Consider the following 57,671-nt stretch of genomic DNA (forward strand, 5'->3'; position numbering starts at 1 on the left):
TGATTTAGAATGAATTAAATTTTAAAATATTTTTTTCAAGCTGATTAAAATAAGCATTCGCTTCAACCCTCAATGATAGTATTCAAAACCTACTTTATTTTCAATTTTGTAACTTACACAATATGAGCAATATTCCGAATTAGAATATTCTCTCACTGAATGTTTAACTTAAAATACTTTTACTATGAAAATAGGACTTTTTGGATTTGGTAAAGCAGGAAAGGCAGTGGCCTCTGTAATACTTCAGAATAAGGATCATACCTTGCAGTGGATTTACAGAAAAACTAATAGACTGACAGCAAGGGATGCCGCAGATTTTTTAGGCATAGAAAGTGATGATCCCGGTCATTTTTATTCAGAGAAAAAGATATCTGTGGGGGAATTGCTGAAAGAGCATCCGGTAGATGCTATCATTGACTTCTCTTCTAAAGACGGTATTTATATGTATGGAGAATCTGCTGCTGAACATGAAGTAAAAATCATTTCTGCCATTTCCCATTATACAGATAAAGAAGTTGGATTCCTTCATAAGCTGGCAAAAAATGCGACGGTTTTCTGGTCTCCCAATATTACCCTGGGAATTAATTATTTACTGTATGCTGCGCGGTTTTTAAAAAAGATTGCCCCTTCAGTAGATATAGAAATTGTTGAGGAACATTTTAAAGACAAAGAAGGAATTTCAGGAACGGCTATTCGTATCGCCGACGCATTGGATGTGCAGGATGAGAATATCAATACCATCAGAGCAGGAGGAATTGTAGGAAAACATGAAGTTATTTTTGGATTTCCTTTTCAGACGGTAAGGCTTATCCACGAATCTATCTCCAGGGATGCCTTTGGCAACGGAGCTTTGTTTGCTGCCGAACATCTTATCCATAAAAAACCGGGCTTCTATAAATTTGAGGATTTGTTGCATCCTTATTTCAAAGTATAGAAGCCCGGCTTATGAAAATTTAATTTATTATTTATTCATAGACATCAGGAACTCTTCATTATTCAGGGTTCCTTTGATGTTTTTATCTACAAATTCCATCGCTTCCACCGGATTCATTTCAGAAAGGTATTTTCTTAAAATCCACATTCTTTGCGAAGTAACTTCATCAAGAAGAAGATCATCTCTACGTGTACTTGACGACACAAGGTCAATAGCAGGATAAATTCTTCTGTTAGCGATTTTTCTATCCAGCTGAAGTTCCATGTTCCCTGTACCTTTGAATTCTTCAAAGATTACTTCGTCCATTTTAGAACCTGTATCAATCAATGCAGTTGCAATAATCGTCAATGAACCTCCTCCTTCAATTTTTCTGGCAGCTCCAAAGAATCTTTTGGGTTTATGAAGAGCATTGGCATCAACCCCACCGGAAAGTACTTTACCGGATGCAGGAGTAACGGTGTTATAAGCTCTTGCCAATCTTGTAATAGAATCAAGCAAGATCACAACATCATGTCCGCATTCCACCATTCTCTGAGCTTTCGCAAGAACAAGGTTTGCTACTTTCACGTGTTTTTCAGCGGCTTCGTCAAATGTAGAGGCAATTACTTCTGCATTTACACTTCTTTCCATATCGGTAACCTCTTCAGGACGTTCGTCGATCAGAAGGACCATCATATAAACTTCAGGGTGATTGGCAGCAATAGAATTGGCAATATCTTTCAGCAACATGGTCTTACCCGTTTTAGGCTGGGCAACAATCATCGCTCTTTGTCCTTTTCCGATAGGAGCAAATAAATCTACGATTCTGGTAGAAACAGTAGATCCGCTTCCTGCAAGATTGAATTTTTCTTCCGGGAAAAGAGGAGTCAGATATTCAAAAGCAACACGGTCTTTGATGAAGGCCAGATCACGTCCGTTAACCTCAGTAGGTCTTAGTAATGAAAAATACTTTTCGCCTTCTTTTGGTAACCTTACAATTCCTTTAACGGTATCGCCGGTTTTTAAACCAAAATTTCTGATTTGCGCGGTAGATACATACACATCATCAGGAGAAGAAATATAACTGAAGTCTGATGAACGTAAGAATCCATAGTTATCAGGTAAGATTTCCAGCACTCCTTCAATGCTCACAAGCCCATCAAAATTGAATTCTTTCTTATGGTCCTGTGCTTCCTCTGCCTTCTCAGAATGTCTGTTCTGGTTCTGGTTTTGGTGCTGATGTTGTTGGTTTTGATTTTTATTTTGGTTTCCGCCGTTCTGCGGATGATTGTGTCCTTTCTGAGGTCTGTTGTTAGCCTGTTGCTGAGGGTGATTAGGCTTTTCTTCTATCGGAGAAGATTCCTGGGACTCTGTGTTTTTAGGAGTTTCCGGTTTTTCCTGAGCTACCTCAGTATTGCCTGTGTTGGTGGAAACCCGTTTTCTTTTTTTCTTAGCTGCTGCTGAAGGAGTAGAAGTTTCTTCGGTGGCTAGGGCTGTTTCTGCTTTAGGCTCTTCGGTTTTTACTTCTTCGGAATCCGGTATTTTTTCTTCTACTTTTTCCTCTACTTTTGGTTCTACCGGGGCTTTTGCTGTTGTCTTAGGTTTGGCTGCAGTCTTTTTAGGAGCAGCAGCTTTTCTTGCCGGGGCTTTAGCAGGTTTTTCTGCGGCAGCCTCTTCAGTATTTATACTGGTAGTTTCTGTGGCATTGAAATAATCTTTTGAGACTTTGGGGTTGGAAGCCTGAAAGTCAAGAATAGCAAAGATCTTGTCATTTTCATTGCTGTTTCTTGCAACTTTAACGCCCAAATCTTTTAAGATTTTAGTCAGTTCCGTTACGGATTTTGACCTTAACGTTTCTATGTTAAACATACTTAATGTAAAAATGTAATTAATTGTGAGTAAGAAAAGTAAGTCCGGTGACTTTTGTTTTCAAGTACATTGTATAATGCAAATCTACACTTATTTTTGAATTGTGCAAAATTTATGTTATTTTTGCCAAGAATTTAATATTCAATGCTACAAAGAATACAAACTATTTGGACATTACTGGCGCTATTAGCTGCTGTTTTTCTTTTCATTACAGGACAGGATGTCGCTGTATTTGGTACTATTCCGGTACTTAATATCGGTTGTATTATATTGGTTTTAACCGGGGCATTAAGTATTTTTAGTTTTAAAAACAGAAAAAGACAAATTCTGCTGAATACCATCAGCATTATTATAAACGCTTTGTTGATTGGTGTATTGGCGTACTGGTTACTAAACTTATCCGGAGGAATTCAATTTCCTGAGAAGGGTATTGAGCCGATTTTCCCATTGATCGCGGTAATCTGTTTGTTTATTGCAAACGTATTTATCCGCAGAGATGAGAGGCTCGTAAAATCTGTAGACAGACTTCGATAGCCTTACAACGATTTTTTGAGTGAGAACAGTTCCTTTTCAGGAGCTGTTTTTTATTTTGTGTACTTCCTTTTCTTCGGGCCAATCAATTAAATTACGTACCTTCCTGCAACGTTTCGGTCTTAACTACGACAGATCTTATAATCTTTAATTGAAAGCCAATGAAAAAACTAAGTTATCTTATAGTATCCCTGTTCTCCATCTGTACTTTTGCACAGGAAATCTCAAAAGAAAGAGTAAAGACTATTCTTTCAACATTAGCATCAGATGAAATGAAAGGCAGAGAGATCGGGACACCGGAAAATGAGAATGCCGCCCAATATATAGCCACTCTTTTCAAGGAAAACAATCTCGATTACTGCACTGGAAATTCTTATCTGATCCCTTTTGAATACAAAGGAAAAAAGGCCTATAACGTATGTGGTGTTAAAAAGGGAAAAAATGATAAATACCTTGGATTCTCCGGACATTTTGACCATATCGGAACCAGCAATAAAACGGGAGACAATATCTACAACGGTGCAGATGATGACGCCAGCGGAATTACCACTCTGGTAGGTATTGCAGATTATTTTAAAAATAAAAAACCGGATTTTTCTATGGTTTTTATGGCTTTTAATGGCGAGGAAAAAGGAATGCTGGGTTCTACAGCTATCTCACAGGATAAAAACCTTGACAAAATCTATCAGAATATGACCGCTCTTTTCAATTTTGAAATGGTTGCCACAGAATCTCAATGGGGGAAAAATGCACTGTATATGACAGGCGACAGCTTTTCGGATTTGGATGAATTATTTAACAAAAGTGCCGCAAACGGATTAAAAATAAACGCAGACCCTTATGCAAGAGAGCAATTATTTTATCGTTCAGACAACGTAAGTTTTGTAAAGAAGAAAATCATTGCTCATTCATTTTCAACAGTAGATATGAGTAAGGCGACGCATTATCATCATGAAAATGATGACATCAACATCGTTGACTTTGATAATATGACGCAAATCATCAACAATTTCGGGAAAACACTGGAAAAATTAAATCCTCATAATTTCAGTCCGAAATATAATGACCAGGTAAATTTTAATTGATTTCATTGCCATAAAAACCGTCCGCAAGGCGGTTTGTTTTTTTCATCAATATCTGTGCGATACGGTATCTTATTCTATAATGATAAAAAAACATTGGCAGATTATATTTAGTTGTAACAAAAACAAATCCTTTAAAACATATTAATTAAAGTAAAATAGGATTAAGAACGTCTTATCTTGTAATTTTACGTAATTTTGCTATCCAATTTTTTCATTGAATGAACGAATATAAAAAAATCCTGAAATTCGCGAGACCGCATCAAAAATACATCTACGGAAGTTTATTTTTCAATATCCTGTACTCCGTATTTCAGATTGCTTCCTTAGGTACTATTTTACCGGTACTGGGAATGCTTTTTGGCACCATTAAACCGGAAAAATATGAGACCGCACCCGTTTATTCCGGTGAGTTTCTTGATTTTTTCACCTATGTAAAAGACTATTCCAACTACTATATCCAGAACCTTGTAGGTGAATATGGTGCCCTGAAAGTCCTTGCATGGCTGTGTATCATCACTGCGTTCATGTTTTTACTGAGAAATATGTTCAGATATTTTGGTGCTTTCCTGTTGATCAACTACCGTGTTGGTGTTACAAAAGATCTTCGTGGCGCGATGTACAGAAAGATACTTTCTTTACCGGTTTCATTTTTCACAGAAAGCAGAAAGGGAGATCTGATGTCCCGTATGTCTAATGATGTTGGAGAAGTTGAAGGAAATATTCTGGGAAGTTTAGTTGAACTTATCAATGCACCCTTTATGCTGATCAGTACTTTGGTAAGTTTATTCTTTTTAAGTGCGGAAATGACCCTTTTCTCTCTATTGGTTTTACCCGTTATGGGAACCATGATCGCTTTGGTAGGAAAAAGTCTTAAGAAAGATTCTCACGAAGCACAAAATGAAATGGGAACGATCTTCTCTATTGTAGATGAGACTTTAAAATCTTCAAAAGTTATTAAAATCTTTAATGCGGAGAAGATCATGGATAATCGTTTTATGAGATCCATGAACAAGTGGATCTCGAGCTCCATCAGTTTAGGAAGGAAGAAAGAATTGGCTTCTCCTATGAGCGAATTCCTAGGTTCTATTACGTTCTTAATCATTGCCTGGTACGGAGGAAAACAGATTATTGTTGAACAAAGTATTTCTCCTGCAGATTTCCTTGTTTTCCTTGGATTGTTCTTCCAGATCCTGCCTCCTGCAAAAAGTTTATCCACTTCCATTTCCAACGTACAGAAAGGGGAAGCTTCTCTGAAAAGAGTATTGGAAATCCTGGATGCTGATGTAAAAATCGAAGAAGTTGCAGAACCGGTTTCTATTTCTACCTTACAAAATAATATTGAATTTAAAAATATTGGATTCTACTATGATAAATCCAATCTTATCCTTAAAAATTTCAACCTGACGATTCCGAAAGGAAGAACTGTAGCATTAGTCGGGCAAAGCGGAAGTGGAAAAACGACCATAGCTAACCTTTTAGCCAGATTTTATGATGTTTCAGAAGGAGAAATTCTTATCGACGGCACAGATATCAAACATTTGAAATTACAGGAATACCGTCAGCTTTTAGGAATGGTAACCCAGGAGTCCGTATTATTCAATGATTCGGTATACAATAATATTTTGATGGGTAAACCTGACGCTACGAGAGAAGAAGTAATTGCAGCAGCCAGAATAGCCAATGCAGACGATTTCATCACCAATCTTTCGGAAGGATATGATACCAATATCGGGGATGACGGAAACAAGCTGTCGGGAGGACAGAAACAAAGAGTTTCTATCGCAAGAGCTGTCCTAAAGAACCCTCCAATCATGATTCTTGATGAAGCAACATCAGCCCTTGATACCGAATCCGAAAGATTTGTACAGGATGCTTTAGAAAAAATGATGGAAAACAGAACCTCTCTGGTGATTGCCCACCGACTTTCGACCATCCAGAAAGCAGACTGGATTGTGGTAATGGAAAAAGGAGACATTGTAGAACAAGGTACCCACCACGATCTTATCGCTAAAAAAGGAATGTATAATAAGCTTGTCGAACTTCAGAATTTCGACTAATGTATTTCAAGAATTTCAAAATATGAACCCTATACAAGAGTATTTCTACAGAATCGAAGAGCCTGAAAGAAGTGCTCTTCTTTTTTTAAGGGAAAAGATACTGGCTTCTGATACAGAAAACATTACGGAAACCTTCAGCTTTGGTCTTCCCTTTATCAAATACAAAAAGAAAATGCTCTGTTATTTTTATTACAGCAAAAAATACCGGAAGCATTACATCAGTTTTTACCACGGTGATAAACTGGACTATCCTGAATTGACCCAGGACGGCAGAAAGAAGTTTAAAATCCTTTTAATTGACGCCGAGCAAGATTTGCCACTGGAGCTGATATTAAGGCTTCTGAATGAAATAAAACCATATATAAAAGCTTAAGATCAAATAATAGGTTCAGATACTCTCTCCTCACAGGTGACGATCTGTGGATTTACAATAAAAAAGATCGTCCTTTTGAGAACGATCTTTTTTATGATTGATGATAAATCTTAGTGTTTCAGTTTGGCGATCACATCCAGACCCCCTTTTGTGATATCTCCGATCTGACACACAATTTCAGTATCCAGAGGAAGGAATACATCCATTCTTGATCCGAACTTGATGAAACCGAATTCATGTCCGGCTTTTGCCTGATCTCCTTCGTTACAGTAAAAAACAATTCTCCTGGCAACATATCCCGCAATCTGTCTGAAGACCACTTTATGGTTCGTCTGCGTTTCTACTGCTACCGTCGTTCTTTCATTTTCTGTAGAAGACTTTTCGTGCCATGCTACGAGATATTTCCCCGGATGATATTTTTTGTAGATCACTTTTCCGGTCACCGGATATCTACAAATGTGTACATTCAGTGGAGACATGAAAATAGAAACCTGAATGGCCTTTCCCTGAAGGAATTCATTCTCTTCTACTTCCTTGATCATTACAACTTTTCCGTCGACCGGTGCGATTATATTTTCTTTGTGATCGAGAATAGTACGATCCGGAACTCTGAAAAACCAGAATACAAGACAGTAAATAACCAACAAAGGCATGATGATCACCAGTGACCATATTTTAAGGAAGTAAATCGCCAGCGCTCCCACTAACAAAAAAAGGATCGTCGCTACGGTGATTGTTCCTTTTGATTCTCTATGCAATTTCATGAGACTATATAAATTTTTCTAAAATAAAGTACAAATATACGACAGGAACACAGATTATGAAACTATCCAGCCTATCTAATACACCACCATGCCCCGGAATGATGTTTCCACTGTCTTTTACGCCGAAATTTCTTTTCAGCTGACTCTCCACCAGATCTCCCAGTGGGGCAAAGGCAGCAACAAGAAATCCAACAACCATCCAGTTTCCTCTCAGTTCCGGCTGATAATGCTCGATAAAGTAAGATAAAACCAGTGTCAGCACTACTCCACCTGCATATCCTTCCCATGTCTTTTTAGGGGAAATTTTAGGGGCCATTTTATGTTTTCCAAAGAATTTCCCTACCAGATAAGCAAAGGTATCGCTACTCCATATTAAAATAAACAGGAAAAGAACTTCCAGAGAGAAGTTATCGTTATAGCTGGAGAACTTTGGTAATCCTAATGCAAAACTGAACGGGAGCGCTACGTAAATGACTGTAAAAATAAGTTTACCACTGTCAAAGTATAATTCGTTGGGAAATTTAAATAAAGTAACCACAGCGATCCCTATCAATGCAAGAGCAAGGATTTCACTCAGTCTGAAATCAAAAAAGAAATCGTGGTGGAAATATCTTTTGGAAAAAATATAAAATATAAAAATGACCAACGGAAAAACGACCCATTTCTCATATCCTTTCCCGAATTTCATGATTTTGATACATTCCCAGGTTCCTACAACCAGCAAAAGGCTCATTAATCCATGATATAGGTACTGCTGTTGAATAAGGCCGGGAACGATACTGTTGATGAGCTGTGCTCCCAACGGAGTGGTACAAAGAATGATAACGGCTACATACACCAGGCCTGAAATGGTTCTTTGAATAAGGTTTTTGTCCAAAATTTACAATTTAGAAGTGGCTGCTTAATCTTCAAGCAGTAATAAAAACAATTTGGTATTGGAATTCGAAGAACTATCCATTTTTGACTGGCTTCCGCTGATGGAAGTAAGATTCTTGATATTTCCGTTCCTTTTTATTTTCCCCATGGCATCATTCAGGTTGTTTACAATCTGTGAAACATTGGCAATAATGATAATTCTATCCGGCAGCCTTGAAGAATGATAATGGAGAATATTATTATGAGAAAGCATAATTCTTCCGTCATAAGCGATCAGGTATTCACAGGTAATGAATGCTGCATCATTAGACGGTTGCAATTCTGACGTATAGGGAGACTTCACAACATTCAAAAAGTTCTGAAGTTCTTTGTCCCAACAGAAAAGGTTTCTTATACCTTCTATTTTAATAATTTGATTTAAAGTTTGTAGAGCCTCCGCTTCATCTGCACAATAATTAAAAAATCCTCCCGAATGCGTAAATAATTGCGCAAACTTATAGTCGAGATCCGCATTTTTGAGCGAATCCCCAAGCTTCTCCAGACTCTGTTTTTCCTCTTCCTCAGGCTGGTTGGTAAGTTTGCTTACAATCCTCTTGAATAAATTCAACTTAATCTATTTTTAGTCAACTTTATACAAAAATAGAAAATTAATTACAATAGATTCCAAAAATGTCTCTTTAAATATGAAAAAACCTGACAATTTTACAGTTGTCAGGTTTTATTTATCCTATTTAAGAGGTTTTTTAAAGTTGCGTAGGGCTTTCAGGCGCCTGTATTTCGCTTTCCTCTTCTTTTTCTTTAATCTGAGGAGTTTCCAACATTTCCTGTTGTTCTTTTTCAGGAATGGTATTGGTAACCGGTTTCTCTGTCAATTCAGGATCCCATGCTCTCTTTCCGAAAATTTCTTCTAAGTCTTCACGGAAGATCACCTCTTTTTCTAAAAGCTTATTGGCCAATGCATCAAGCTTATCTTTATTTTCTGCAAGAATTCTTACAGCTCTTTCATATTGATTTTCGATGATGGCTTTAATCTCAGCATCAATTTTTGTGGCTGTTTCTTCAGAATAAGGTTTTCCAAAAGAATATTCAGACTGACCTGAGCTGTCGTAGTAAGAAATATTACCGATATTCGGGCTTAATCCGTAGATCGTCACCATGGCCTGAGCTCTCTTCGTTACTGTTTCCAAGTCAGAAAGTGCTCCTGTTGAAATATTGTTGAAAATCACCTGCTCTGCTGCTCTCCCTCCCAGTGTTGCGCACATTTCATCCAACATCTGCTCAGTCGTCGTAAGCTGTCTTTCTTCCGGAAGATACCATGCCGCCCCTAATGAACGTCCTCTTGGAACGATCGTCACTTTTAGAAGTGGTGAAGCATGTTCTACCAACCATGAAATTGTTGCATGACCCGCTTCGTGGTAAGCCACTCTTCTTTTTTCAGAAGGTTTGATTGCTTTATTTTTCTTTTCAAGACCACCGATGATTCTGTCTACGGCATCAAGGAAATCCTGTTTTGTTACTGAAGTATGGTTATTTCTTGCCGCAATAAGAGCTGCTTCGTTACATACGTTCGCAATATCGGCCCCACTGAATCCAGGTGTCTGCTTTGCAAGGAATTCCCTGTCTACATTATCATCCAGCTTGATTTTCTTTAAATGAACGTCAAAGATCTGTCTTCTTTCATGTAATTCCGGAAGGTCCACATAGATAGAACGGTCAAAACGTCCTGCTCTCATTAAAGCTTTATCAAGGATATCTGCTCTGTTGGTCGCTGCCATTACGATCACATTCGTATCTGTTCCGAAACCATCCATTTCAGTAAGAAGCTGGTTCAGGGTGTTTTCTCTTTCGTCGTTTCCGCCGGAGAAGTTGTTTTTTCCTCTTGCACGTCCGATGGCATCAATCTCGTCAATGAAGATAATTGCAGGAGATTTTGCTTTTGCCTGGGCAAAAAGATCTCTTACTCTTGAAGCTCCTACTCCCACAAACATTTCTACAAAATCAGAACCTGAAAGTGAGAAAAACGGAACTTTAGCTTCACCGGCAACAGCTTTTGCCAATAAGGTCTTACCGGTTCCCGGAGGCCCCACCAAAAGGACTCCCTTAGGAATTTTACCTCCCAATTTGGTATATTTTTCAGAATTTTTCAAGAAATCAACAACTTCCTGTACTTCTTCTTTAGCACCTTCCAGTCCTGCAACATCTTTAAATGTTACCTGAATCCTTTCTTTTTCGTCAAAAAGCTTGGCTTTCGATTTTCCGATAGAGAAGATTTGTCCGCCAGGACCTCCGCCACCTCCCATCTTTCTGAAAAGAAGGAAGTAGAATAATCCTAAAATAGCAATCCAGATCAATGCAGAAACCAGGATATCCATGAAAGGATTTTTACCTGCTCCGTAATCTTTTGTTGTGGTAATCGCCGGATTGGTTGCTTTAATTTGTTCAAATTTTTGAAGGAAAAGCTGAAGGTCTCCATATTTTACAGAAAAATCTGCTTTTGGAGCCATTTCGAATGCAGAAAGAGGGTTGTTTTGGTTGGCATTTTTATTTACCATTGCCGTCTTTGCTGCTTTTGTAAGGAAAACGTCAGCTTTCTCTGTGTCTTTGTATATAATTATATTCTGGACTTTCCCCGCCTGCATTTCTCTAAAGAAACCATCTTCATCAATAGATTTTGCACTATCACCTCCTAAAAAATTGGAGCCAAAAAATAGCAAAAGAGCTATGATTGCAATAGGAAAGAACCAGTTGAATCCTTTATTATTCATTTATACTTTTTAAAATTTATATTAATTTTCAATTTTGGTAATGACTGCGTCACCCCAAAGCTCTTCTATATCATAGTACTCACGTACGTCTTTCTGGAATATATGAACCACTACTGAAACGTAATCTACCAGGACCCACATCGCGTTTTCGGTACCTTCTACGTGCCATGGTCTGTCTTTAAGATCGTTTCTTACTTTTTTCTCTACACTTCCAGCTAATGCGGCCACCTGTGTATTTGAGTTTCCGCTACATATTACGAACGTCTCTGCTACAGAGTTTTCAATGTTTGAAAGATCGAAGATCATAATATCTTCTCCTTTTACATCTTGAAGAGCTTCAACGATTTTATCTATTAGTGCTTGTTTTTCTGCTGTTTTATTCATTAAAAAAATACTATAATCTGCAAATTTATTGTTTTTTCTTTACTTTAACCTTACTTTTACCCCCTTAATGTCTTAAAGTTTTCTTAAATGAGTCAACTATTCTACCTGAAAGAATGCTCTTCTACTAATGACGAAATATCAAAGTTTTTACTTTATGAAAATTCGAATTTTATAGGACTTCATACTTTTAGCCAAACAAAAGGCCGGGGTCAGTATGGAAATGTATGGATTCCGACTGCCGGAAAAAACCTGGCATATACGCTGGCAGTGAATACTCACAACATTCTGTGCTCCGACTTTATATTCAATTATTATACCGCAAATATGATCAGGGATTTCCTTGCCAATTTGGCTGATTCTGACGTAAAAATTAAGTGGCCGAATGATATTATCCTTAAAGGTAAAAAAATCGTTGGAATTCTGATTGAAAAGAAAAGAATTAATCAAAATAATTATTTCATTATCGGGGCAGGAATCAATATTCTTCAGGAAAAATTTGATGAAATAACGAATGCAGGATCACTGCTGACCCAAACGGGTAAAGAATTTAACCTGGAAGACTTTAGTTTACATCTTCATGAATTTTTGTGTGAAAAACTTAGAAATATACCTTCTGAAAAGGAAATTCTTGATAACTTCAACAAAAATTTGTTCCGTAGGGACGAAATATCGGTCTTTGAAATTGAAAAAGAGCGACAAAATGGCATCATCCGTTATGCCGATGAAAAGGGTGAACTCTGGATCGAACTGGAAAATGACGGATTACGCTCTTTTTATCACAAGGAAGTAAAGCTACTTTACTGATTAGCTCTTTTAAGGTAAAGATACAGGGTAAGCGGCAGGAATACCAGATTCGGAAGCCACATGGCTAAAGCAGGCGGCAAACTCTTATTTTCTGACACGACTTTTAAGGCCTCAAAGGAGAAAACAAAAAGAAACGCCAGTGAAATTCCTATTGCAAGGTTAATCCCCAGTCCTCCTCTCTTCTTTTGAGATGAAAGCGAAAGGGCAAGGAACGTTAAAATAATGATGGAAACAGGCATTGAAGTTCTTTGATGAAGCTCGTTCAGATAAGAATTGAGGTTACTGTTTCCTCTCGCCTTCTCTCTTTCAATAAACTTCAGAAGTTCAGGTGTGGTTTTATTCTGCCCGAGAAGTTCGTTAGGAAATAGTTCTTCCGGAGAATGGCTATAATTTTTCCTCAGCTCTACACCATTGCTTAATTTTTCAGAATTATCTTTATTGATCGTCTTTTCATAGTAATTATTTAAGACGAACTGTTTTTTTGTATTGTCCCAATATACTTCACTTGCTTTAAGCTCGTATACCATTTTTCTGTCTTTATCAAACTTCTGATACACGAAGCTGGAGCCTCTTCTTTCTCTTTTGTTCCATGAATCGACAAATATGTATTCTGTCTTACTGAGCTGTGAAGAAGCGGGTGCGGTTCCGAGAATTCTCTCTTTATTAGCGGCATTATAGGTATAGGCTTCTAATTCATTTTTTTTAATATTCGCCCAGGGAAGAATCATGTGATATACCAAAAGTGACATCACCGCAATTAAAATCGAAGTATACAGATAAGGTTTTGAGAACCTGTGGAAACTTGCCCCACTACTGATAATCGCCACGATTTCGGTATTATTGGCCATCCTGGAGGTAAAGTAAATTACAGTGATAAATACCAGAATAGAGAGAAAAGTGACTACAAGATTAATAATCCAGTAAGGATAAAAATGAATCAGGAAGTACGTAAGGTCAAGCTTGGGATCGATTGCTTTTGCATTTTCTATTCTAGGAATTTTCTGCTGAACATCGATAACCAGTACTACAATAGACAAGAGCACCAGCATGAAACTGAAAGTTCCAAGGTATTTTTTGATGATATATTTGTCTACAATTTTGATCATAATTTTCTTATAGTCTTTGTCTCAGAACAGGAACCACGGAGTTTTTCCACTCGTAGAAATCTCCTGCAATAATGTGTTCTCTTGCTACTTTCACCAAATCCAGATAAAATGCAAGGTTATGGATAGAAGCAATCTGTTTTGCCAGATATTCTTTGGATACAAACAGGTGACGAAGATACGCTTTTGAATATTCACGATCTACAAAGCTGGTTCCAAATTCATCTAAAGGCGAAAAGTCCTGCTTCCACTTTTCATTTTTGAGGTTCATTACGCCTTGCCATGTGAAAAGCATTGCATTTCTCGCATTTCTTGTAGGCATCACACAATCCATCATATCAATTCCCAACCCTATAGATTCCAGAATATTCCATGGTGTTCCCACGCCCATCAGGTATCTTGGTTTTTCTTTAGGAAGAATATCTGTCACTTCATCGGTGATTCTGTACATTTCTTCTTCAGGCTCACCAACAGATAAGCCTCCGATAGCATTACCTTCAGCACCTGCCTCGGAAATCACTTCTGCGGAAATTTTTCTTAAATCTGAGTAGGTTGACCCCTGAACAATCGGGAAAAGTCTTTGCTTATGGCCATACAGTTCAGGATTGTCATTCGTCCATTCAATACATCTCTTCAACCAACGGTGTGTCAGCTCCATAGATGATTTTGCCTGGTTATATTCACAAGGATACGGTGTACATTCGTCAAAAGCCATGAAGATATCTGCTCCGATCTGTCTTTGGATCTCCATTGATCTTTCCGGAGAAAACATATGATAGCTTCCGTCAATATGGGATTTGAATCTCGCTCCTTCTTCTGTCATTTTTCTGTTGCTCGCTAGCGAGAACACCTGAAAGCCTCCTGAATCGGTAAGAATGGGAAGATCCCAATTCATGAATTTATGTAATCCACCTGCTGCCTGCATGGTTTCCATACCGGGACGAAGGTAAAGGTGGTAGGTGTTACCCAGGATAATCTGGGCTTTTATGTCTTCTTTTAATTCTCTCTGATGAACTGTTTTCACGCTTGCTACAGTTCCCACAGGCATAAAAATAGGAGTCTGAATTTTCCCGTGATCTGTGGTGATTTCCCCTGCTCTAGCTTTTCCTTCAGAGGTTTTTTCTATATTAAAAAATTTCATTTGTACTACTTTTTCTTTGCTGCTTCCAGTGATTATCTTTTGCTCCGGGAAAACCCGTTTCCCAATTTACCTCACTAAAGGCGTCATATTTCCGTTTTGCTTCAATTTGTCCTTTATATATTTATCTGCTTTCGGATCTTTTTTCATCAGGATCTCCTGGGCATCATTGGTGATGCCTTCCATTTTTTCTTTAATGATATAATATTTAAAGCTTTGAACAAAATCATCCGGTTTTATATGGTGAGTGTTCAGAACAAATCTTGTTCCTGCTTCCATATTCCTGTCCTGATACATAAAAGTAGCCTGCTCATTGAGCATAAGATCTGCAATCACTTCAGCCATCACTTTTTCATCGATAAGGTTTTTAGGCTTATCGATAAAATCATTGCATGAAAACAGGCCCAGCAAAACAAAAACAAGAATCAGCTTTCTCATCAGTTTATCTCATTATTTTTAAAGGTCTTAGAACTTTACATCTATTTCTCTTGCTTAGAAGAACAAATTATGCTCCATTTTATAACCTGTTGATGATGGACTTCCACTTTAAGTTTAAGACACCAAAAACAGCTTCATGGATAATTCCTCCATTCATCTTACTTTCTCCCAGAATTCTGTTGGTAAATATAATAGGAACCTCTACAATTCTGAAACTTTTTTTATACGCTCTGAATTTCATTTCTATCTGAAATCCATATCCTTTTAATTTCACATTATCCAAGCCAATTTCTTCAAGGACTTTTCTTGAGAAGCACACGAAACCGGCTGTGGTATCATGAATCGGAAGCCCCAGAACAAATCTCACATATTTTGATGCAAAATAAGAAAGTAAAACCCTCCCCATCGGCCAGTTGACCACATTCACTCCCTTTGAGTAGCGGGATCCGATAGCCATATCTGCGTTCAGGCAGGCTTCGAAAAGCTTGGGCAGGTCATTGGGGTTATGTGAAAAATCTGCATCCATTTCGAAAATATAATCATATTTATTCTCGATGGCCCATTTAAAGCCATGGATGTACGCTTTTCCCAAACCATCTTTTACATGTCTTATCGACAAGTGCAAATAGTGCGGATACCTTTTCTGTAATTCCTTTACGATCTCTGCAGTTCCATCCGGAGAAGAGTCATCCACTACCAAGATATGAAAGTCATCTTCCAATGCAAAAACCGCGGAAATAATATTTTCAATATTTTCCTTTTCGTTATAGGTTGGGATAATGACGAGTTTTTTCATTTCAGTTTGCAAAGATAGTTTATTTAACCTTTTTATTTTATACAAAATAATCTATAATTTTGCAAAAATATTTTCGAAAGATAATGCCATTGAAACAGAGACTTTTATTCAACAGTTTCTGGGGTAGGCAAAATCCGGAGAATAATATATTTTGCCATCCAATCATTGATTAAGCATAATAAAACCTATGCCATATCCATGTTATAAAGCGTAAGACCAAAAACATTAAAAAATTAAATTTTGCTGTCGTCACAAAACTTTGTTAATCATGTAAGAATACCTGAAAATAATGATTGGGTAATTTTTATACTCGTAGGGTGTATATTTTTGTATGTTTTTATGATGAACATTATAGAAAGAGATGCCACCCTTAAAGATTTCCTGCTTCAAAAATATTTTGATGCGAGCAACAACCTGCCGAGCTGGATCATCACTTCATGTGTGACGACCCTGACTTTATCGGTTTTAATTTCCCAATATATTCCTATAGTTCCGAAATATATTGCAGATCTTCAGCTTTTCGGGTACCAGTTAAATAAATTTGGGTATACTTTATTGGCCGTACTGTTTTTTTATCTTATAAAATCGACATTAGGGTTTTTATTTTATCAAAGTATAGGAGATGGAAAAAAATGGACAATATTTTATTTCACCTCCACAAAATTTTACTTTATTCTGTCATTTTTGTTAATAATTCTGTGTGTAACCCACTATTACTTCCCCATAGACAGAAATAAAATGTTTTTGTATTACATCTTCTTCTTTTCTTTTGTATTCGTTTTCAAGGTCTTTTTCTATTTATTTCACAAGAACAAGATTCTTCCGGAGAAATGGTATTATAAATTTTTGTATATTTGCACCCTCCAAATCGCACCATTATTACTGCTTTGGAAGTTGTTATTTTTTTAATAAAAGTCAATGATGAGAATAAAGTCCATATTGGTTTCTCAACCAGCGCCTAGTGAGTCTTCTCCATATTTGGATATAGCGAAGAAGGAAAAAATAAAGATTGATTTCCGTCCATTTATCCACGTTGAAGGAGTTGACAACAAAGAACTTAGAACACAAAAAATTGATTTAACGCAATATACCGGTATAATTTTTACCAGTAAAAATGCGATTGACCATTACTTCAGACTTGCAGAAGAACTGCGTTTTGCAGTGCCGGATACGATGAGATACATCTGCCAGTCGGAAGCAATTGCCAACTATCTTCAAAAGCATATTGTGTACAGAAAAAGAAAGATCAGCTTCGGCGAGAAAAATTTCTCTGATCTGCTTCCTTTGTTCAAAAAATTCCCAACTGAGAAGTATCTGTTGCCATCTTCAGATGTTTTAAGTCCGGATATTGTAAAAACCCTGGATTCTGCTAACGTGGAGTGGACAAGAGCCATCATGTACCGAACGGTATGTAGTGACCTTACAGATATCAACATTAAAGATTATGACATGTTGATCTTCTTCAGCCCACAAGGAATCAAGTCTTTGCAGCAGAATTTCCCAGATTTCAAGCAGGATGAAACAAAAATAGGGGTTTTTGGAAACACCACTTTAGCAGCAGCAGAAGAAGCTGGACTAAAGGTAGATTTAATGGCTCCTACGAAGGAAACTCCTTCTATGACCATGGCTCTGGAAAAATATATTAAAGCTCTTCATAAATAGTTTTAATACAAGAATAAACATCACCATCTTTTCATACAGGAAAGATGGTTTTTTTATTAAAAAAAAGACACACTCATTGGTTATACATTGAAAAACAAAATATTACAACAATATTTTTTTCACTTAATGGGGATTTTTATATATTTGTTGAAAACCTACCCTATGAAAAAATTATTATTTTGTTTATTTTTATTCACAATTGTATTTGTAAATGCGCAAAATGACAATTGTACAGAAGCAACCTCCTTAAGTGTTGGAACAGATTTCGCATCAGGAGCAATCACAGCAGACAATACCGGAGCAACCACTGACGGCTCTCTCCCTTCATGCAATTCCTATGCTATTGAAAATGTTTGGTTTACAGTAACGGTACCACAAAGTGGAAATCTGAAGATAGAAACTCAGCAAGCTCCAGGTTCTGATTTTGACGACACTGTGTTGAGCGTTTATAGTGGTACCTGTGGATCTTTAACAGAAATCGATTGTAATGATGATAATAGCCAGGATGCCTTCTCGTCTATTTTACTGACCGGACAAACTCCGGGAACAACCTTATACGTCAGCGTCTGGAAATATAGCTCTGATATAAGTAGTGGAGAATTTCAAATTTCAGCCTATGACCCAATTTTACCAGTCAATGATGATTGCTCGGAGGCAATCCCTATCAATGTTGGTACTGATTTCGCATCGGGAGCAATTACAAAAGGCAATACAAACGCAACTACTGACGGCTCTCTCCCTTCATGCAATTCCTATGCTATTGAAAATGTTTGGTTTACACTAACGGTACCACAAAGTGGAAATCTGAAGATAGAAACTCAACAAGCTCCAGGTTCTGATTTTGACGACACTGTGTTGAGCGTTTATAGTGGTGCCTGTGGATCTTTAACAGAAATCGATTGTAATGATGACAATATCCAGGATGCCTTCTCATCTATTTTACTGACCGGGCAAACTCCGGGAACAACCTTATACGTCAGCGTCTGGAAATATAACTCTGATATAAGTAGTGGAGAATTTCAAATTTCAGCCTATGATGACACTCCGCTATCCATTCATGAAGTAGCCGACAACAAAAAGGAAATTACCGCATCTCCGAACCCTTTTACTGATCAGCTTACCATCTCTGACATATCCGGTGTACAATCAATTTCGATTATAGATACTTCAGGAAAATTGATCAAAACAATTGAAAAGCCGACCTCTTCAATAGAGCTGAAAGATTTAAAAGAAGGGTTATATTTCATTACTTTAAAAATGAAATATGGTAGTATCAAAACAATAAAAACCATAAAAAAATAAGCTTATTCTCCAATATTAGTGAAAAGGCTATCAAAAATTTGATAGCCTTTCTTATATTTGAACAAGAATTAACATTGAAATAAAACCTCCGTATTTACTAAAGGTAGAATACAAAGACGGAACAAATTAAAATATTCGGATGAAAGCTCCACAGGCAAAAAAAATAGAGAAAATATTAGAAATACACGGCGACAGAAGGACAGATAACTACTTCTGGCTCAACGAAAGGGAAAATCCCGATGTCATCAAATATCTTGAGGAAGAAAATGCGTATGAAGAATTCATCATGAAGGATACTGAAGAGCTTCAGGAAGAGCTTTTCGAAGAAATGAAAGCCCGCTACAAAAAAGATGATGAATCGCTACCCTATTTCTTTAACGGATACTGGTATATTGTACGCTATGAAGAAGGTAAAGAATATCCTATATTCTGCAGAAAACAAGGCAGCCTCGACAATGAAGAAGAAATCGTTCTGAATGTCAATATCTTAGCAGAAGGGGAAAGTTTCTTTGAAGTAGGAAGTGTAGCAGTAAGCCCTGATAACGAAATGGCTTCTTTTTCTGCCGATAACGTAGGAAGAAGAATTTATACATTAAACTTCAAAAATTTAAAGACCGGAGAGATTCTTCCGGACATCATTCCCAACACTACAGGAAAGGCAGTTTGGGCCAATGACAATAAGCATGTCTTTTACATCAGAAAAGATAAAAGCCTCCGTGCATTTCAGGTTTACAGACATGAGCTGGGAACGGATTCTTCGGAAGACGTCCTTATTTTTCATGAGAAGGATGAAACTTTTGATGTCAACGTTTTTAAAACAAAATCATTACAATATATCTTTATTGCAAGCTCCAGTACAATTTCTGATGAGCATCGTTTTATTCCTTCTGACAATGTTTTTGCAGACTGGACCATAATTCAGCCAAGAATAGATGATCTTGAATATTCTGTAGAACATTATGAAGATGAGTTCTATATCATCACCAATGCTGACGATGCCATCAACTTTAAGATTGTAAAAACGAAGATCGACAACTGTGGTATGGAAAACTGGGTAGATGTGATCCCTCACCGTGTTGAAGTCTTGCTGGAAGGTTTTGAAATTTTTAAAGATTATCTGGTACTGGAAGAAAGAGAAAGAGGTCTTTTACAGATCAAAATTATAGATGAGAAAACACAGGAATCTCATTATCTGCCTTTCTCAGATCCAACCTACACAACGTATATCGGTATTAATCTTGAATTTGACACAGAAGTTTTACGCTACGGATATACTTCATTAACTCAACCAAGCTCTACTTACGAGTATAATATGAAGGATAAAACCACGAAACTTCTGAAACAACAGGAAGTGCTGGGGGGAAAATTTTTTCCTGAAAATTATATTTCCGAAAGGATATGGGCAGATTCCAGGGATGGAAAAACAAAAATTCCCGTTTCACTTGTGTATCACAAAGACACAAAAAAATCAGCAGACACTCCTCTTCTTCTGTACGGATATGGAAGCTACGGACACACTGTAGACGCAAGTTTTTCCAACGTAAGATTGTCTATTCTGGACAGAGGATTTATGTATGCAATTGCTCACATCCGGGGAGGAGAATACCTGGGGAGAGAATGGTATGAGGACGGAAAAATGCTGTTTAAGAAAAATACGTTCTTCGATTTTATTGATGCCGGGAAATATCTGATTAAAGAAAATTATACTTCTTCCAGACATATGTATGCGATGGGTGGCAGTGCAGGAGGTCTTTTGGTTGGCGCTGTAGTCAACTATGAACCACAATTATTCAACGGAATTGTTGCGCAGGTACCTTTTGTAGATGTTGTTACCACGATGCTGGATGACACTATTCCTTTGACAACGGGAGAATATGATGAATGGGGAAATCCAAATGATGAGGAATATTATCGTTATATGAAAGACTATTCTCCATATGATAATGTAGAGGCAAAAGATTATCCTCACATGCTGATCACTACAGGATTCCATGATTCGCAGGTACAATACTGGGAACCTGCAAAATGGACTGCCAAGCTAAGGGAAGTAAAGACCGATCAGAATATTCTGGTCTTTAAAACAGACATGAGTTCCGGGCACGGAGGGGCAAGCGGAAGATTTGAATCTCTGAAGGAAGATGCGCTGGAATATGCATTTTTGCTGAAGATAAATGGTAACGGATAAGAGATAAGAGATGATCAACGAAGCAGAATACTGGAAAAAAATAGAACAATTCTTTGAAGATAATTTTCAAACTGAGAAGAATCCTCCTATTGAAACGCTGCTGTTTCTGATAGGACTTCAGGAACTAGGAAGCGGACAACAAAAATATACCAAAGAGGATAAGGTCAACCTGATTCATATAGCGGTATGCAGATTGCTGGAGCCGTTTGGATATTATAAATTCACTCATTATGAAGATGGGTGGCCACAGTTTGACAAACTGGAAGACCTTCCTGAATTAAGGCCCAATGAGCAAAGTTTGCTGATGAAAAAGGCTATTATTCAGTATTTCCAGGAGGAAGAATTACTATAAAAATAAAAGCTTGGAAAATATCCAAGCTTTTTTATGTGGTAAAGAGTTTATGATTCTTTATTTCAGAATCTCCTCAAGTTGGTTCAGTCCCATAGTAAAGCCTTCCTGAAAGCCCATATCAAACATTTTTTTCATGACTTCCTGAGACTGGTAGTGGATATTTATGGTAACCTTTGTGCCTTCTTCAACACCAGTAAAACCTATCAGCCACTTTGATGATGGAAAATCTTCATTGACATTCCCGTCTTCATCGCAGAATGCACTCATCCAGTCAAAGCTTCTGTGTTCTATAATCTCGCCATATTTTGATTGTGAATAGGATTTTTCACCATTGGGGCCTACCATGGCATATAACCAAATTCCATCTTTTTCAAAATTCTGCCTTATCGTCTCACATCTCCAGGGTTGAGGACCCCACCACTGATCCAATAATTGAGATTGGGTAAAATAGTTCCATACTTTTGAAACATCAGCGTTATAAATTTTCATTACATAAGCACTATTTGCCTCAAAATCTTTGTTGAAAGTGATATTAGATTCCATAAGTAATTATTTTTAATAAAGGTAATGCTTTATTTACTGACGGCACTTTTCATAGGACAAGTAAACGAAATGATCATCACTTATTTTGCCGGTATATTCACTTCTTTTCAAGCCATTTCATCCAATCATTGGCAACCACAGTCCAGTTATCCACCTCATGATCCGCAACGCCGTTTTTCACCGGAAAAAAATTATGATCACAATCAAAATAAGATGTAAAGGAGTAGTTTGCTTTATGATTCTGAATAGCCAGCACCTGAAGATAATCGTTAAAAATACCATTTTGATCTTTTGTGCCATAGGTAACCAAAACCGGAATTTTAATTTTTAATAATGTAGGGGTAAAATTTTGAGAAAGCGTGTAATGATAAAAACTGGTATTTTCTTTATCCGTCTCTTTTTTATCTTTATTTGCTACAATTTTTTTCCAAAAATCAAGACTTTCACCGGTCCAGTTCTCTTTTTCTTCAGCACTCTGACGATTTTCGTTAATAATACTCATCATCCTTCCCAAAGGATTTCCCCCGGAATAAATAAGATGTGTAATTTTATTGTTGTGTGAGGCCATTTCCAATGCAACATAAGAACCTTCAGAATGTCCCGCTGCTACTACTTCTTTCGGATCTGCCCAGGTTTGTTTTAACAATTTTTTTAACAGGGCGTTGTTTCGTTGGTAATAGTATTCCAGGTTATTATTTGAAATATATTCTGCAGGAGGAAGGCCTTCTTTCGGATAGCTTAGATCTTCCTGTAGGTTTTTCAGATTTTCTTTAATAGGAATTCCCGGCTTGCTGACAACGACCAAATGATATTTTTTGACAATAATATCCAGGTCAAAAGGAAGAAACGTAGGAAATGTTCCTTTTTTTGTGACATATTCTAAAGGTCTGGCAAGGCTTCCCTGACAGAAAAAGAATACAGGTTTTTTTACATTTTCTTCTCCTTTCACAGAGCATACAATATAATTGACAATTGTATTTTTATAGATGTCTTTATACTCCTTTATTTCTGTATTCTGGGTCCAGGCAATGGTATAGATTACAAGGGCCAATAGAGAAAACCTAAATTTCATTCTTACTTATTTACTTCAAAATTACCTAAAAAAGTAGCCGTTATATCTAAATAATTATTTTCAAAGGTAGAGCCGTCGTGAATACAATTGTCCGTAGGTGCAATATAATACTCAAAAGGCCTTTGTCTGATTTTAAGCACAGGATAATCCGGGAAGTATTTAAAAAAACAATCCGAAATATTTTCAACATTTAAAGTATTACTATCCATCACCTGACTTAGCATCTCTTTAATCTGAAGCAATGTCAGATTAATTACAAACAAATACCGGTCCTCGTTTCCTATATTGATACACATTCTGTTTCGTGAGGCATGGGCAGATTCAATATTGAAAACCGTACTGTGATCAATGTGAAGCCCTATGTACTCAAAATCATCCATATTAAGGTTAATACTGGTAACATAACGCCCGCTGGGTATCACTGAAAGCCTGTGAAATTCCAGCGTATCGGTATTGGGGCAAAGATCTTCTACAAAAGAATTCAGTTTCTCATTAAACAACTCAAGGATCTCAGAGTTTTCTTTCAGTCTCTCAAAAACGACTTCTCTTTCGTGTAAAGAATGGATGTCAAAATTTTTAATAAGATCTGTCAGATTTTCAGGCAATTTACCAATCGATAAATAATCTGAATGGTGATACTGATCAGAAATAATAAGGTCCTTTTCATGCTCATCCAGTTTTCTCCAGTCGGATTTAGGTATAAAGGCATTATCTCTGAAAGGAAAATCCAATTCGGCAAATTCCATTGCTGAGTGGTGTACTGAACCTCCGTTGATTTCAATGCTTTCTATATCTATATTGGGTAATACATTAATTCCTTTAAGCAGTTTCATAAAACAAATCTTTTTTGATGTATGTTATTAAGTCAGTAAGAACCTCACAATATATTGAAGGATTATTGAAGTCATTACTGTTTTTATTATATCGGTGAACCAAAAATCCTCCGCCACAAACTTCTTTTATCTCACATTTCTGACAATCATGGGGCAAATCGGTCGTGTGAGCAAAGTAATATTTTTTGAAAAGCTCAATATGATGCAATTCGTCGATATCATGACCAGCTACATTGATGTTTCCTCTTGTTGCCCCGCTGAATGAAGTCCTTAAAGCATCTATAACTTCAATATCGCCATTGGTCTCAATAACAGCAACTCCATTTTCACAGTTTCCGATCAGATGATTCCCAAAATTTTCATATCCTGAAATCAACTGAATGATAAGTTCAAAAAAAGGTATTGATAATCTGTTCGTATCTTCTTTCCAGGTTTCATACAGACTGATGAGCCATGATGATGTTTCAGGAATAAATTTGTCCAACGGCAGATAAAAAGCTGGAATATTCGAATAATTGATATTCGGCAGCAAAATATTAAGCTGATGATGATTCACCTTTTTCATATGATAATAAAAATCAAAAGGATCAACATCGGGATTGGCCACAGAAATTATCCCTTTCACGACATCAAAATCCTGTATTGACTTCAGATTTCTTATAATATCGTCATACGACCCTTTTCCATTATGCTTTTTCCTGAACAGGTCATTAATTTTTCTTTCACCATCAAGGCTTATCCCAACATTCACAGAATATTTTTTCAAAATTTCCGCCCACTTTTTATCCAGCAGCACTCCATTGGTCTGCATAAGAAAAGTAATTTCAAGATCTTGATTGATTGCCTTGATGGTTTCAATACAATCCACAAAATATTCCTTATTGGTCAACAACGGCTCTCCGCCATGGAAAGAAATAAAAACGTGAGGAATCGAATATTTCCCTGTATAACTCCGTAGTTTTGTAGAAAAATTGAGAAGATTTTCTTTGCTTATAAATTTAGGTTGATTCTTATAGGTCAGATCTCCCATATTGTACATATGGCAATAAGAACAGTTTAAATTGCAGTGGCTTGCAATTTTCAAGATAAATGATTCTATTTTCATGTTTTAAAAACATTGGCTGTTCCTTACTACTAACGAACAGCCAATTTATTTACAGATAAGATATTAATTACCCCTCTAATTCCTCACCAGGACGTTTTACATAAATAGAATCTGCATACTTTGAACCTACCTCGCTACATCTTCCAGCTGCAGTTCCTCCCATTACGAAAGATAACAGGTCTTTTTTTAATGCTTTTTTCTCAACGGTGTTTAATTGCTTTTTTTCTGTTCTTGTTTTCATAAACAATAAAAATTTAAAATGTTAATAAATTATTTAGTTTTCATCTCAAAGCAGAGATGAGTTATTAGTTTTAATTATAAGTGCCAAATTTATAAATATAATTCATACTTCAAAGTTTTTTTTTATTATGTTAACCAGCAAGGCAAGCTATTTTGGCGGAAAAATTAAATTCAGGTTACACGATGGGAATAAAAAAGAAATCCCTTTATTTAAAACGGATTTGTAGCTTACAATGGTAATAATTCATAAATAAATGTTAAAAAACACTCTTTTAAGAAAAAAAATACAATTTTTTGGCTCGTTTTTTGTTTACGTAGTCTTAAAACAATTAATTTTAACATTCATTTTTCCAAAACATATATAATTACATAATGAATAACAAATTCATCCCAATAATTTCGGTGTTTATGACAATCTCGCTGATTGTCTTCGTTACGCTCCAATTTTATTGGCTGAAAGGCTATTATGGTGCTCTGGAACAGGACTTTTCAAACAAAGTCTACTCGGTACTGGAAAGTACTTCGAAAAGTATAGAGGAGATTGAAGCCGATAAATATTTGAATCAGGATTATAAAAATTTCAGGAATAATATTGTTGCCAACAGCAAAGAGCCATCTCTGACAACCATTCAACAGGTAGAAGATTCCGGGACACAAAGGCAGATTATTTATTCAAAAAATATCATTTCCAAAACCCAGCTTCCTATTTCTCAAAAGGGAGATTCTGTAAAACTGACCACTTTATATACTGACGAAGCCGCCTATAAAATAAAAAAAGACACGACCAACCGTGAGCTTTTAACAGCAGATATCAACCAGGATATTGAAACGGGCGATTACTCTATGAAAGAGTTTGTAAAGGTATACGGGAATAATCTTCCCATTACCAAAAGAGTGGATCCTACCGTACTGGATTCTGTGATTACCAAGGAATTAAAGATCAGGGGAATTACGGCAAAATTCGGATATGGAGTTCTCGATAAGAACAGCAAGCTGACCAGCATCGTGAACAAAGCATACAAAGAGAAAAAAGATAATAGCACCTACAGTTATCCCCTTTTTACAGATAAAAAGAACACCTTATACAGTCTGGCCCTGGTGTTCCCTAAGAAAGAATATTCTCTCGCAATGAATAACTGGCCGATGCTGTTAGGAACTTTTCTTTCTCTGCTTACGATTCTTGGAATTTATATTATTTCCATCAATTATATGATGAAACAGAAAAAACTGGCGGAAGTAAAGACAGATTTCATCAATAATATGTCTCATGAATTCAAAACACCGCTTGCAACAATTTCAGTGGCAACAGATTCTTTAGCCAATGACAAAATTGCAACCAATCCTGATAAAGTAAAATATTACTCGGAGCTCATTAAACAGGAAAATTTAAGGATGAAAAAACAGGTAGAAAATGTCCTTAATATGTCTAAACTGGAAAGAAATGAGGTTGAATTATTTTTAAAGGAAACCAATGTAAGAGAGCTCATTAAAAAGACTACCGAATCTTTCAATCTGATTGTACAACAGAGAAACGGTTCACTTACCCAACAATTTAATGCGACCCAGTACAATTTTAAAATAGATGAGTTTCACATCTCCAATATGCTGGTTAACCTATTGGATAATGCGAACAAATATTCGCCTGAAGCACCGGAAATTCATATTGAAACAAGAAATGAAGGCCATTGGTATGTGATAGAAATTTCTGACAAAGGAATGGGAATGGAAACCCAGAATAAAACCAAAATTTTCGAAAAATTCTTCAGGGAAGAGACCGGAAATATCCATAACGTAAAAGGGCAAGGTTTAGGCCTTTCTTATGTTAAAAAAATTGTAGAGCTGCATAAAGGACAGATTATCGTAGATTCCCATAAAGGTAAGGGAAGTACATTTATCATAAAACTGCCCATGAGCTAAACGTGATATAAAAAATAAAAAAAGACTGGACATCTAATAAACCAAATAACAATATATAAGAAGATAGAGTGAAGAAGTTCATTCTTAATTATTAATTTAATTATTAAAATTATGAGCAACAGAATATTATTAGTAGAGGACGATCAGAGTTTCGGGGCGGTACTTAAAGATTATTTAACGATCAATAATTTTGAAGTTACCCTTGCAACGGATGGAGAACAAGGATTGAAAGAATTTACGGAAAATGAATTCGACATCTGTATATTCGACGTCATGATGCCTAAAAAAGACGGATTCTCATTAGCTGAGGACGTAAAAAAGATTGATAAAAATACTCCTATCATATTCCTTACTGCCAGAAATATGAGAGAAGATATCTTGAAAGGATATCAGTTGGGAGCTGATGATTACATTACAAAGCCTTTTGATACTGAACTTCTTTTATATAAGATCAAAGCTATTCTACAAAGAAGCTCTACCCTGGAAAATGAAGAACAGGAACAATTCAAAATCAGCAATATTTTCTTCGACTCTATGCTGAGACAGCTTAAAGTGGGTGATAAAGAATACAAACTTTCTCCGAAAGAAAATGAGCTGTTAAAGCTTCTATGTATCCACAGAAACGATTTCATGCCCAGAGATCTTGCGTTAAGAAAGATCTGGAAGAAAGAAAACTACTTTACAGCGAGAAGTATGGACGTATATATCGCTAAACTTCGTAAGCTATTGAAAGATGATGAAGGATTGGAAATCATCAACGTTCACGGAGAAGGATTCAGACTTTTGGTAAAAAATTAAGCCCAAAACCGGATTATAAATATAAAATTAGCAAAACATTTGAAAATGTTTTGCTAATTTTGTTTTATACCCATGAATAAATGAAGAATACATTTTTAGGCCTGGCAGCCCTATCCTTGTTCGCAACGTCTTGCAGGAAAGATGAAAAAGCTACTTATATTAAAGAAGAAGCCAGTGTTCAGCAATCTGTTGTAACCACAAATACAACTTCAAAAACAGCTTTGATGGATCAGGCCGGAATTCAATCAAATCCTAATCCTGCTCCCGTAGCAACAGCTGCAGGAATGAATCCTGCGCATGGACAGCCGGGTCACCGTTGTGACATTCCTGTAGGACAGCCTTTAAATAGTCAACCCACTAACTCTGCGACACAAAATATAACAGTTGGCAGTAATAACACTGTTCAGATTGATCCTAATGCAGTTTCACCGGGCAAAATAGCAATTGACAACAACGCTAAACAAGTAAAAACAGCCCCGGGCATGAACCCTCCTCACGGACAGCCAGGACATCGTTGTGATATCCCGGTAGGACAACCATTGAACAGCAAACCTGCACCCGCCTCTCAGCCCGTTCAGAATACAGCACAGGTAGCACCTCCACCGTCTCCCGCACAACAGAATCTTGCCATGGGAGAAAAACCTAAAGTAAATCCGGCCCATGGTGAACCTTGGCACAGTTGCTCTATAAAAGTTGGTGATCCTTTACCATAAATTTCGTAATTTTGCAGACATGAAGCTGTTTCACCTATTGACGATAGTTTTTTGCTTAGGAATTTTCTTGATTCCTAAAGACAGCTTCTATGCAGAATCTATGCAGAAAACCTGTTGCAAGGAAGAAACCCAAAAGAGTGATTGCTGTAAAAACCACTCTTCAAAAGAACATAAAGGAGACAGAAAAGAATCTTCCTGTAATGATGACTGCTGCTCATCCTGTATAGCCTGTTTCACCTTTATAGAAACTCCTTTTTCAAAAAATTTACGTCTGGAACTGTCTTATTACAAAGCCAATAAGAACCCGCAGTTTCAATACTCAGATCCTTATTTATCAGATCGTTTAAAAGAAATCTGGCAGCCGCCGAAGATAGGATAATTACATACAGTCTGTTCATTATATAACGTAATGAACCCTTTTTTAATTAATCTAAACTTTTAAACAAAATGAAATTATATATTTCCAGGTTACTACTTGGTACATTATTCTTATTTACTCAATTAATAGCTGCACAAAATCTTACAAAAAACCAGTTCAAAGTAAAAGGGAACTGCGAGATGTGCAAGACAAGAATTGAGACTGCCGCAAAAAAAGCAGGAGCAAAAAAAGCGGACTATTCTATTGATCTTCAGACTTTAACATTTGAAACCGACAAAGCTTCTGCCGAAGACATTCTAAAAAAGGTTGCCGAAGCAGGACACGATAACGAGAAGTTCAAAGCATCCAATGAAACGTATGAAGGGCTTCCGGGGTGTTGTCATTACGAAAGAAACCTGCAGCCGGCATCTTCACAGACAGAAGCTCATGAACATCATAAAAAAAATGAAAATGAGTTTTTCGTAAAAGGAAACTGCGCTTCTTGTAAGGCCAGAATTGAGAAGGCTGCAAAAGAAGCAGGAGCAGATCATGCAGAATGGAGTGCTGAAAAACAGACTGTCGTCCTGCAATTCGATTCTTCAAAAACGTCTCCTGACAGAATTTTAAAATCCATCGCTGATGCCGGTCACGACAATGAAAAGTACAAAACGACCGATGCCACTTATAAAAACCTTCCGGGATGTTGTCTATACGACAGGGACGTTCCTTTCGAAGAGGCCAACCCGAATGTACATGATGATGAAGCAACAAAACATGAAGATCACGAAATGCCTTCTCATCATGATTCTCAGAGTACAACTGAAAAAAAAATTGAAGGTGTCGTAGTGACAGGATCCAAAGCAGCAACCTCCGTAAGTAAAAAAGAAGCAGGACTGGTTTTCAATATTGATAAAAAAGAATTATTAAAAGCTGCGTGTTGTAATTTATCTGAAAGTTTTGAGACCAATGCAACAGTGGATGTTTCTTTCAGTAATGCGGTTACAGGAACAAAGCAGTTGAAAATGCTGGGATTAGATCAAAAATACACAAGTCTCACGAAAGAACAGCTGCCCGAAATCCGGGGTCTTGCTTCTGCGTACGGATTGAATTTCATTCCTGGAAGATGGATTGAAAGTATCCAATTAACAAAAGGAGGAAGTACAGTAACCAACGGTTACGAAAGCATTACAGGACAGATCAATACTGAGCTTCTGAAAAATGCTAAATCACCGGAAACTTCCCTCAATCTTTTTTCTGATTTTAACGGAAGAGCTGAAGCCAACATTACCCACGTATCCCCGATTAATGACAAATGGTCACAAACCTTTCTGCTACACGGAAACGGTACCTTTGGGAATACGGATATGAATCATGATGGTTTTCTTGACAGACCGAAGGGAACACAAATTAACGCAGCTTACCTTTTAAACTACAATGATCTTGAGAAATCGGGATTCGGATCTCATTTTGGAATTAATTTCATCAGAGACGAAAGAACTGCAGGACAAATTGGTTTTGATAAAAAGCTGGCGCAGGATAAGCAGCCTGCATATGGGGTAGGAATTGATATATCGAGATTTCAGGTCTGGAATAAAACAGGGTATGTTTTCAAAGGAAAACCTTACCAGAGTATTGGCTGGATGAACCAGTACGTATACCACCAGCAGGACAGCTTTTTCGGATTGCGAAATTATGCAGGACAGCAACATACCTATTATTCAAATTTAATTTTTGAAAGTATTATCGGAAATACCAATCACAAATATAAAGCCGGTGCAAGCTTTTTATATGATGGCTATAAAGAGACTTATGTAACGGATGATCTTCGAAGAAACGAGATTGTTCCCGGTATTTTTGCAGAATATACACTTACAGGGTTAAAATATACCTTAGTGGCAGGCACAAGGGTAGATTTTCACAATTTGGCAGGAACCCAGTTTACCCCAAGACTTAATTTCAAATACGACTTTACGCCGCAAACGATCTTAAGGCTTTCTGCCGGCAGAGGATTCAGAACAGCGAATGTTTTTGCCGAGAGCCAACAGTATTTTGCGTCCAACAGAACGATTAATATTCTGCCTAACGGAGGAAATATTTATGGTTTAAAACCAGAAATCGCCTGGAATTATGGAGCCAGTTTACAACAGGAATTCAAGCTTTTTGGAAGGAAATCAACAATTATTGCAGATTTCTTCAGAACAGACTTCCAGGACCAGGTATTGGTGGATCTGGACCGTTCTCCCCAACAGTTGACTTTCTATAATCTTGAAGGAAAATCATTTGCCAACTCATTCCAGACGCAATGGGATTTTACTCCGTTTAAAAACTTTGATGTAAGATTGGCGTATAAATATTATGATGTACAGGCAGATTATCTAGGAGGAAGAAGAGAGGTTCCTTTCATGGCAAAACACAGAGGTTTTGTAAATCTGGCCTATGCAACCAATAAAAATGATAAAGGCGGATTCTGGAGTTTTGATACCACTTTGAATTGGGTAGGAAAACAAAGGTTACCTGATACCGCAAGCAATCCTGCCGAATTCCAGCTACCTGCCTATTCTGATTCTTACGCAGTACTGAATGCTCAGATTTCCAGAAATTTCAATAAAAAGATCAGGGCTTATGTAGGTGGTGAAAACCTTACTTCCTATTATCAAAAAAATGCGATTGTAGATTTTAGAAATCCTTTTGGAAATTATTTTGATGGCGGAATGGTATATGCCCCGATTATGAAAGCTAATTTTTATGTCGGACTGGACGTGACATTCTAAATTTATCTAATAGAAAATTATAAAAACAGCATTGAAGAAATGCTGTTTTTTTTGTTTTAGTAGGCAAGCATATTCTTTTTGAGTGAATTTCGGGATTTATTTATCTCAACAAAGCTTTTAAATTAATAAAAAACAGCTATTGCCAATTAATAATGCAGAGAAATAAAAAAATTGAGACATACATAAGACAGCAAATACTACCAACTGACAATCAATAATTTACATGTAAAAAATATTGATATTCAAATATCCAATTTTATAAATCTGATGGATTATATTTTTTAAAATCGGGGACTATTGGATATGTTTGTTAGGAAAGTACCACTTCCATTTTCAAAAACAACAATGACCTTAGCTATAAAATACTTGATAAAATCTGCAGAGAATTTATGTACTATGCAGTAGCCTAAAGTAGCCGGGTTTATGTGGCTGCTAAAACTAATAAATCAATTTTCATGAAAAAAATTAATTTAAAACATCTTAAAGCAGAGGTGAATGAAAAACTTACAAGGGAACAATTGAAAAATGTGTTTGGTGGAATTGCTGCTGCCACAGGGAACGGAGCATGTGTATTTAGCCAACCTTTATGTTGGAATTACAATTGTACAGGAGATGCAAGAAGTAATGGAAGAGGTGGTTACGAATGTTGTGGACCAAAATGTGAATAATCAATCACAGTTTGAGCAATCACCCATTGAATAAAGCACCTTACACAAAAGCTATCCAGATCTAAGCCTAAAGTGACTGGGCTTATGTAGTCACTACAACATCAAATTATTAGCAACTATGAAAAAAATTAGTTTAAAACATCTTAAATCAGGTGTTAATGAAAAACTTAGTAGAGAACAACTGAAAAATTTATTTGGCGGACTTCACGACCCGACAGATCAATACTGTGGTGGCGGAGATATGTGCCATTCAAATTCAGAATGCCCTGAGGGAACTGCCTGCGGCATATTTTACTCTTGTTTAAGATGTTTAAAAATCTAACAAGCTGGTTTCTGATAGACAGGTTTTGTCTATCAGATTTTTTTCTCATTTATAAAATCTGATACCTTAAATATGCTTTTTCTTTCCGCTCAACCTGATGACATTTACTTTATCTGGCAATTAGAGGTTCTGATAAGAAATCTAAGCCAACTTGGTATATCAAAAAAGGATATACACATTGTAATTGGATTTAATCCTGTTATAGGTCTTAAGAAAGAGTTCAATCAGTTTGTACAAGACAATCACACATTTGCAAGCTTCTTTTTATATCCGGACACCCGTTCCCGGAACCAATACATTTCTACGATACGTCCTCATTTGTTAACAAAACACTGGGAACAATTTCCTTCCTTGAATAATCGGATAATTTTTTATCACGATTCTGATATTATTTTTAGCAGAATTCCATCCGTAGAAACAGATGAGATTAATTATGTATCAGACACCCGCTCTTATTTGGATTCAAATTACGTTGTAAAAAGCACGAACAAAAAAATTTTAAAAAAGATGTGTTCTATTGTAGGAATTTCGGAAGACACTGTGATAGAAAATGATTCTCACACTGGTGGAGCACAATATTTATTAAAACATATTACAAAGGAGTTTTGGGAAAAAGTGTATGAGGATTCGGAATCAATATTCTGTTTACTTGAAGGTTTTAATAATGATGAACAACAGAAACTGATCGGCAATCCGGAATATATGCCTAAAAAAGTACAAGCCTAGTGCGCTGACATGTGGGCTGTATTGTATAATCTCTGGTATTTTAATAAGAAGGTACAGATACATCCTGAGTTGGATTTTTGCTGGCCAACTGATCCGATTCATGATTATCACGAAAAAGCTATTCTTCATTACTCAGGAAATCATCAGGAAAGAGAATTATTTTTTTACAAAAGAGATTACATCCAATATGCTCCGTGGTATGACAATAATCTATATGCAATTCCGGATACCAACTGCAGCTTTCCTCTGGTAAAGCATATAAAAATGAGAAAACAGGAGTTGGATCGAGACCGGATTGAATTAAGAAATTCCTTGTTTGTGATAGAAAATACAACCGAAAGTACATTTAATAAGATCAAAGCATATCTATTAAAGCACCTGGACACCGAGGTAATTGATGCTGCCGAATTTTCGGGCGATAATCGGGAAAAAACGACAATAAGGATTCCAGGCCCTGTACTTATTCCTATTGTAAGTATTATGAAAATTGTCGAATTTCCCTATACTTATTACCAGTTTCCTGTATATTACAAGATTGATCAGCTTTTCGACACTGCTTTTTCTAAAGTTTTGGATGGTGATATTTTAACACAAAATATTGGCAAATTCTCAAGATACGAAACTGCAACAACCATCCAAAAAGCTGAAGGTTCCACAACTACAGACTTTCAATCTCTTATACAACTAGAAGACCCTATATTTTTTCTCTTATGAACTCAGGATTAACAGATAATGGATTAGCCATCATTGCTCTGCGTTTATTTCTAAGTAATGAAAGATCGCAATTCGGAGAAGGTGAAAGCATTCTAAATACAATTGCTGAAAGCATTTCTCAATCAGATGACTATAGCTTTGAAAATGGAATTATAGGATTTGGCTGGCTTGTAGCTTATTTACACTATCAGGAATATATAGATATCGATAGTGATGAAATATTGGAGGATGTAGATGATCAGGTCTACAAGTACACATTACAAATTATCAGCAATAGCAAGGATGAGACGGATACCCTATTAGAAATTGTCAATTATTCTCTTATTCGCCATCTTAATAAAAACCCGCAAGAGCTGCATTATCGTAAATTCATTCATTATGAATGTATCAATCTTATCTTTGACATCTTTACGCATTATCTTGAAATAAGTCTGAATAAAAAAAATATAGACCCCACGGAGCTGCATAACTGTTGTAAAATTCTCCTAAAAATTAGCTATTGCCTCGAATATATAAAAAAGACAGAATGGAAAAAAACACTTTTACAGCAGCTGGTAAAGATAATCCATCATCTGGAGCTGAATTTTAATAAAAATAATTACCCCTATGAAGATCTCCTGATCCTTTTATTAACCGCCAAACAAAGAAAGTACAAACTGGCGGAAAATAAAATTTTAGATTTGATTTTATCATGTACTACATTTTCAAATCATTTTATACTTGACACTCTTAAAAAGCCTATTGTGCATCATGCAGATTTACAGGATCATGAACTTTTATTTCTGCTAACAAATTACAATATCGATTCCTTCTCTGTTTAAATCTTAAAATAGAATATTATGGCAAAAGAACTATTTGAACATAAAATTATTATTCTTGTTCCTTTTAGAAATCCTGGAGATTATATTGTCGATTGTGTCAATTCCATTTTAGCTCAACAATATACTCATTATGAAGTTTATTTGTTGGATGATAATTCCGATGATCATTCTTTTGAACTCATACAAGAACTTCTGGAAGCTACAGATCATTTTCATTATGTAAAGCGTGAAAAAAGAATGGGAGCATTAGCAAATCTTCACAAAGGGCTCACTGAAATTCCATTGCAAGATGATGATATCATTGCTATTGTAGACGGTGATGATTATTTGTTTGGTGAATATTCTCTGCAAATCCTAAACTATACCTATAATGATGAATCAACCCAACTTACTTATGGACAATTTATTGATTCCTATGGAAATCTTGGCAGCATCTCTCCTTATACTGAAGAAGAATTTAAAAATTTAAGAGCCTCACCATGGAAGGCGACACACCTTAAAACTTTTAAGCATCATTTGTTTAAAAACTTTCTACGAAAAGATCCAGCCTGTCAAAATTTAAAAACAGAACATGGACTCTTCTATCCATCAACTTATGATATGGCCATCATGTTTCCATTAATAGAAATTGCTGGATATGAGCATTGCACATATATTCCGAACGTTCTTTATTGCTATCGCCTGCATTCTCAGAATGATCATGCTACACCTGAAGGAAGAAAACTTCAGATAGATTCAGAACTGCATATAAGATCAAGAAATTCGATGTCTAGATAGAATCAATTTCTTGGTGTTTTCAAAAATCACCACCACTGAAATATTAAAATAACACTGTACATAAAGCAGAAACAGCATCAAAATTTGATGCTGTTTCTATTTACACATTTACATTTAACATTTACTAATTATGGATTCATCCAAAGTTTAGTACAATTCTTTCTCTATGGGCAGACAAAATATATTCCCTTTCTTCATGATTCTGAAGTCATCAAAATAAAATCCTACCTCTAAACCTTTCACTTTATGTATGGTTATATCGTTTTCATATGAGCAACTCAGATCGAATAACCCATCTTCTATTCTTTGTAATTCCCAGTTCTGCACCTCACAATCCAATCCGGGGTGAACTTGTTGGTTTAAAATAAGGTCAAGCAGCCAGAAACAATTCTCATAAACAGCTACATTATTAATGCCTTCTGTAATCTTATGACCTTCTTTATACTCATGTAAACTATCTGGAAACGTATAAATATCATACAGATCATTTGCAGAGTTTTTGATTTTGTTGTGCTTGTTACTAATCATGGCGTTATTGATTTTTATATTTCTGCTTTAATTATTAATTTTAATTCTTCAATTATTAACATTGTTATGTTAATAATGTTTTTTATCTTTGACAAATATAGTCTAAATTTAGACCAATTTAAAAAAAATATGGACAAAATTCAAACCATAAAAGAAAGAATTTTCATTTTCCTTGAAAACAGGGGCATTAAGAAGGAAACTTTTTACAAAGAAACAGGCATGTCATCCTCAAATTTTAAAGGAGCAGGTCTGAAAAGTGATCTTGGAGTAGATAAACTTGCAAAGATTGTGAATGTTTATCCCGAATTAAAGGATAATGAGAATTTAAATTGGTTGATTACCGGACACGGGAAATTGAATCTGGATTCAGATTCGCAAAAAGAACAGCAAAGAATGGATGTTTATCGTGAAGAAGAGCATGAAAAGCTGGGTGATCTGCTTGCTAACTTATTTGCACAATATAATACTCAGGATAAAGGTATCTTATTTATCCAGAGTCAACTTTCAAGGATGGAAAAAAAATATGATGAAGCTATAATAAAGCAAAATAAATATTTGGAAGAAATTTTATCCCTGACAAAAACAGCGGTCAAATAATATTAATTTCTGTTAATTATTATTTTATCTGAACCACCTAAAAATGTCTTGGTGGGAGACATCAGCACCAGATATCCCAGATCTTTTGTGAAAAGGTTCAAATCTTCCATGGTACCAATAAATCCATTATTGATCTCTTTCTTTACCAGGTATATTTTTTTCAGGTATTCTTCTTCCGAAATAATGTGCTCAGAATAATCCTCCCACAACTTATCAGAAAGGGCTACAAGAATTTTCAATCTTTCTCTATGATTATTCATTATCTTCAATGTCATTACGTTTAAAAAGAATCGTAGAGAACCTGTCCAGCGTACTATTATTGAACTGATCCAAAAGATGCAGTTTTCTGTAGTAGTTATCCAGTTTAAAAACCAGAAAAACAATCAATATCAAAACCAATATAATGGCAATATCAGCGATGGCTGATATTTTATTCTCGTTGAAAAAGATAAACTTGATGTAGGTTACCAAATGAAAATAACCCGCTACTAAAGCTACGTAATACGTATATCTGTGCGCTCTGAATAAACCTCCTAATGCCAGTAATATAACGCAAGATGATATAGACAGGAAATAAATCGTTGAATCAAGATCCAGTCTTCTTTCGCCGGCAGTATTAGCCAGCTGCACATTGACATCAATAAAGTATCCTACTATATTATTTAAGAATGGTAATATAGCAGAAATTAAAACAAATGCCGAAGCAATTATTTCAATAGTCCGTTTATTTAGGCCGATCCGATTTTGTTGGATCGATGGTGTCTGCGGCTTCTGAGTAGCTTTCTGTGTCTCCTTGTTTATTGGTGGCTTCATTTAAAATAGTCTGTTTTTTCAGGGAATCACTTACGACTCTGGCTGCTTCTGATCTTCCCGCTCCAACCTCTATTTTCTTATGATCAGCTGACCTTGCAACTTCCATCTCTTCATTTCTATCTGAGCATGCCGTCACGACAGATAATAGTAAGATTCCTGATAATAATAATCTTGCTTTCATAGGTAGTACATTTTTGACGACTTAAAGATAAGTGTTTACCCGTTACATTTCGCTTATAAAAACACTAATAATTCACTTTTATTAAATAATTTTTAATGGACTGAATTCTATATTAGTATTTAAATAAATTCAAATGTAATAAATATTCTATGTATATCAGCAATTTATTACAAAAAAATGAATCAATTAGTCAAAAGATCGGATTAAACTCAGAATTCAGGACAATTGATACAGAATAAAAAAACAGCATAAAACATCATGTATATTGATATTTTGCATTAAATAATTATTTATTAAGAATATTATCCTCCATAAATTCCGCCCCTGTTCTAAGATGAGCACCTGAATGATCATTTGAATAATGCCTTCAAAAAAACAACAGTTTACTCCATATCTTAGAAGAGCCAGGAGGTAAATAACCTATAATGTACCAGTTAGGATTGTACAAATTTTACAAAAAAGTTATTTCATTTTAAAATTTTACTATCTTCGCATTTTAACATATGTATGAACATACCACTTCAGGATTTTAGTATTGATCACAACAGCAAGCTCCCTTTACACGTGCAGGCAGAAGAACTTTTCCGTAAGCTTATCAAAATGGAAGCTTACCAAAAAGGAGCTCTATTACCCAAAGAAGTGGATCTGGCCAACTTGTGGGGAGTTTCCAGAAACACGATCCGCCAGGCCACTAATAAACTGGAACACGAAGGGTTGATCATTCGTAAAAAAGGGATCGGAACAAGGGTGGCAGAAAAGAAAAGCCTGGTAACCGGACTGGATCATTGGTACAGCTTTACCAGAGAAATGCAGGAAAAAGGAGTTCAGGTAGTCAATCAGCTCCTGAAAACAAGTATGGAGCAGCCCAATGAAGATATCTGCAATTTCTTTCACTGTCCCGCAGATAAAAAGATATTTAAATTGTCAAAATTAAAAGGAGAAAGTTCAGGAGATCCTATTGTATATTTTGAAAGCTTTTTCCATCCGAGAATCGGGGTTGATAAAAGTGATGACTTTAATATGCCGTTGTATAGCATGCTGCAGGAAAAACATGGTGTTATTGTACACCGTTCCCGCGAAAATATAAGTGCCTGCCAGGCAGGAACTGTCATTGGAAAGAAGCTAAAAGTCTCTGCTTCCTTTCCCGTATTGAAGCGTGAGCGTTTTGTGTATGATATTAACGGAAAACCCGTGGAATATAACGTAGGATATTATCGTTCGGATAAGTTTACCTATACGATCGATATCAATAAATCTCCGGAAATTTAATTTCCTTTTTTTATCATTCAATATGTTCAAACATTCTAACATATAAACATAAAAACTAAGCTCATGTATAACAGGTATTTTATTTTACTGATATCTTTTCTGCTGACAGGCAATGGTATGTATGCTCAGGAAAAAGCTCCTTACTTCGGGAATATACAGGCAATTAACGGGTATGAACGCGAGATAAGCGGTGAAAACATCGATTATTTCTCAGCATTTCCTGATCATGCCAACCGTGCACTCCTTACCAGAACTACAGACGGAAAAAAAACAATCGAGTGGGAAACCGCTTCTGTACCTTTGAAAAATAATGGTCAATACGTTTATTTTAACTGGCTGGTTTCGCATTCTTCAGGAACAAGCGGAGGTGCCAGAAACTTTGATCTGTATATCAATGATCAGAAAACATTAACATTGACAACCTACCCTGCCAACCAACATCCGGACTGGATTTCCAAAGCCGCAGACAGTACTGCCTTTATATTTCACCAAACCACGACAGACGGATTAAAAGATTCTTACGGAATAGCCTACCTGCGGGTTCCCGCAAATAAAGTAACCCCAGGAAAACCCCTCCGATTAAAAATTGTTGGCCAGGCCCAGAACAGCAGAGACTGGATGATGACTTATAAATTTACTTTCCAGGAAAAAATAGATGCCCAATCCACTCCTTTTCTGTTGAAAGACGGCAAACGCCTTCTGAGTCTTACGACCCTTCACTTCGGTCCGGAAGAAAAAATAAAGGCTATAATAAACAATAAAGAGACCTTTACTTTTACCATGCCGGACGGTATTAAGACTTTTGACATCCCGGTTTCTCTTTCAGCCGAGGGAGGCAAACTGGAACTGGTAGTGATCTCCGGCAGGAAAGAGCTTCTTCGGAAAACAATTCAGGCTCAGGCTATCGTACCACGAACATTATATTTTATCCATCACTCTCATACCGATGTAGGATATTCCCATTTACAGTCGGAGGTAGAAAAAATTCATACAAAGAATATTTATGATGCTCTTGCGATGATTGAAAAGACAAAAAATCTTCCTGAAGAAGCCCGTTTCAAATATAATGTAGAAGCCCTTTGGGATGTTGAAAACTTCATGAAAAATGCGTCTGCACAAGATAAAAAGTCCTTTGTAAAAGCAGTACAGGAAGGGGGAATAGGCCTTTCTGCCATGTATGGCAATATTTTAACAGGGCTTAGCCAGCCGGAAGAATTATTCCACTATACAGAATATGCTCAAAAACTGGAAAAAGAATTAGGCTTACCAATCAAAAGTGCCATGATGTCTGATGTACCGGGATTTGCCTGGTCATTAGTTCCTGCACTTACTTCATCAGGAGTAAAATACTTCTCAAGCGGTCCCAATTATCTTGGAAAAACAAATCCTTATCTGGGAGACCGTGTCGGAAACTTTGTGAAAAACTGGGGAGATAAACCGGTTTGGTGGCAATCTCCGTCAGGAAAAGAAAAAATACTATTCTGGACAGCGGGAAGAGGGTATTCTTCATGGCATGGTGTACATCCCGGTGATGTATTTGACAATGGCCAGAAAAAAATTGCAGAATATCTGGAAGACCTTACCCATAGCAATTATCCTTATGATATGGTACAATGGCGCTACAATATTGTTGCGGACAACGGCCCTATAGATCCTACCGTCTCCCAATTTGTAGATGAATGGAATAAAAAATACACCTCACCCAAAATTGTACTGAGCACCAATGAAAAAATGTTCGAAGTCTTTGAGAAGAAATATGGCGACAAAATCCCTGTTGTAAAAGGAGACATCAGCCCTTACTGGGAGGATGGAGCCATGTCCACTGCCAAAGAAGAAGGAATCAACAGAAACAGCAGCTTAAAACTGCAACAACTGACAACACTTTATTCTATGTTAAATCCCCGACAATATAACAGCCGGCATTTTTATGAAGCATGGAAAAATGTGATTTTATTCCATGAGCATACGTGGGGGGCTTTCAACAGTATTACGGCACCGGACCTCCCCTTTGTGGCAGATCAGTGGAAAGTAAAAAAACAATTCTCGGCCGATGGCAGCTTCCTTTCCGAAAAACTGGAAAAAGAACTTCTTCTTCCTTTAACAGATCCGGCATCCAAAACAATAGCAGTATTCAATACCTCATCATGGGCAAGAGAAGGTATAGTCACTATCCCGGAAAATACACAGGCTAACGCAGTGCAGGATGCCACAGGTCAAAAGATTCCTCTGCAAAAACTACAGGACGGAACCATGACATTTTTAGCCAAAAACATTCCGGCGCTGGGATCAGCAACATATACATTGATTAAAAATAAAATCTCCTCTCCTTCTTCATTCATCATTACTGACTCCAGTATTTCTAATGGAAAAGTTACGGTGAGCTGGGATAAAAAAACGGGAAGCATTACTCATCTTACCGATACAACAAAGACCAATTACGCAGGAAGTTTTAATGACCAGGGATTGAATTCTTACTGGTATGTTCCGAGATCCGATCCCAAAGAAGCTTTATCAAATACAGATGTACAGGTAAAAATACTGGAAAACGGACCTGTAGTAGCAAAGATTTCATTAGTATCTGAAGCTCCGGGTGCTCGTAAACTGGAACGAATGATTACCATCACCGCAGGCAGTGACGAAATAGCGCTGGAAAATATTGTTGATAAAAAGCCTGTCCGTACCAAAGAAGCCGTTCATTTTGGATTTCCTTTTAACCCTGATTTTAAAAATATCACTGTCGATGCCGGGTATGGCAACATGAAATACCTTACCGATCAGCTGCCGGGTTCTAATATGGATTATTGGTACAGCCGTCGCTGGGTAGATGCTTCTTCAGCACAAAAAGGAATACAGTGGATGATGCTCGAAACTCCATTGATAGAAGCTGCAACAATGATTGACGAAAGAATGGTCATCGACAATAGCCACAAAAAGTGGAAAGATAACGGAACACCGGGAGCGACAAATTGGTTCAGTTATGCCATGAACAACTACTGGCACACCAACTATAAAGCAGATCAGGAAGGTCCTGTACATTACCACTATGTACTACGTCCTCACGATGGCTTTAATTCTGTTGAAAATGAAAAATCAGCTGCTGCATTTACACAGCCTCTTATCGCAGTTCCTGTCAAAGAACAATCTTTTAGTAGTGGAAGTCTTTTTCATATGAACAATGATAAAATTGTGGTCACAAGTATTACTCCTCAGGAAGATCAAAGCTTTATCATCAGATTATATAACCCGGATGAAAAGGGACAGGTGACTGCATTTCAATGGGAAAAACTTAAGCCGGTAAAGCTTATTAACCTTAAAACAGGAAAAGAATTTTCTATTACCGAAAAATTTAGTTTAGAAGGAATGGATGTGCTTGAGATTAAAGTAATTTTCTAGCGGCAACACTCTAAAATGAATACTTTTTATCTGAACCTTACAGGTTTTCGAAACTTGTAAGGTTTGATTATCAACCATTACTATTTGTCAACATTTAAAATAAATCAGACAATGTCAAAACCAGTGATTGCCATAGACATGGGCGGAACAAAGATTAAAATCGGACTTGTACAGGAAGAGACCGTTCTATCTTATATTTCCATTGATGCTGACTCCGAAAAAGGACTTGCTCCAAAGCTACCTCTCATACAGAGAACCATAGAAATCATGTTGGCTCAACATAACCTTACTCAATCCGATATCTCAGGATTAGGTATTGCTTCCCCGGGAATTGTTGACAGCGTCCAGAAAAAAATTCTTTCCATTGATAAAAAGTTTGGCGATGCCCCTGAAATAAATCTTGAAAAATGGTGTTTAGAGACTTTCAACCTCCCTTTTTCCATTGAAAATGATGCCCGATCTGCATTAATTGGAGAATGGAAATATGGCAAAGCTGACACGTACGACAATATTGTTCTGATGACCTTAGGAACCGGCATTGGAAGTGCTGTAGTGATGGAAGGCCGGTTATTGAGAGGAAAACATTTTACCGCCGGCATACTGGGAGGCCATTCAGTCATTAATTATCTTGGAAACATTTGTAATTGCGGGAATAAAGGCTGTGTAGAGACAGAAGCCTCCACCTGGAATCTACCGGTTATTGCAACAGCGGAGAGAAACTTCACAGGCAGCAAGCTGTCTTTACCCCAGGTTATTGATTACGAACTTATCTTCAGGCTTGCGGAAGAGGGTGACAGTGTGGCTGAAGCTATTCGTGACCGGAGTCTGCAGGCCTGGTCTGCTTGCGCCATCAACCTCATCCATGCCTACGATCCGGAAGTTCTGGTGCTTACAGGAGGTATTATGGCCAGCAACTTTTATATTCTTCCTTTTATCAGACAATATGTTGAAAATCACGCATGGACACCGTGGGGAAAAGTACAAATTGAAGAAGGAAATTTCCCCCGCACCGCAGCATTACTTGGAATCGCTCATCTTATCAACCATTAATCAAAAAGAATGAAATCAAATTTCAATAAATTTCCCATTATTCAGATAAAAAATCATACCTGTATCACGGGTTGGGAAGATATTTTAAAAGAACTCAATACAAATACTCCTGAAACTATTGCTATTGAATGCTACCCGGGAGTATTCATCAATGAAGTAATTGCTGCAGTACAGGAATTTTTACAGCCTGAACTGATCATCAATACAATCGAAGTGATGAAAACGGAGAACGAAATCTCTGCAATGGTACAAAAGTATGTGACTGATGATCCGGTATTCGGTTATATAAGTCCATTGGAACTGGAAGAATATTTTGACCCTTCCAAAATAACAGCTCTTCATCAAAAGCTGAATGAAATACATGGATGTAAAGTAATTATTGGGCCGGGAGCCACTTTAGTAAGCGAAAACCCTTCTGCTATCCTGTATGCAGATATGCCCCGATGGGAAATACAGAAACGTTTCCGACAAAACACAGCCTGCAATCTTGGAAGAGCCAACTACACAGATTCTTTTGCCTATCAGTATAAACATGCTTATTTCGTCGACTGGCGCGTTGGTGACCGTTATAAAAAAAGAATTCTTAACAAGTGCCATTTTGTAGTAGATACAACCATTCCGCGTCAGCCCAAAATGATAACGACAGCAGCTTTATCTGAAGCTCTTCAGCAAACGGTACACCAGCCGTTCAGGGTGGTTCCTTTTTTTGATCCGGGACCATGGGGTGGACAATGGCTGAAAGAAGTCTGTGACCTGGACAGAAGTCAGCCCAATTTTGCATGGGGATTTGATTGTGTGCCTGAAGAAAACAGTTTACTATTAGGTTTTGGAGAACAGGTGGTTGAAATTCCGTCTCTTAATCTTGTGTTTTTCCAGCCGGAAGCTTTGCTCGGCAAACAGGTATATGAAGGATTCGGAGATGAATTCCCTATCCGCTTCGACTTTCTGGATACGATGGAGGGTGGCAACTTAAGCCTGCAGGTACATCCACTGAAAGAGTACATTAAAGAAAAATTCGGGATGACCTATACTCAGGATGAAAGCTATTATATGCTGGATGTAAAAGAGGATTCTTTTGTCTATCTTGGTCTGAAAGAAAATATTGATCCGGAATGTATGATGAAAGATCTCACAGCTGCACAAAACAATTCTATTCCTTTTGAAGCGGATCAGTACGTACAAAAATGGCCCATGCAAAAGCACGATCATGTTTCCATACCGGCAGGAACGGTGCATTGCTCAGGGGCTGATTCTGTGGTATTGGAGATCAGTGCCACTCCTTACATTTTTACGTTTAAACTCTGGGATTGGGGAAGAATGGGGCTGGATGGAAAGCCGCGACCGATATCCCTGGAACACGGAAAAAATGTGATTCAATGGGATCGCACCGCTACATGGGCAAAGGAACATATTCTCAATCTTACAGAGCCCGTAAACGAAGGTGACGGCTGGCGCGAAGAACGTACGGGATTAGATTCCATGTCGTTCATTGAAACCCGGAGACACTGGTTTAGCAAAAAAGTGATTCATCATACGGAAGGTGTGGTTAACGTACTGAATCTGGTCGAGGGCCGTGAAGTGATCATAGAAAGTCCTGATCATAGTTTCGAACCTTATATCATCCATTATGCAGAAACGTTTATTGTTCCTGCTCATGTGGGAGCCTACACCATCACTCCTCACGGGGAAAGTGCCGGAAAAGAATGCGCAACGATTAAAGCCGGCATCCGAACAGAGATGATTTCCCATAAAGTTTTAAAATAAACGCTATGTCATCAACTTCACACTCAACGCTTATTTATAAATCAACCCTGGTAGCTTCAGTGGGTGGATTATTATTTGGCTATGATACGGCAGTAATTTCCGGAGCCGTGGGTTTTATGAAAACTTACTATCAGCTTTCGGATGTCATGACGGGCTGGGTGGCTTCATGTGCACTGCTCGGATGTATTGTGGGAGCAATGTATTCGGGCAAACTCAGTGATCTTGTCGGTCGGAAAAAAGTATTAATGCTCTCCGGTATCCTGTTTGTCATCTCGTCCATAGGTACAGCTCTTGCACCTGACCTTTGGATTTTCGTCATATTCAGGATTATCGGAGGAATGGGAATAGGAATTGCCTCTATGCTGTCACCGATGTATATCTCAGAAATGGCGCCGGCAGCCATAAGAGGGCGTTTAATTTCAATTTTCCAGCTGGGTATTGTTACAGGGATTCTCGTTATTTATTTTGTCAATGCTTATATCGCCGGAATTCATGATGAAACATGGAATATTTCCACCGGCTGGCGATGGATGTTTGGCTCAGGAACTATTCCATCCATTATTTTTATCCTTTTACTGCTAACGGTTCCTGAAAGCCCACGCTGGCTGGCAGCACAAAAAAGGAATACCGAAGCCTTGGATATTCTTAGTCTGATCAACGGTAATGAACTCGCTCAGCAGGAACTGAAATCGATCGATGAATCCTTACGGGACGAAACCCCATTTTCTTTTGCTGATATAAAAACGCCTCAACTCAAACGGGCATTAGTTATCGGTATCGCACTGGCTGTCCTTTCTCAGATCACCGGAATTAATGCTATAATGTATTATGCCCCCGAAATCTTTAAATCTACGGGAGTAGGGTCAGAATCAGCATTTATGCAAACTATTTTAGTGGGAATCATCAATGTCATTTTCACTTTAGTGGCCATAAAATATGTAGATCATTGGGGACGAAAAAAGCTTTTGCTCATTGGAATTACAGGAATGGCCGTTTGCCTGTTTACTACCGGGCTTGTTTTTTACAAGCAGCAACAAGGTTATCTGCTTTTGATCGCAATACTTGGGTATATTGCTTGTTTTGCAATGTCGCTGGGACCGCTTACTTTTGTGGTCATCGCTGAAATATTCCCCACAAAAGCAAGGGCTACAGCTATGTCTGTGGCAACTTTTTTTCTGTGGCTGGCTGTATTTCTGGTCTCACAGACTTTTCCGGTACTCATCGGATCTGTGGGAAGCGCCTTTACATTTTGGATGTATATGATCATTTCAGTCTTTACCTTCTTTTTTATCTGGAAAATGATTCCCGAAACTAAGGGGAAAACATTGGAAGAGATCGAAAAAGAATGGAAGGAAAGGATTAACGATTGAAAAGCGGGCTAAGTCTCCGTCTATTAAGGAGGCCACTAATGCACGAATAAAAGGATTCATGCATTAGTGGCTAAATAAATTAAAATCAATAGGTTTTGGCTAAAGCCGGATTCCTTCGGAGATAATAATAAAGCGGACTAAAGCCCGCTCCTATTGCTGTTTTTCGTAAATCCACATGCTTTACAACCAAATTAAGATGGCAAGGCAGGTTTAATGCATTATCAATTTACTGACTATTTGAAAAGGTTATATTTCCGGTACCGATTCCTTTTACCGTGACCTTTTTCCAATTGGGAGGCAAAGCATTTTTAGTTGATTTTAAGGTACCTTTTTCATCCATATCCACACCTGCAAATCCCATCATTACAGCCTGCAATGCTCCTCCTGCACCCGTAAGAAAATAAGGATTATCTCCTTCTTCCGTTTCAGCAAGAACTCTGAATGGTGGCAAAAGATTAGGTTCGTAAGATTCTTTAAACCATTTATATGACTCTTCACCTTCTCCCAATCTGCTGTACAATAAAGCAAAAATAGCTTTGGTCATCGCAGGGGTTTTCTTGTTGGGAACCTTTTCCTGATAGTATTTCAAATCTTTTCTGATCTGTTCTTTATCCTGAATGGTATTGAGCGGATACGCCAGTAAATTGACGTCCGCCTGCTTTATTGATGCTCCGTTATAAGTATCGTGTTCTTTTGTCACTCCGTTTTCAAGTCGCGTAAACACCAGGTTGTCTGCAATGTCATGCCAGGTTTTATTGAAAGGTATATTAAGTAACTGGGCAGCATCATTGGCAAACCTGAAATTTTGTTTTGCAATGGCATTGGTGTACGCATTATTATCAACATTCTCTGCCCATTCATCGGCAGCGACAACATTTTTAATGTGATATCTGTTCCCCACTTTTTCTACTCGGGATTGCCAGAACGTTGCTGTTTCACTTAGAAGAGGCCAGCCTTTTTCTTTTAGCCACTGCAGATCTTTAGTCATGAGATAATAGTTCCAGGCTGCAAAAGCAACATCTCCGGTAATATGATGCTCATATGTTCCTGACAATGCCCAGACCGGGGTTTCTTCTTCTCCTGAAACTGCACTTTCCCAGGGAAACATTGCCCCTTTATATCCATGCATCATAGCATTTGTTTTGGCAGCCTTCAGCCTGTTAAAACGATAGTCCACAAGTCCTTTTGCAATTTCAGGATGGAAAAACACCAAAGGTTTGAACATAAACATTTCCGTATCCCAGAAAACATGCCCGTTATAGCCGGTTCCGCTCAATCCGGCCGGAGATAGGGAGTAATCTGATCCTTCTCTTGAAAAGGAATACAGATGGTACAGCATATTATGGACGTCCTGTTGAGCCTGTGCATCCCCTTCTATTTCAATATCGCCTTTCCACAAGTTCTTCCATTCTTCTTCATGCTTTTTATACAGTTGAGCCGGATTTTGCAAATTGGCGTAGATACTTAATCTTTCCACCGTATTGTATGGATCCTGAACCTGGGAAGAGGATGCAAGGGAACCTATCAAAGAAAAAGTATAGACTTCTGAGTTTTTTAATTTTTTCACGAATTTCATCAGATGAGCGTCGCTGTCACGCATTTCATGTGAAACTTTTGGCTGGTTATATTGTTCGTCAGGAAATACAAATGTGGTGCTTGCTGCCATCGTAAGAGCTCCTGTCGGACTTTTTGCTACCGAGGTTAAGATAGGTATTGTGGCATGCGGAGGGCTTACTTCGTTATAATTCTGTTGAAGGGGCAGAAATCCCTGTGGTGTTTTAAGATTACTTTCTGCAACGAATGAAAGCTCCTTTTTAGGATGTATGGTCACGGTAAGAATTACATTATTGGGAAGATGTCTCAACGCTGTATATCGGTATTCTACAGAGGCTATATCTGCATAATCGAATGAACCGGAAAAAGTGGCTGTTTTAAAATTGATATGTTGGGTATAATTGGAAATATTTTTACGATTAATTTCTTTCCAGTCGATGACAAGATTACAATTGAGCACATTAAAATTGGAAAGAAAATTACTGGTTCTTCCTCTTCCATACTGATCATATACTCCGGCCAGAATAACATTTCCCGCTTTCAAAGGTTCCGGTGAGGAAATCATTCCTATCATTCCGTTGGAAACCGTCACACCGGTGTAATGATCCGGGTTAATATTCCCTGTTTTAATTCCCCATGGGTCCTGTGCCAGACAAATTCCGAAAATACCAGTGAAGCATAGACTTAAAACCGCCAGTCCTTTTTTCATCATAATATTGGTTTTATACTGATGGCAAATCCTCCTCCCGGAGCTACTTTTATTGTAAGTTTATCACTTGATTTTACCTTTTGTCCGGAAATTTCATAGCTTTTCGGGTTGTGATTCCAGCTCGCATTTTTTCCATCTTTATAAATAATGGCATCAAATTTCTGACCTTTAGGAAGGAATGATAAGTCTACTGTAGCTTCCCTTGGATTTTCATCGGTGACACTTCCGACAAACCATTCATTTTTATTCTTAGCTTTTCTTGCAATAGTCACATAATCTCCCGGCTCTGCTTCAAGAATGTAGGATGAATCCCAGTCTACTGCCACATCTTTGATAAACTGAAAAGCATCAGGATATTTTTTATAATTTTCAATAAGGTCTGCAGCCATTTGTAGGGGACTGTACATCGTAATGTAAAGAGCAAGCTGCTTGGTCAGCGTTGTGCTTAATTTCGCTTTATTGTTTCCGTATACAGAAAGATCACCTTCAAATATTCCCGGCGTATAATCCATAGGACCGCCGATCGATCGGGTAAAAGGTAGAATTGTGGTATGATCCGGTTTATTTCCGTTGAAGGATTCAAATTCAGTTCCCCTCGCTGACTCCTGGGCAATCCAGTTGGGATATGTTCTGTGCAATCCGGTAGGTCGTACTGCTTCGTGGGAATTGACCATGATCCGGTACTGGGCTGCGGTTTCAGCAACATATCTGTAATGGTTAACCATCCATTGCCCGTCATGATATTCACTTCGGGGAATAATTGGTCCTACATATCCTGTTTTTACGGCATCATATCCGTTTTCCTTCATAAATTTGAAAGCATCCTTTAATTGTCTTTCATAATCCACCACTGAAGAAGTGCTTTCGTGATGCATGATGATTTTTACATTTTTGCTGTTTGCATACGCCTGGAGTTCTTTCACATCAAAATCCGGGTATGCTTTGGTAAAGTTGTAAATGTGTTCTTTTCTGTACGCCTGGTTATCTTCCCAGCCTTCATTCCAGCCTTCTACCAGGACAGCATCAAATCCGTTCGCTGCGGCAAAGTCAATATATTCTTTAACATGTTTTGTGTTGGCACCATGTCTGCCGTTCGGTTTCAGTGTTTTATAATCTGTTTCTCCAATTCTGATGTCCTGATTGTCAGAGTAGGCCCATGTAGAACCACCGCCAGTAAAATATTCCCACCATACACCTACATATTTCGTAGGTTTTATCCAGGAAGTATCCTTTATTTTGCTGGGCTCATTAAGGTTAACAATGAGGTTGGAAGACAATATTTCTTTTGCATCATCACTGATGATCATGGTACGCCACGGACTTACCGAACCGGTTTGAATAAATCCCCTGTCGCCGTTTTTATCGGGTGTAAGATTGGAAGAAAGAATAAAGTTTTTATCATCAAGGTTAAGAGTCATCGCCGGAAAGTTAACTAGTGCAGCTTCATGGATGTTGATATAAATTCCATCTTGAGATTTCAGCATCAAAGGCGTTTGTACTGCTAAACTTGTACTTGGAGCTTTGGCTGCCAACGGTTCTTTTCTTACTTCATCAATTAATCCTGAAATTTGGGATAATGTTGAAGTCGTTACCGGAAATTCATTGGTATCATAATCTGCGGGAATCCAGAATGCTTTATAATCTTTGGCCAGATTGAAGGAGGTGAGCTCATTGCTGATCGTAAAATGTCTCAAGTCAGGCTGAACAGGAAACTCATATCTGAAGCCCAATCCGTCATCAAAAAGTCTGAATCTGATATCCAGTTTCCAGCCTGTTTTATTTTGCACGAGATGAACGAGCATTTCTTTATAATGATCGTTTACTTCTTTGTTCGGTCCCCAAACGGTTTTCCAGCTAGTATTTTCAGAAGTATAGCTGATATTTTCCACTTTAAATCCTGAAAAATAAGAGGTGGAAGGTTTTAAAATAAATCCCAGTTTACTATCCTTCACAACGGGTTTCCCTTTATATTGAAGCGTATAATACGGGCTTCCTTCTTCTTTGATGGTAAAATTCAGTTGCAGTTTACCATTGGGCGATTCGAATGATTGGGCGTGTATAATGATTCCGCATACAACAGATATACAGAGTGACAGCATATTTTTTATCATGATCTTCAGCTATTTTAATTATTAAAAAAGAAATTCATTGCGCCATATAAAAATGATGAGCGCAAATGATAAATTCAGAATCAGGGTGCAACTGTGAAAGAAAGGTCGCTTTAGAAATATTGAATCCGAAAAAGGCTGGTGACATTACACTCTTCCCCTCAGAATTGGTGAAGGGAAGAAATGTGAATGCTTTATTGTAAGTTATCTTCCGAAATCATCCTGTACACGAACGATATCATCCTCATCGGAAGGATGGGAAGAATCGGTATGCTGCCAGATTTCAGCAACAATTCCCCAGCCATCAAGACCGATTAAACGGTGTCTCTCTCCCTGCTGAAGTTTTACCTGATCTTTTGGATTGTATTCTGCTACTTCACCCTCGTCATCGGTATTGCTTCTTTTGATTCCTACGGTACCTTCCACAACCTGCCAGATCTCGGCTCTTCTGTGGTGATACTGCCAGCTTAATCTCGCCTGTGGAGCAACAATAAGAATTTTCGGACTTAGTTTTCCTCCTATTCTTAAGTTTTCCACATCAATCCCGTCAAAATACTGGTTGGCAAAATCCTGAGCCTGATTTTCATCAATCACAAAAAATCCTCCCCAGGGTCTTGTATCATCTTTTGCTGCAATAGTAAATCCCTGTGCTCCAAGCATCTCTTCTACTCTCTCGAATATTTCTTTCTTTTCTGTACTCATACAGTTTATTTCTAAGTGTTAAATTATTTTATTTCGATTGTTCTTTTGACATTGAATAAGGAAAATCTTTTTCCTGTGATCCTCTTTCTTTGTTCGGTTTGTTATCCATTGTAAAATCAAGAACAGCTCCTTTCATCAGCTCCTGATGGCTTAACCAGTTTTTGGAATAAGGCTGTTGGTTTACGTTCAGTGATTTTACATACAGATTATCTGCATTGTTTTCCGGTGCTTTGATTTCAATTTTCTTTCCGTTTTCAAGGTGAATGGTTGCTTCCTTGAATAATGGTGCTCCCAGTACATACTGATCCGTAGCCGGTGTCACCGGATAGAATCCCAGGGCTGAGAAAACATACCACGCAGAAGTCTGCCCGTTATCTTCATCTCCACAATATCCGTCAGGTGTAGCCATATAGAGTTTATTCATCACCTGTCTTGTCCAGTATTGTGTTTTATACGGAGCTCCGGCATAATTATAAAGATAAATCATATGCTGTATCGGCTGGTTTCCGTGAGCATACTGCCCCATATTCATGATCTGCATTTCTCTGATCTCATGAATTACTCCGCCGTAATAGCTGTCATCAAAAACAGGAGGAAGTGAAAATACCTCATCCAGTTTGGCTTCAAACTTCTTTTTACCTCCCATCAATTCTGCCAGTCCGTCAATATCCTGGAATACAGACCACGTATAATGCCAGCTGTTTCCTTCTGTAAAGGCATCGCCCCATTTAAAAGGATTGAAAGGTTTCTGGAAATTCCCGTCTTTATTCTTACCGCGCATTAAACCTGTTTCTTTGTCAAACACATTTTTGTAATTATACGCTCTTTTTTTGTAAATATCAATTTCTGAAGCAGGTTTTCCTAAAGCTTTCCCCAATTGGTAAATAGAAAAATCATCATAGGCATATTCCAGTGTTCTGGCAGCATTTTCATTGATTTTCACATCATACGGAACGTAGCCCAATGTATTGTAATATTGCACTCCTGCACGCCCTACTGCTTCAATAGGACCTTCATTATCGGCACCATGTTTTACCGCCTGCCATAACGTTTCTACATCATATCCCCGAAGTCCTTTGATATAAGCATCTGCCACTACGGAAGCCGAATTATTCCCAATCATAATATCAGAATATCCGGGGCTGCTCCATTCCGGCAAGAAACCGCCTTCTTTGTATGCATTTGCCAGACCTTCCTGCATTTCCACGTTAATACTTGGATACACCAGATTTAAGAACGGATATAAAGCTCGGAAAGTATCCCAGAAACCTGTTCCGGCAAACATTCTTCCGTCAGCGATTTTACCGTTGTACGGGCTCCAGTGTTTTATTTTATTCCGTGCATCAACTTCATATAATTTTTGTGGAAAAAACAGGGTTCTGTATAGCGAAGAATAGAAAGTTCTCATCTGCTGGTCTGTTCCTCCTTTTACTTCTAATTTCCCAAGGGTTTTATTCCAGATATTTTTGGCATCTGTCTTTACCTGTTCGAAATTTCTGTTACCGATTTCTCTTGTAAGGTTCAACTCTGCCTGTTCAAAACTAATGAATGAGGAAGCTACTTTAGCGTAAACCGCTTCTTTATTTTTAAGTTTAAAACCTACAACCGCACCGGTATGGTCGCTGGTTACCTCCAACTGGCCGTTGATCAGCTGATTGTCTTTCCATGTTCTTGTCAGCTCAAAATCTTTATCAAACTGAATAACAAAGTAGTTTTTAAAATTTTCATATTTCCCGGTTGAATATCGGGTAGTATAGCCCAGGATTTTTCTTTCTTTAGATAAAATCTTAATGTATGAACCTTTGTTTAAGGCATCAATGACCACATAGGCACTGTCTGTTTTGGGAAAATCAAACTTAAAGAAAGAGGCTCTTTCTGTTGGCGTAAATTCAGTAGTTACATTGATATCTGCCAGATACACACTATAAAAATAAGGTGTTGATACCTCAGCTTTATGACTGAACCAGCTTGCCCGTTCATCTTCTTTAAATTTCAATTTACCTACTCCGGGCATCATGGCAAAAGCGCCGTAATCGTTCATCCAGGGAGAAGGCTGATGGGTTTGTTTAAATCCTTTAATTTTATCTGCATCATAGGTATACGCCCATCCGTCACCCATTTTACCGGTCTGGGGAGTCCAGATATTCATTCCCCATGGAAGTCCCACTGCAGGATAGGTATTTCCGTTGGATAAAGAAGGTTTGGACTGGGTTCCCATCAACGGATTCACATAATCTACGGGAGACATGTTCTGACCGAAGGCCCAGGCCTGTAATACAAGAAAAAAAGTAGAAAATAGAGACTTCATTGTATCGTTTCGTTTTTAATTTATTTTGCTTTTTTCAGGGCATAACTGGCCGCTCCCAAAATGGCTGCATCTTCAAATATTGCGGAGATTTTCACGGGCAGGTTAATATGATTTGCGGAGAGATTCTCCTTAAATTTTGCTTCAAAATGAGGATATGCTTTGGCAATATTACCTCCTATAACTAAGACTTCCGGCTGATATTTGCTGACATGCTGCACAATAAACTGTGAAAAGGTATCTGCATACTCCTCAAACATCATATTCTGAATATCCTGCGGTTTTTCAAGCAGTTCTTTAGTTCCTGAAATTTTTTCACCTGTTAATTCTTCGTAACGGTTTACAAACCAACGTGTCGCCATAAAGTCTTCAAAAATAGAATCCCTGAACGGAGCATCCCAAAGATCTTCATCGGTAGCTGTTTCTCCATTATAAAAGGTGGTTCCAAATCCTGTTCCCAACGTTACTCCAAAAATCCGTGTATAGTCCTGCACACAGCCTCCGAAAACTTCTCCTTCCATAAAAGCGGCTGCATCATTTACAAAATGAATCTGATCGAGGGAAATCGACAAACGTTTTGCCAGCTCTTCTTTGATGTTTACGTTGTAAATGTCAAGAAATTTCCCGTGCAGCATCAAGGCAACTCCGTTTTCATAATCGAAAGGTCCCGGCATTGCAATTCCTATGAGAAGATCTTCTCTTTTCAAATCATGGGAAGCTTTTTCTATCGCAGCAACCCACGCAGAAAAAATTGTTTCTTTTTTTTCATAAGAATCCACATGTTCCCTTACATAGGTTGAAGAAATGATTTCACGTTTTTCAGGATCTACCTGAGCCAATGTAATATGGGAGCCTCCAATATCTATCCCCAGTATGTTTTGCATTATTTTCTAATTTATTTACTCACTATTCTCAGACTGAAAACAAACAGACAAGAAAAAACCTGCCTGCCGGTCTCAAATCTCAAAATTAATTCTACTTATATATTCCGGCAAACCACAGGTTTACTCCACAATAATCTTTCCTGATGACAATAGATGTCTGTCTGCTGAAATAATTTTATAAATATAGGCACCACGGGATAAATCCTGGGTATTCACTCTATTAATATTTTTATTAATTTGCTGTTTTTTCAACAATTTTCCGGAAATATCATACAAAGATATTTCACTTGCTGAATTATTTTCAATTTTAAAGTGAATATCACTTCCTTTTTTAACAGGGTTAGGATAAACACTGCTTTCTTTCCCGCTGGCAAGTCCTTTTAAGTCTTCTACAGATAAAGAAGCATTGCAGGCTACATCTGTGCTCCAGTTGGAGTCTGACATATTCGTCAATGTTGCAAAATGGGTGTTCGCCGTTGCATCCAGAGCCCCGTTTCCACTTCCCTCATCCATTTTCCAATTGGCTTCCAATGCTGTGGAGGCAGGTGCAACGTTACATTTATTATCTGTGATCTCCTGTGCTGTTAATGCTCTTTTCCAAACCCTGAATTCATCCAGGTTTCCGTTCAGTGTACGGGAATTATCATAGTTTCTTCCCAGGTACAAAATACCGTTCGCGGTAAAGTTTCCGGTTGTAGGCACACTGGCGTCCAGATTTCCATTGATATACATTTTCATGGAAGATCCGTCATAAGTAGCTGCCACATGATACCATGTATTGGTATTAAATGTTGAATTACTGTTCAGTTTCACCTGTGAAGACCCGAAACTCAATATAAACTGCAGCTTATTGTTGGCAAGGTTTCCATCTCCAAATCGCAATATCGCAGAATTATTATCTCCTACTTCAATTCCCACTACGGAAGTGATGTATGGGAATCCTGTTTTGAAGGCATTCACTTTTACCCAACCTTCAAATGTCATTGCATTTCCACTTAAATTAAATTGCCCGGCATTAAGATAATTGGTACTTCCGTTAAAGGACAGCGATCTTGAACCTGGGCTGGTTACCGGGGCAAAGCCACTGTTAAATGTATTTTCCGCGGAATAGGTGCTTACCGTTCCACCGTTGCATACCGATTGTACTTTCCATTGATACGCAGTGTTTGGTGAAAGATTCTGAAGGGTGTAGGTATTGGTGGAAACAGCCGGAACATCTGTCCAAGTTGTAGCTGTTGTTGTCTTATACTGTAAATTATAGGCAGGAGCACCTGTGGCCTCCCATGATAATTGAGTAGTTGTTCCCAAATTGCTTCCTGATACGAGACCGGCAGGTGTTGCACATCCGTTCCCTGAATTGAATCTCGGAGCAAAAAGATAGGTACTCGTCAGTGTTGAAGAACAGTTGGATTGAATTCTCCAGTCGTAGTCTGTATTCAGGCTCAGATTACTGATCACAATATTACTTCCTGAATAATTGGTTCCTGCGCTTACCCAAGTTGTAGAATTGGCCGGCTTATAATCGATATTATATGTCTGGGAACCGTTGGAAGTCCAGTTTAACTTGGCAGAGGTTCCCGTTACATTTGTTACTTCGAGTCCTAATGGCGGATCACAAGCTACTCCCTGAGACCATGAGTATAGCTGACCGGTAAGTTGTGTATTTTCATTATAAAGAATATTGGATCCTGTACTCAGATAACTGGCAACATTGGTTCCTCCCAGATCATACCACATAAATACTCCATACCCGTCGTTTTTGGTGTTGGTAGCCAATGTGGTAAGGGTAGCCGTAGAAGTAGACTGAGGGTTTGTGTTCTGAATCCAGGTTGCTGCAGGAGAAAGTTTAGATTTAGTAAGTGGCGGTACATTAGGAGCGCTGTAAGTTCCGTAATATGGATTCCAGCTATAGTCTATATAATTTCCTGCTGCATCTCCGTTATAGCTCTGTCTGCTTGTTGCAGGTCCTAAATAATAGAAAGTGATCAGTTTATCAGGCATAGCAGCCTTCAATTCCTGTAAAAGCATGACGAAAGAACTGCTGTTTGGCTGTCCGGTTCCGTTATTTCCATATCCTGCATATTCATCATCGAGATCTACTCCATCCAAACCGTAGGTATATACCGTATTGGCTATCTGTAAAGCAAAATCCTTGGCCGCTTCCCTGTTGGGAAAATTGGAAATACCTGCTCCCTGATGATTTCCCAGAATATCCAGTAATACTTTAATTCCTTTCTGTTGTAAAGGTTTTACATAAGTATTCACATCGTTTAGTACTTTGGTAACATTGTTATTGCTCGAGATGTAAGCTCTGCTTTTGGAAACATCATAGTTGATATTCGCTGCAAAGATAATGGCAACGTCAAATAGCTGCTTATTGCTGTTTTGCAAAGTATAGGAACCTGCATTCAGCATGTTATTATTATTAACCTCCACATAACATATCCCTATGGGATTATTAAGCTGCTGCGCCTTAAGCACGGTAGCTGTCTGAACCCCCAGTAATGCCAGGGCGGAAAGAATAGATGTTTTTTTCATAGTATACTTTTTAGTTTTGATAAAATCATTGGGCCGAAGCCCAATGATGGAATTTGTTTATTTGATGATTAATTTTTCAGTCTGTTTTACACTTCCGTTTTGAGATTCAAACTGAAGGATATAATTTCCTG

The 57,671-nt window shown here is 37.6% G+C and carries 55 protein-coding genes (1 of these 55 running past the window's edge); 29 read left to right on the forward strand and 26 right to left on the reverse strand.

The genetic code is table 11. From position 1 onward, the window contains the following. The first annotated feature begins 184 nt into the window (after positions 1–184). Positions 185–934 carry a 4-hydroxy-tetrahydrodipicolinate reductase gene (locus M030_RS0101330; protein ID WP_027371884.1) on the forward strand — a complete coding sequence of 250 codons (750 nt, stop codon included), beginning with the start codon at positions 185–187 and terminating at the stop codon, positions 932–934. 27 nt (positions 935–961) lie between these two features. Here M030_RS0101330 and rho read toward each other — a convergent pair whose 3' ends face one another. Continuing rightward, positions 962–2,782: a transcription termination factor Rho gene (rho, locus tag M030_RS0101335; RefSeq protein ID WP_027371885.1), complete on the reverse strand. Its 1,821-nt coding sequence runs from the start codon at positions 2,780–2,782 to the stop codon at positions 962–964. Positions 2,783–2,926: 144 nt separating this feature from the next. On the opposite strand from rho, the gene M030_RS0101340 reads away from it, so the two are divergent. From M030_RS0101340 to M030_RS0101360, 4 genes are all read left to right on the forward strand, one after another. Then, positions 2,927–3,316 carry a DUF4293 family protein gene (locus M030_RS0101340; protein WP_027371886.1) on the forward strand — a complete coding sequence of 130 codons (390 nt, stop codon included), beginning with the start codon at positions 2,927–2,929 and terminating at the stop codon, positions 3,314–3,316. Positions 3,317–3,474: 158 nt separating this feature from the next. Continuing rightward, positions 3,475–4,398 carry a M28 family metallopeptidase gene (locus M030_RS0101345; protein ID WP_027371887.1) on the forward strand — a complete coding sequence of 308 codons (924 nt, stop codon included), beginning with the start codon at positions 3,475–3,477 and terminating at the stop codon, positions 4,396–4,398. A gap of 218 nt (positions 4,399–4,616) precedes the next feature. After that, positions 4,617–6,455, forward strand: a complete 1,839-nt coding sequence (locus M030_RS0101355) for an ABC transporter ATP-binding protein (protein WP_027371888.1) — start codon at positions 4,617–4,619, stop codon at positions 6,453–6,455. Positions 6,456–6,477: 22 nt separating this feature from the next. After that, a complete protein-coding gene (locus tag M030_RS0101360) occupies positions 6,478–6,828 on the forward strand; it encodes a DUF1801 domain-containing protein (protein ID WP_027371889.1) in 351 nt (116 codons plus the stop codon). Positions 6,829–6,938: 110 nt separating this feature from the next. On the opposite strand, the gene M030_RS0101365 is transcribed toward M030_RS0101360, so the two are convergent. The 5 genes from M030_RS0101365 to rsfS all read right to left on the reverse strand — a co-directional run bounded on the left by M030_RS0101365 (position 6,939) and on the right by rsfS (position 11,617). Continuing rightward, on the reverse strand, positions 6,939–7,592 hold the full coding sequence (locus M030_RS0101365) for a phosphatidylserine decarboxylase family protein (protein WP_027371890.1): 654 nt from the start codon (positions 7,590–7,592) through the stop codon (positions 6,939–6,941). Positions 7,593–7,596: 4 nt separating this feature from the next. Continuing rightward, the gene (locus M030_RS0101370) at positions 7,597–8,469 is read right to left on the reverse strand and encodes a phosphatidate cytidylyltransferase (RefSeq protein WP_027371891.1); all 873 of its coding nucleotides are present in this window, start codon (positions 8,467–8,469) and stop codon (positions 7,597–7,599) included. Between the two features lie 24 nt (positions 8,470–8,493). Further along, entirely contained in the window at positions 8,494–9,075 is a 582-nt protein-coding gene (locus tag M030_RS0101375; protein WP_027371892.1) for an LUD domain-containing protein, read from the reverse strand. 136 nt (positions 9,076–9,211) lie between these two features. Then, a complete protein-coding gene (ftsH, locus tag M030_RS0101380; protein ID WP_027371893.1) occupies positions 9,212–11,233 on the reverse strand; it encodes an ATP-dependent zinc metalloprotease FtsH in 2,022 nt (673 codons plus the stop codon). Positions 11,234–11,254: 21 nt separating this feature from the next. Beyond that, a complete protein-coding gene (gene rsfS / locus M030_RS0101385) occupies positions 11,255–11,617 on the reverse strand; it encodes a ribosome silencing factor (RefSeq protein ID WP_027371894.1) in 363 nt (120 codons plus the stop codon). Between the two features lie 87 nt (positions 11,618–11,704). On the opposite strand from rsfS, the gene M030_RS0101390 reads away from it, so the two are divergent. Continuing rightward, entirely contained in the window at positions 11,705–12,421 is a 717-nt protein-coding gene (locus M030_RS0101390) for a biotin--[acetyl-CoA-carboxylase] ligase (RefSeq protein ID WP_027371895.1), read from the forward strand. Here the strand turns inward: M030_RS0101390 and M030_RS0101395 are convergent. The 4 genes from M030_RS0101395 to M030_RS0101410 all read right to left on the reverse strand — a co-directional run bounded on the left by M030_RS0101395 (position 12,415) and on the right by M030_RS0101410 (position 15,896). Then, positions 12,415–13,524, reverse strand: a complete 1,110-nt coding sequence (locus tag M030_RS0101395) for an LptF/LptG family permease (protein WP_027371896.1) — start codon at positions 13,522–13,524, stop codon at positions 12,415–12,417. The two genes, M030_RS0101390 and M030_RS0101395, sit on opposite strands and share 7 nt — an antisense overlap. Positions 13,525–13,534: 10 nt before the next feature. Further along, positions 13,535–14,665 (reverse strand): tRNA guanosine(34) transglycosylase Tgt, encoded by a 1,131-nt coding sequence (gene tgt / locus M030_RS0101400; protein ID WP_027371897.1) that lies wholly within the window; start codon positions 14,663–14,665, stop codon positions 13,535–13,537. 66 nt (positions 14,666–14,731) lie between these two features. Continuing rightward, entirely contained in the window at positions 14,732–15,100 is a 369-nt protein-coding gene (locus tag M030_RS0101405) for a DUF4296 domain-containing protein (RefSeq protein ID WP_027371898.1), read from the reverse strand. A gap of 79 nt (positions 15,101–15,179) precedes the next feature. Beyond that, positions 15,180–15,896, reverse strand: a complete 717-nt coding sequence (locus M030_RS0101410; RefSeq protein WP_027371899.1) for a polyprenol monophosphomannose synthase — start codon at positions 15,894–15,896, stop codon at positions 15,180–15,182. Positions 15,897–16,136: 240 nt separating this feature from the next. On the opposite strand from M030_RS0101410, the gene M030_RS0101415 reads away from it, so the two are divergent. The 5 genes from M030_RS0101415 to M030_RS0101435 all read left to right on the forward strand — a co-directional run bounded on the left by M030_RS0101415 (position 16,137) and on the right by M030_RS0101435 (position 21,397). Beyond that, entirely contained in the window at positions 16,137–16,805 is a 669-nt protein-coding gene (locus tag M030_RS0101415; protein ID WP_051584838.1) for a DUF4271 domain-containing protein, read from the forward strand. A gap of 12 nt (positions 16,806–16,817) precedes the next feature. Next, a complete protein-coding gene (locus tag M030_RS0101420; protein WP_034721908.1) occupies positions 16,818–17,558 on the forward strand; it encodes a uroporphyrinogen-III synthase in 741 nt (246 codons plus the stop codon). Between the two features lie 162 nt (positions 17,559–17,720). After that, a complete protein-coding gene (locus tag M030_RS0101425; protein WP_185097375.1) occupies positions 17,721–18,860 on the forward strand; it encodes a T9SS type A sorting domain-containing protein in 1,140 nt (379 codons plus the stop codon). Positions 18,861–18,999: 139 nt separating this feature from the next. Further along, entirely contained in the window at positions 19,000–21,045 is a 2,046-nt protein-coding gene (locus M030_RS0101430; RefSeq protein ID WP_027371903.1) for a S9 family peptidase, read from the forward strand. Positions 21,046–21,055: 10 nt separating this feature from the next. Further along, positions 21,056–21,397 (forward strand): hypothetical protein, encoded by a 342-nt coding sequence (locus M030_RS0101435; protein ID WP_027371904.1) that lies wholly within the window; start codon positions 21,056–21,058, stop codon positions 21,395–21,397. A 57-nt stretch (positions 21,398–21,454) separates the two neighbouring features. Here the strand turns inward: M030_RS0101435 and M030_RS0101440 are convergent, their stop codons facing one another. The 5 genes from M030_RS0101440 to M030_RS25365 form a co-directional block, all read right to left on the reverse strand. Then, on the reverse strand, positions 21,455–21,940 hold the full coding sequence (locus M030_RS0101440; RefSeq protein WP_027371905.1) for an SRPBCC domain-containing protein: 486 nt from the start codon (positions 21,938–21,940) through the stop codon (positions 21,455–21,457). Positions 21,941–22,037: 97 nt separating this feature from the next. Continuing rightward, a complete protein-coding gene (locus M030_RS0101445; protein WP_027371906.1) occupies positions 22,038–23,012 on the reverse strand; it encodes an alpha/beta hydrolase family protein in 975 nt (324 codons plus the stop codon). Between the two features lie 2 nt (positions 23,013–23,014). Then, a complete protein-coding gene (locus M030_RS24825; RefSeq protein ID WP_027371907.1) occupies positions 23,015–23,845 on the reverse strand; it encodes a hypothetical protein in 831 nt (276 codons plus the stop codon). Next, the gene (locus M030_RS0101455) at positions 23,832–24,950 is read right to left on the reverse strand and encodes a radical SAM protein (protein ID WP_081806282.1); all 1,119 of its coding nucleotides are present in this window, start codon (positions 24,948–24,950) and stop codon (positions 23,832–23,834) included. Before M030_RS0101455 ends, M030_RS24825 begins: the two co-directional genes overlap by 14 nt. A gap of 67 nt (positions 24,951–25,017) precedes the next feature. Next, complete coding sequence (locus M030_RS25365) at positions 25,018–25,191, reverse strand: hypothetical protein (RefSeq protein ID WP_155857866.1); 174 nt, start codon at positions 25,189–25,191, stop codon at positions 25,018–25,020. Positions 25,192–25,562: 371 nt separating this feature from the next. On the opposite strand from M030_RS25365, the gene M030_RS0101470 reads away from it, so the two are divergent. The 11 genes from M030_RS0101470 to M030_RS0101515 all read left to right on the forward strand — a co-directional run bounded on the left by M030_RS0101470 (position 25,563) and on the right by M030_RS0101515 (position 35,775). Next, on the forward strand, positions 25,563–27,107 hold the full coding sequence (locus M030_RS0101470; protein ID WP_027371909.1) for a sensor histidine kinase: 1,545 nt from the start codon (positions 25,563–25,565) through the stop codon (positions 27,105–27,107). Between the two features lie 111 nt (positions 27,108–27,218). Then, complete coding sequence (locus M030_RS0101475) at positions 27,219–27,905, forward strand: response regulator transcription factor (RefSeq protein WP_002982671.1); 687 nt, start codon at positions 27,219–27,221, stop codon at positions 27,903–27,905. A gap of 80 nt (positions 27,906–27,985) precedes the next feature. After that, complete coding sequence (locus M030_RS0101480; RefSeq protein ID WP_027371910.1) at positions 27,986–28,618, forward strand: hypothetical protein; 633 nt, start codon at positions 27,986–27,988, stop codon at positions 28,616–28,618. A gap of 19 nt (positions 28,619–28,637) precedes the next feature. Further along, positions 28,638–28,997 carry a hypothetical protein gene (locus M030_RS0101485; RefSeq protein WP_051584840.1) on the forward strand — a complete coding sequence of 120 codons (360 nt, stop codon included), beginning with the start codon at positions 28,638–28,640 and terminating at the stop codon, positions 28,995–28,997. A gap of 68 nt (positions 28,998–29,065) precedes the next feature. Beyond that, on the forward strand, positions 29,066–31,747 hold the full coding sequence (locus tag M030_RS0101490) for a TonB-dependent receptor domain-containing protein (protein ID WP_027371912.1): 2,682 nt from the start codon (positions 29,066–29,068) through the stop codon (positions 31,745–31,747). 455 nt (positions 31,748–32,202) lie between these two features. After that, positions 32,203–32,415, forward strand: coding sequence for a hypothetical protein (locus M030_RS23595; protein WP_034721911.1), 213 nt, complete (start codon positions 32,203–32,205; stop codon positions 32,413–32,415). Between the two features lie 118 nt (positions 32,416–32,533). Then, positions 32,534–32,737: a hypothetical protein gene (locus M030_RS25370; RefSeq protein ID WP_123840757.1), complete on the forward strand. Its 204-nt coding sequence runs from the start codon at positions 32,534–32,536 to the stop codon at positions 32,735–32,737. A gap of 72 nt (positions 32,738–32,809) precedes the next feature. Beyond that, complete coding sequence (locus M030_RS24830; RefSeq protein WP_027371913.1) at positions 32,810–33,463, forward strand: hypothetical protein; 654 nt, start codon at positions 32,810–32,812, stop codon at positions 33,461–33,463. A gap of 9 nt (positions 33,464–33,472) precedes the next feature. Next, the gene (locus tag M030_RS24835) at positions 33,473–34,177 is read left to right on the forward strand and encodes a hypothetical protein (RefSeq protein WP_027371914.1); all 705 of its coding nucleotides are present in this window, start codon (positions 33,473–33,475) and stop codon (positions 34,175–34,177) included. Continuing rightward, a complete protein-coding gene (locus M030_RS0101510) occupies positions 34,174–34,998 on the forward strand; it encodes a hypothetical protein (RefSeq protein WP_027371915.1) in 825 nt (274 codons plus the stop codon). Before M030_RS24835 ends, M030_RS0101510 begins: the two co-directional genes overlap by 4 nt. An 18-nt stretch (positions 34,999–35,016) precedes the next feature. Further along, a complete protein-coding gene (locus M030_RS0101515) occupies positions 35,017–35,775 on the forward strand; it encodes a glycosyltransferase family A protein (RefSeq protein ID WP_027371916.1) in 759 nt (252 codons plus the stop codon). A gap of 147 nt (positions 35,776–35,922) precedes the next feature. Here the strand turns inward: M030_RS0101515 and M030_RS0101520 are convergent, their stop codons facing one another. Then, positions 35,923–36,303, reverse strand: coding sequence for a DUF6876 family protein (locus M030_RS0101520; protein ID WP_027371917.1), 381 nt, complete (start codon positions 36,301–36,303; stop codon positions 35,923–35,925). 75 nt (positions 36,304–36,378) lie between these two features. On the opposite strand from M030_RS0101520, the gene M030_RS0101525 reads away from it, so the two are divergent. Continuing rightward, a complete protein-coding gene (locus tag M030_RS0101525) occupies positions 36,379–36,900 on the forward strand; it encodes a hypothetical protein (RefSeq protein ID WP_123861817.1) in 522 nt (173 codons plus the stop codon). A 2-nt stretch (positions 36,901–36,902) separates the two neighbouring features. Here M030_RS0101525 and M030_RS0101530 read toward each other — a convergent pair whose 3' ends face one another. Genes M030_RS0101530 through M030_RS0101540 form a run of 3 tightly spaced genes read right to left on the reverse strand, consistent with a single transcriptional unit; the run spans position 36,903 to position 37,894 of the window. Then, entirely contained in the window at positions 36,903–37,160 is a 258-nt protein-coding gene (locus tag M030_RS0101530; RefSeq protein ID WP_027371919.1) for a hypothetical protein, read from the reverse strand. Continuing rightward, positions 37,153–37,713: a hypothetical protein gene (locus M030_RS0101535; RefSeq protein WP_123861816.1), complete on the reverse strand. Its 561-nt coding sequence runs from the start codon at positions 37,711–37,713 to the stop codon at positions 37,153–37,155. The genes M030_RS0101530 and M030_RS0101535 overlap by 8 nt, the downstream gene beginning before the upstream one ends. Continuing rightward, on the reverse strand, positions 37,625–37,894 hold the full coding sequence (locus M030_RS0101540) for a hypothetical protein (protein ID WP_027371921.1): 270 nt from the start codon (positions 37,892–37,894) through the stop codon (positions 37,625–37,627). The genes M030_RS0101535 and M030_RS0101540 overlap by 89 nt, the downstream gene beginning before the upstream one ends. A gap of 507 nt (positions 37,895–38,401) precedes the next feature. Here M030_RS0101540 and M030_RS0101545 point away from each other — a divergent pair. The 5 genes from M030_RS0101545 (at position 38,402) to M030_RS0101565 (ending at position 46,740) form a co-directional block, all read left to right on the forward strand. Then, the gene (locus tag M030_RS0101545) at positions 38,402–39,163 is read left to right on the forward strand and encodes a GntR family transcriptional regulator (protein WP_027371922.1); all 762 of its coding nucleotides are present in this window, start codon (positions 38,402–38,404) and stop codon (positions 39,161–39,163) included. Positions 39,164–39,226: 63 nt separating this feature from the next. Beyond that, positions 39,227–42,556 carry a glycoside hydrolase family 38 C-terminal domain-containing protein gene (locus tag M030_RS0101550; RefSeq protein ID WP_185097376.1) on the forward strand — a complete coding sequence of 1,110 codons (3,330 nt, stop codon included), beginning with the start codon at positions 39,227–39,229 and terminating at the stop codon, positions 42,554–42,556. A gap of 111 nt (positions 42,557–42,667) precedes the next feature. Beyond that, positions 42,668–43,606 (forward strand): ROK family protein, encoded by a 939-nt coding sequence (locus M030_RS0101555; RefSeq protein WP_027371924.1) that lies wholly within the window; start codon positions 42,668–42,670, stop codon positions 43,604–43,606. Between the two features lie 9 nt (positions 43,607–43,615). Further along, positions 43,616–45,370, forward strand: coding sequence for a class I mannose-6-phosphate isomerase (locus tag M030_RS0101560; RefSeq protein WP_027371925.1), 1,755 nt, complete (start codon positions 43,616–43,618; stop codon positions 45,368–45,370). Between the two features lie 5 nt (positions 45,371–45,375). After that, complete coding sequence (locus tag M030_RS0101565; protein WP_027371926.1) at positions 45,376–46,740, forward strand: sugar porter family MFS transporter; 1,365 nt, start codon at positions 45,376–45,378, stop codon at positions 46,738–46,740. Positions 46,741–46,966: 226 nt separating this feature from the next. Here the strand turns inward: M030_RS0101565 and M030_RS0101570 are convergent, their stop codons facing one another. Both M030_RS0101570 and M030_RS0101575 read right to left on the reverse strand, forming a co-directional pair. Beyond that, positions 46,967–49,006, reverse strand: a complete 2,040-nt coding sequence (locus M030_RS0101570) for a glycosyl hydrolase family 95 catalytic domain-containing protein (protein WP_316931394.1) — start codon at positions 49,004–49,006, stop codon at positions 46,967–46,969. Continuing rightward, complete coding sequence (locus M030_RS0101575) at positions 49,003–51,102, reverse strand: glycoside hydrolase family 97 protein (RefSeq protein ID WP_027371928.1); 2,100 nt, start codon at positions 51,100–51,102, stop codon at positions 49,003–49,005. Before M030_RS0101575 ends, M030_RS0101570 begins: the two co-directional genes overlap by 4 nt. 77 nt (positions 51,103–51,179) lie before the next feature. Between M030_RS0101575 and M030_RS25970 the strand changes: the two genes are divergently transcribed. Beyond that, positions 51,180–51,314: a hypothetical protein gene (locus M030_RS25970; protein WP_262483293.1), complete on the forward strand. Its 135-nt coding sequence runs from the start codon at positions 51,180–51,182 to the stop codon at positions 51,312–51,314. Position 51,315: 1 nt separating this feature from the next. Here the strand turns inward: M030_RS25970 and M030_RS0101580 are convergent, their stop codons facing one another. From M030_RS0101580 to M030_RS25190, 5 genes are all read right to left on the reverse strand, one after another. Then, the gene (locus M030_RS0101580) at positions 51,316–51,813 is read right to left on the reverse strand and encodes a phosphoheptose isomerase (RefSeq protein ID WP_027371929.1); all 498 of its coding nucleotides are present in this window, start codon (positions 51,811–51,813) and stop codon (positions 51,316–51,318) included. 28 nt (positions 51,814–51,841) lie between these two features. Continuing rightward, a complete protein-coding gene (locus M030_RS0101585) occupies positions 51,842–54,121 on the reverse strand; it encodes a GH92 family glycosyl hydrolase (protein ID WP_027371930.1) in 2,280 nt (759 codons plus the stop codon). 20 nt (positions 54,122–54,141) lie between these two features. Further along, a complete protein-coding gene (locus tag M030_RS0101590; protein WP_027371931.1) occupies positions 54,142–55,002 on the reverse strand; it encodes an ROK family protein in 861 nt (286 codons plus the stop codon). A gap of 120 nt (positions 55,003–55,122) precedes the next feature. After that, positions 55,123–57,540 carry an endo-beta-N-acetylglucosaminidase H gene (locus M030_RS25185; RefSeq protein WP_081806283.1) on the reverse strand — a complete coding sequence of 806 codons (2,418 nt, stop codon included), beginning with the start codon at positions 57,538–57,540 and terminating at the stop codon, positions 55,123–55,125. Between the two features lie 57 nt (positions 57,541–57,597). Then, positions 57,598–57,671, reverse strand: the final stretch of a protein-coding gene (locus M030_RS25190; protein ID WP_081806284.1) for an endo-beta-N-acetylglucosaminidase H. 2,077 nt of this gene lie beyond the right edge of the window; only the last 74 of its 2,151 coding nucleotides appear in the window; the start codon falls outside the window, past its right edge; it ends in the stop codon at positions 57,598–57,600.

Source organism: Chryseobacterium sp. UNC8MFCol, from assembly GCF_000482305.1.
GTDB classification, from domain to species: Bacteria; Bacteroidota; Bacteroidia; order Flavobacteriales; family Weeksellaceae; genus Chryseobacterium; species Chryseobacterium indologenes.

Bases quoted from the DNA above. Each gene is read 5' to 3' on its own strand.
- M030_RS0101330 (WP_027371884.1), top strand. From the start codon at position 185: ATGAAAATAGGACTTTTTGGATTTGGTAAAGCAGGAAAGGCAGTGGCC.
- rho (WP_027371885.1), bottom strand. From the start codon at position 2,782: ATGTTTAACATAGAAACGTTAAGGTCAAAATCCGTAACGGAACTGACT.
- M030_RS0101340 (WP_027371886.1), top strand. From the start codon at position 2,927: ATGCTACAAAGAATACAAACTATTTGGACATTACTGGCGCTATTAGCT.
- M030_RS0101345 (WP_027371887.1), top strand. From the start codon at position 3,475: ATGAAAAAACTAAGTTATCTTATAGTATCCCTGTTCTCCATCTGTACT.
- M030_RS0101355 (WP_027371888.1), top strand. From the start codon at position 4,617: ATGAACGAATATAAAAAAATCCTGAAATTCGCGAGACCGCATCAAAAA.
- M030_RS0101360 (WP_027371889.1), top strand. From the start codon at position 6,478: ATGAACCCTATACAAGAGTATTTCTACAGAATCGAAGAGCCTGAAAGA.
- M030_RS0101365 (WP_027371890.1), bottom strand. From the start codon at position 7,592: ATGAAATTGCATAGAGAATCAAAAGGAACAATCACCGTAGCGACGATC.
- ftsH (WP_027371893.1), bottom strand. From the start codon at position 11,233: ATGAATAATAAAGGATTCAACTGGTTCTTTCCTATTGCAATCATAGCT.
- rsfS (WP_027371894.1), bottom strand. From the start codon at position 11,617: ATGAATAAAACAGCAGAAAAACAAGCACTAATAGATAAAATCGTTGAA.
- M030_RS0101390 (WP_027371895.1), top strand. From the start codon at position 11,705: ATGAGTCAACTATTCTACCTGAAAGAATGCTCTTCTACTAATGACGAA.
- tgt (WP_027371897.1), bottom strand. From the start codon at position 14,665: ATGAAATTTTTTAATATAGAAAAAACCTCTGAAGGAAAAGCTAGAGCA.
- M030_RS0101405 (WP_027371898.1), bottom strand. From the start codon at position 15,100: ATGAGAAAGCTGATTCTTGTTTTTGTTTTGCTGGGCCTGTTTTCATGC.
- M030_RS0101410 (WP_027371899.1), bottom strand. From the start codon at position 15,896: ATGAAAAAACTCGTCATTATCCCAACCTATAACGAAAAGGAAAATATT.
- M030_RS0101420 (WP_034721908.1), top strand. From the start codon at position 16,818: ATGAGAATAAAGTCCATATTGGTTTCTCAACCAGCGCCTAGTGAGTCT.
- M030_RS0101425 (WP_185097375.1), top strand. From the start codon at position 17,721: ATGAAAAAATTATTATTTTGTTTATTTTTATTCACAATTGTATTTGTA.
- M030_RS0101430 (WP_027371903.1), top strand. From the start codon at position 19,000: ATGAAAGCTCCACAGGCAAAAAAAATAGAGAAAATATTAGAAATACAC.
- M030_RS0101435 (WP_027371904.1), top strand. From the start codon at position 21,056: ATGATCAACGAAGCAGAATACTGGAAAAAAATAGAACAATTCTTTGAA.
- M030_RS0101440 (WP_027371905.1), bottom strand. From the start codon at position 21,940: ATGGAATCTAATATCACTTTCAACAAAGATTTTGAGGCAAATAGTGCT.
- M030_RS0101445 (WP_027371906.1), bottom strand. From the start codon at position 23,012: ATGAAATTTAGGTTTTCTCTATTGGCCCTTGTAATCTATACCATTGCC.
- M030_RS24825 (WP_027371907.1), bottom strand. From the start codon at position 23,845: ATGAAACTGCTTAAAGGAATTAATGTATTACCCAATATAGATATAGAA.
- M030_RS0101455 (WP_081806282.1), bottom strand. From the start codon at position 24,950: ATGAAAATAGAATCATTTATCTTGAAAATTGCAAGCCACTGCAATTTA.
- M030_RS25365 (WP_155857866.1), bottom strand. From the start codon at position 25,191: ATGAAAACAAGAACAGAAAAAAAGCAATTAAACACCGTTGAGAAAAAA.
- M030_RS0101470 (WP_027371909.1), top strand. From the start codon at position 25,563: ATGAATAACAAATTCATCCCAATAATTTCGGTGTTTATGACAATCTCG.
- M030_RS0101475 (WP_002982671.1), top strand. From the start codon at position 27,219: ATGAGCAACAGAATATTATTAGTAGAGGACGATCAGAGTTTCGGGGCG.
- M030_RS0101480 (WP_027371910.1), top strand. From the start codon at position 27,986: ATGAAGAATACATTTTTAGGCCTGGCAGCCCTATCCTTGTTCGCAACG.
- M030_RS0101485 (WP_051584840.1), top strand. From the start codon at position 28,638: ATGAAGCTGTTTCACCTATTGACGATAGTTTTTTGCTTAGGAATTTTC.
- M030_RS0101490 (WP_027371912.1), top strand. From the start codon at position 29,066: ATGAAATTATATATTTCCAGGTTACTACTTGGTACATTATTCTTATTT.
- M030_RS23595 (WP_034721911.1), top strand. From the start codon at position 32,203: ATGAAAAAAATTAATTTAAAACATCTTAAAGCAGAGGTGAATGAAAAA.
- M030_RS25370 (WP_123840757.1), top strand. From the start codon at position 32,534: ATGAAAAAAATTAGTTTAAAACATCTTAAATCAGGTGTTAATGAAAAA.
- M030_RS24830 (WP_027371913.1), top strand. From the start codon at position 32,810: ATGCTTTTTCTTTCCGCTCAACCTGATGACATTTACTTTATCTGGCAA.
- M030_RS24835 (WP_027371914.1), top strand. From the start codon at position 33,473: ATGTGGGCTGTATTGTATAATCTCTGGTATTTTAATAAGAAGGTACAG.
- M030_RS0101510 (WP_027371915.1), top strand. From the start codon at position 34,174: ATGAACTCAGGATTAACAGATAATGGATTAGCCATCATTGCTCTGCGT.
- M030_RS0101515 (WP_027371916.1), top strand. From the start codon at position 35,017: ATGGCAAAAGAACTATTTGAACATAAAATTATTATTCTTGTTCCTTTT.
- M030_RS0101520 (WP_027371917.1), bottom strand. From the start codon at position 36,303: ATGATTAGTAACAAGCACAACAAAATCAAAAACTCTGCAAATGATCTG.
- M030_RS0101525 (WP_123861817.1), top strand. From the start codon at position 36,379: ATGTTTTTTATCTTTGACAAATATAGTCTAAATTTAGACCAATTTAAA.
- M030_RS0101530 (WP_027371919.1), bottom strand. From the start codon at position 37,160: ATGAATAATCATAGAGAAAGATTGAAAATTCTTGTAGCCCTTTCTGAT.
- M030_RS0101535 (WP_123861816.1), bottom strand. From the start codon at position 37,713: ATGAAGCCACCAATAAACAAGGAGACACAGAAAGCTACTCAGAAGCCG.
- M030_RS0101540 (WP_027371921.1), bottom strand. From the start codon at position 37,894: ATGAAAGCAAGATTATTATTATCAGGAATCTTACTATTATCTGTCGTG.
- M030_RS0101545 (WP_027371922.1), top strand. From the start codon at position 38,402: ATGAACATACCACTTCAGGATTTTAGTATTGATCACAACAGCAAGCTC.
- M030_RS0101550 (WP_185097376.1), top strand. From the start codon at position 39,227: ATGTATAACAGGTATTTTATTTTACTGATATCTTTTCTGCTGACAGGC.
- M030_RS0101555 (WP_027371924.1), top strand. From the start codon at position 42,668: ATGTCAAAACCAGTGATTGCCATAGACATGGGCGGAACAAAGATTAAA.
- M030_RS0101560 (WP_027371925.1), top strand. From the start codon at position 43,616: ATGAAATCAAATTTCAATAAATTTCCCATTATTCAGATAAAAAATCAT.
- M030_RS0101565 (WP_027371926.1), top strand. From the start codon at position 45,376: ATGTCATCAACTTCACACTCAACGCTTATTTATAAATCAACCCTGGTA.
- M030_RS0101570 (WP_316931394.1), bottom strand. From the start codon at position 49,006: ATGATGAAAAAAGGACTGGCGGTTTTAAGTCTATGCTTCACTGGTATT.
- M030_RS0101575 (WP_027371928.1), bottom strand. From the start codon at position 51,102: ATGCTGTCACTCTGTATATCTGTTGTATGCGGAATCATTATACACGCC.
- M030_RS25970 (WP_262483293.1), top strand. From the start codon at position 51,180: ATGATAAATTCAGAATCAGGGTGCAACTGTGAAAGAAAGGTCGCTTTA.
- M030_RS0101580 (WP_027371929.1), bottom strand. From the start codon at position 51,813: ATGAGTACAGAAAAGAAAGAAATATTCGAGAGAGTAGAAGAGATGCTT.
- M030_RS0101585 (WP_027371930.1), bottom strand. From the start codon at position 54,121: ATGAAGTCTCTATTTTCTACTTTTTTTCTTGTATTACAGGCCTGGGCC.
- M030_RS0101590 (WP_027371931.1), bottom strand. From the start codon at position 55,002: ATGCAAAACATACTGGGGATAGATATTGGAGGCTCCCATATTACATTG.
- M030_RS25185 (WP_081806283.1), bottom strand. From the start codon at position 57,540: ATGAAAAAAACATCTATTCTTTCCGCCCTGGCATTACTGGGGGTTCAG.